This window comes from Micromonospora sp. NPDC048887 (assembly GCF_040649715.1).
Lineage (GTDB): Bacteria > Actinomycetota > Actinomycetes > Mycobacteriales > Micromonosporaceae > Micromonospora.
The window spans coordinates 1-57,671 of sequence record NZ_JBEZGA010000012.1 but is presented as its reverse complement, the minus strand read 5'-3'; the positions used below and the strand labels follow the sequence as shown (position 1 = coordinate 57,671).

The 57,671-nt window shown below is 71.9% G+C and carries 49 protein-coding genes and 1 pseudogene (1 of these 50 running past the window's edge); 25 read left to right on the top strand and 25 right to left on the bottom strand.

What is annotated here, in order from left to right:
- On the top strand, positions 1-933 hold the 3' portion of the coding sequence (locus AB0C17_RS19345; protein WP_357382081.1) for a glycosyltransferase 87 family protein. It extends 492 nt beyond the left edge of the window; only the last 933 of its 1,425 coding nucleotides appear in the window; the start codon falls outside the window, past its left edge; the stop codon is at positions 931-933.
- 4 nt (positions 934-937) lie between these two features.
- Here the strand turns inward: AB0C17_RS19345 and AB0C17_RS19340 are convergent, their stop codons facing one another.
- The 5 genes from AB0C17_RS19340 to AB0C17_RS19320 form a co-directional block, all read right to left on the bottom strand.
- A complete protein-coding gene (locus AB0C17_RS19340) occupies positions 938-1,363 on the bottom strand; it encodes a molybdenum cofactor biosynthesis protein MoaE (RefSeq protein WP_357470911.1) in 426 nt (141 codons plus the stop codon).
- Positions 1,364-1,398: 35 nt separating this feature from the next.
- A complete protein-coding gene (locus AB0C17_RS19335; RefSeq protein WP_357470700.1) occupies positions 1,399-2,658 on the bottom strand; it encodes a molybdopterin molybdotransferase MoeA in 1,260 nt (419 codons plus the stop codon).
- Positions 2,659-2,695: 37 nt separating this feature from the next.
- A complete protein-coding gene (locus AB0C17_RS19330) occupies positions 2,696-3,166 on the bottom strand; it encodes a MogA/MoaB family molybdenum cofactor biosynthesis protein (RefSeq protein ID WP_357382085.1) in 471 nt (156 codons plus the stop codon).
- Positions 3,163-3,654 carry a cyclic pyranopterin monophosphate synthase MoaC gene (gene moaC, locus AB0C17_RS19325; protein WP_357382087.1) on the bottom strand — a complete coding sequence of 164 codons (492 nt, stop codon included), beginning with the start codon at positions 3,652-3,654 and terminating at the stop codon, positions 3,163-3,165. Before moaC ends, AB0C17_RS19330 begins: the two co-directional genes overlap by 4 nt.
- A gap of 236 nt (positions 3,655-3,890) precedes the next feature.
- Positions 3,891-6,959 (bottom strand): BTAD domain-containing putative transcriptional regulator, encoded by a 3,069-nt coding sequence (locus tag AB0C17_RS19320; protein ID WP_357470697.1) that lies wholly within the window; start codon positions 6,957-6,959, stop codon positions 3,891-3,893.
- A gap of 468 nt (positions 6,960-7,427) precedes the next feature.
- On the opposite strand from AB0C17_RS19320, the gene AB0C17_RS19315 reads away from it, so the two are divergent.
- The 5 genes from AB0C17_RS19315 to AB0C17_RS19295 all read left to right on the top strand — a co-directional run bounded on the left by AB0C17_RS19315 (position 7,428) and on the right by AB0C17_RS19295 (position 13,172).
- Positions 7,428-9,965, top strand: coding sequence for a bifunctional diguanylate cyclase/phosphodiesterase (locus AB0C17_RS19315; RefSeq protein WP_357382091.1), 2,538 nt, complete (start codon positions 7,428-7,430; stop codon positions 9,963-9,965).
- 40 nt (positions 9,966-10,005) lie between these two features.
- On the top strand, positions 10,006-11,349 hold the full coding sequence (locus tag AB0C17_RS19310; RefSeq protein ID WP_357479660.1) for a glycosyltransferase family 87 protein: 1,344 nt from the start codon (positions 10,006-10,008) through the stop codon (positions 11,347-11,349).
- Positions 11,346-11,978 carry a phosphoribosyltransferase gene (locus AB0C17_RS19305; RefSeq protein ID WP_357382095.1) on the top strand — a complete coding sequence of 211 codons (633 nt, stop codon included), beginning with the start codon at positions 11,346-11,348 and terminating at the stop codon, positions 11,976-11,978. Before AB0C17_RS19310 ends, AB0C17_RS19305 begins: the two co-directional genes overlap by 4 nt.
- 23 nt (positions 11,979-12,001) lie before the next feature.
- On the top strand, positions 12,002-12,397 hold the full coding sequence (locus tag AB0C17_RS19300; RefSeq protein WP_357479657.1) for a zf-TFIIB domain-containing protein: 396 nt from the start codon (positions 12,002-12,004) through the stop codon (positions 12,395-12,397).
- Positions 12,398-12,491: 94 nt separating this feature from the next.
- Positions 12,492-13,172 (top strand): maleylpyruvate isomerase N-terminal domain-containing protein, encoded by a 681-nt coding sequence (locus AB0C17_RS19295; protein ID WP_357479654.1) that lies wholly within the window; start codon positions 12,492-12,494, stop codon positions 13,170-13,172.
- Positions 13,173-13,178: 6 nt separating this feature from the next.
- Here the strand turns inward: AB0C17_RS19295 and dnaB are convergent, their stop codons facing one another.
- The gene (gene dnaB / locus AB0C17_RS19290; RefSeq protein WP_357479652.1) at positions 13,179-15,830 is read right to left on the bottom strand and encodes a replicative DNA helicase; all 2,652 of its coding nucleotides are present in this window, start codon (positions 15,828-15,830) and stop codon (positions 13,179-13,181) included.
- A gap of 397 nt (positions 15,831-16,227) precedes the next feature.
- Here dnaB and AB0C17_RS19285 point away from each other — a divergent pair, with 397 nt between their 5' ends.
- Positions 16,228-17,934 carry a hypothetical protein gene (locus AB0C17_RS19285; protein WP_357479649.1) on the top strand — a complete coding sequence of 569 codons (1,707 nt, stop codon included), beginning with the start codon at positions 16,228-16,230 and terminating at the stop codon, positions 17,932-17,934.
- A gap of 94 nt (positions 17,935-18,028) precedes the next feature.
- Here AB0C17_RS19285 and rplI read toward each other — a convergent pair whose 3' ends face one another.
- The 4 genes from rplI to rpsF form a co-directional block, all read right to left on the bottom strand.
- Complete coding sequence (gene rplI / locus AB0C17_RS19280) at positions 18,029-18,475, bottom strand: 50S ribosomal protein L9 (protein WP_357382105.1); 447 nt, start codon at positions 18,473-18,475, stop codon at positions 18,029-18,031.
- A 14-nt stretch (positions 18,476-18,489) separates the two neighbouring features.
- Positions 18,490-18,729, bottom strand: a complete 240-nt coding sequence (gene rpsR / locus AB0C17_RS19275) for a 30S ribosomal protein S18 (RefSeq protein ID WP_007073789.1) — start codon at positions 18,727-18,729, stop codon at positions 18,490-18,492.
- Between the two features lie 41 nt (positions 18,730-18,770).
- Positions 18,771-19,301 carry a single-stranded DNA-binding protein gene (locus tag AB0C17_RS19270; protein WP_172967885.1) on the bottom strand — a complete coding sequence of 177 codons (531 nt, stop codon included), beginning with the start codon at positions 19,299-19,301 and terminating at the stop codon, positions 18,771-18,773.
- Positions 19,302-19,381: 80 nt separating this feature from the next.
- Positions 19,382-19,672, bottom strand: coding sequence for a 30S ribosomal protein S6 (gene rpsF, locus AB0C17_RS19265; protein ID WP_013289357.1), 291 nt, complete (start codon positions 19,670-19,672; stop codon positions 19,382-19,384).
- A 627-nt stretch (positions 19,673-20,299) separates the two neighbouring features.
- Between rpsF and AB0C17_RS19260 the strand changes: the two genes are divergently transcribed.
- Together AB0C17_RS19260 and AB0C17_RS19255 are read left to right on the top strand one after the other, a co-directional pair.
- Positions 20,300-21,082 (top strand): deoxyribonuclease IV, encoded by a 783-nt coding sequence (locus tag AB0C17_RS19260; RefSeq protein WP_357479646.1) that lies wholly within the window; start codon positions 20,300-20,302, stop codon positions 21,080-21,082.
- Positions 21,079-23,133, top strand: a complete 2,055-nt coding sequence (locus AB0C17_RS19255; RefSeq protein WP_357382110.1) for a hypothetical protein — start codon at positions 21,079-21,081, stop codon at positions 23,131-23,133. Before AB0C17_RS19260 ends, AB0C17_RS19255 begins: the two co-directional genes overlap by 4 nt.
- 21 nt (positions 23,134-23,154) lie before the next feature.
- Here AB0C17_RS19255 and AB0C17_RS19250 read toward each other — a convergent pair whose 3' ends face one another.
- The 3 genes from AB0C17_RS19250 to AB0C17_RS19240 form a co-directional block, all read right to left on the bottom strand.
- Positions 23,155-24,711, bottom strand: a complete 1,557-nt coding sequence (locus AB0C17_RS19250; RefSeq protein ID WP_357470690.1) for a glycosyltransferase 87 family protein — start codon at positions 24,709-24,711, stop codon at positions 23,155-23,157.
- Positions 24,712-24,830: 119 nt separating this feature from the next.
- A complete protein-coding gene (locus AB0C17_RS19245; RefSeq protein ID WP_357479643.1) occupies positions 24,831-27,638 on the bottom strand; it encodes a transglycosylase domain-containing protein in 2,808 nt (935 codons plus the stop codon).
- A 194-nt stretch (positions 27,639-27,832) separates the two neighbouring features.
- Positions 27,833-28,279 carry a DUF5318 domain-containing protein gene (locus AB0C17_RS19240; protein WP_357382116.1) on the bottom strand — a complete coding sequence of 149 codons (447 nt, stop codon included), beginning with the start codon at positions 28,277-28,279 and terminating at the stop codon, positions 27,833-27,835.
- 176 nt (positions 28,280-28,455) lie between these two features.
- On the opposite strand from AB0C17_RS19240, the gene AB0C17_RS19235 reads away from it, so the two are divergent.
- Together AB0C17_RS19235 and AB0C17_RS19230 are read left to right on the top strand one after the other, a co-directional pair.
- Positions 28,456-29,094, top strand: a complete 639-nt coding sequence (locus AB0C17_RS19235; RefSeq protein WP_357382118.1) for a PadR family transcriptional regulator — start codon at positions 28,456-28,458, stop codon at positions 29,092-29,094.
- 23 nt (positions 29,095-29,117) lie between these two features.
- Complete coding sequence (locus AB0C17_RS19230) at positions 29,118-30,197, top strand: inositol-3-phosphate synthase (RefSeq protein ID WP_030499482.1); 1,080 nt, start codon at positions 29,118-29,120, stop codon at positions 30,195-30,197.
- Between the two features lie 65 nt (positions 30,198-30,262).
- Here the strand turns inward: AB0C17_RS19230 and AB0C17_RS19225 are convergent, their stop codons facing one another.
- Complete coding sequence (locus AB0C17_RS19225) at positions 30,263-30,742, bottom strand: methylated-DNA--[protein]-cysteine S-methyltransferase (RefSeq protein WP_357479640.1); 480 nt, start codon at positions 30,740-30,742, stop codon at positions 30,263-30,265.
- A gap of 81 nt (positions 30,743-30,823) precedes the next feature.
- Here AB0C17_RS19225 and AB0C17_RS19220 point away from each other — a divergent pair, with 81 nt between their 5' ends.
- Both AB0C17_RS19220 and AB0C17_RS19215 read left to right on the top strand, forming a co-directional pair.
- Positions 30,824-31,366, top strand: coding sequence for a hypothetical protein (locus AB0C17_RS19220; RefSeq protein ID WP_357382123.1), 543 nt, complete (start codon positions 30,824-30,826; stop codon positions 31,364-31,366).
- 25 nt (positions 31,367-31,391) lie between these two features.
- Positions 31,392-32,900 carry an SPFH domain-containing protein gene (locus AB0C17_RS19215; protein WP_357479637.1) on the top strand — a complete coding sequence of 503 codons (1,509 nt, stop codon included), beginning with the start codon at positions 31,392-31,394 and terminating at the stop codon, positions 32,898-32,900.
- A 54-nt stretch (positions 32,901-32,954) separates the two neighbouring features.
- Here AB0C17_RS19215 and AB0C17_RS19210 read toward each other — a convergent pair whose 3' ends face one another.
- Positions 32,955-34,415, bottom strand: a complete 1,461-nt coding sequence (locus AB0C17_RS19210; RefSeq protein ID WP_357382127.1) for a CCA tRNA nucleotidyltransferase — start codon at positions 34,413-34,415, stop codon at positions 32,955-32,957.
- Between the two features lie 132 nt (positions 34,416-34,547).
- On the opposite strand from AB0C17_RS19210, the gene murJ reads away from it, so the two are divergent.
- The 7 genes from murJ to AB0C17_RS19175 all read left to right on the top strand — a co-directional run bounded on the left by murJ (position 34,548) and on the right by AB0C17_RS19175 (position 42,801).
- Complete coding sequence (gene murJ, locus AB0C17_RS19205; protein ID WP_357382129.1) at positions 34,548-36,290, top strand: murein biosynthesis integral membrane protein MurJ; 1,743 nt, start codon at positions 34,548-34,550, stop codon at positions 36,288-36,290.
- A gap of 409 nt (positions 36,291-36,699) precedes the next feature.
- A complete protein-coding gene (locus tag AB0C17_RS19200) occupies positions 36,700-38,307 on the top strand; it encodes a protein kinase family protein (RefSeq protein WP_355509490.1) in 1,608 nt (535 codons plus the stop codon).
- Positions 38,308-38,350: 43 nt separating this feature from the next.
- Entirely contained in the window at positions 38,351-39,055 is a 705-nt protein-coding gene (sigM, locus tag AB0C17_RS19195; protein WP_357470680.1) for an RNA polymerase sigma factor SigM, read from the top strand.
- Positions 39,052-39,993, top strand: coding sequence for a hypothetical protein (locus AB0C17_RS19190; RefSeq protein WP_357470677.1), 942 nt, complete (start codon positions 39,052-39,054; stop codon positions 39,991-39,993). Before sigM ends, AB0C17_RS19190 begins: the two co-directional genes overlap by 4 nt.
- 176 nt (positions 39,994-40,169) lie before the next feature.
- Positions 40,170-41,123: a thioredoxin-disulfide reductase gene (gene trxB / locus AB0C17_RS19185; protein ID WP_357382135.1), complete on the top strand. Its 954-nt coding sequence runs from the start codon at positions 40,170-40,172 to the stop codon at positions 41,121-41,123.
- 31 nt (positions 41,124-41,154) lie between these two features.
- A complete protein-coding gene (gene trxA, locus AB0C17_RS19180; protein ID WP_357382137.1) occupies positions 41,155-41,478 on the top strand; it encodes a thioredoxin in 324 nt (107 codons plus the stop codon).
- A gap of 162 nt (positions 41,479-41,640) precedes the next feature.
- On the top strand, positions 41,641-42,801 hold the full coding sequence (locus AB0C17_RS19175) for an N-acetylmuramoyl-L-alanine amidase (protein ID WP_357382139.1): 1,161 nt from the start codon (positions 41,641-41,643) through the stop codon (positions 42,799-42,801).
- Positions 42,802-42,809: 8 nt separating this feature from the next.
- Here the strand turns inward: AB0C17_RS19175 and AB0C17_RS19170 are convergent, their stop codons facing one another.
- The gene (locus AB0C17_RS19170) at positions 42,810-43,475 is read right to left on the bottom strand and encodes a GNAT family N-acetyltransferase (RefSeq protein ID WP_357382141.1); all 666 of its coding nucleotides are present in this window, start codon (positions 43,473-43,475) and stop codon (positions 42,810-42,812) included.
- A 281-nt stretch (positions 43,476-43,756) separates the two neighbouring features.
- On the opposite strand from AB0C17_RS19170, the gene AB0C17_RS19165 reads away from it, so the two are divergent.
- Complete coding sequence (locus AB0C17_RS19165) at positions 43,757-45,070, top strand: PLP-dependent aminotransferase family protein (RefSeq protein ID WP_357382143.1); 1,314 nt, start codon at positions 43,757-43,759, stop codon at positions 45,068-45,070.
- 7 nt (positions 45,071-45,077) lie between these two features.
- A complete protein-coding gene (locus tag AB0C17_RS19160) occupies positions 45,078-46,073 on the top strand; it encodes a D-alanine--D-alanine ligase (protein WP_357382145.1) in 996 nt (331 codons plus the stop codon).
- Between the two features lie 2 nt (positions 46,074-46,075).
- Here AB0C17_RS19160 and AB0C17_RS19155 read toward each other — a convergent pair whose 3' ends face one another.
- From AB0C17_RS19155 to AB0C17_RS19145, 3 genes are all read right to left on the bottom strand, one after another.
- Complete coding sequence (locus tag AB0C17_RS19155) at positions 46,076-46,945, bottom strand: hypothetical protein (protein ID WP_357382147.1); 870 nt, start codon at positions 46,943-46,945, stop codon at positions 46,076-46,078.
- A gap of 1,583 nt (positions 46,946-48,528) precedes the next feature.
- The gene (locus AB0C17_RS19150; RefSeq protein ID WP_357479633.1) at positions 48,529-49,575 is read right to left on the bottom strand and encodes a ParB/RepB/Spo0J family partition protein; all 1,047 of its coding nucleotides are present in this window, start codon (positions 49,573-49,575) and stop codon (positions 48,529-48,531) included.
- 27 nt (positions 49,576-49,602) lie between these two features.
- A complete protein-coding gene (locus AB0C17_RS19145; RefSeq protein ID WP_357470907.1) occupies positions 49,603-50,658 on the bottom strand; it encodes a ParA family protein in 1,056 nt (351 codons plus the stop codon).
- Here AB0C17_RS19145 and AB0C17_RS19140 point away from each other — a divergent pair.
- On the top strand, positions 50,633-50,851 hold the full coding sequence (locus AB0C17_RS19140; protein WP_357382319.1) for a hypothetical protein: 219 nt from the start codon (positions 50,633-50,635) through the stop codon (positions 50,849-50,851). The genes AB0C17_RS19145 and AB0C17_RS19140 overlap by 26 nt on opposite strands.
- Positions 50,852-51,182: 331 nt before the next feature.
- Here the strand turns inward: AB0C17_RS19140 and rsmG are convergent, their stop codons facing one another.
- The 6 genes from rsmG to rpmH form a co-directional block, all read right to left on the bottom strand.
- A complete protein-coding gene (gene rsmG / locus AB0C17_RS19135) occupies positions 51,183-51,962 on the bottom strand; it encodes a 16S rRNA (guanine(527)-N(7))-methyltransferase RsmG (protein ID WP_357382307.1) in 780 nt (259 codons plus the stop codon).
- Positions 51,963-52,303: 341 nt separating this feature from the next.
- The gene (locus tag AB0C17_RS19130; RefSeq protein ID WP_357382151.1) at positions 52,304-52,894 is read right to left on the bottom strand and encodes a R3H domain-containing nucleic acid-binding protein; all 591 of its coding nucleotides are present in this window, start codon (positions 52,892-52,894) and stop codon (positions 52,304-52,306) included.
- Positions 52,895-53,104: 210 nt separating this feature from the next.
- Complete coding sequence (yidC, locus tag AB0C17_RS19125) at positions 53,105-54,109, bottom strand: membrane protein insertase YidC (RefSeq protein ID WP_357382153.1); 1,005 nt, start codon at positions 54,107-54,109, stop codon at positions 53,105-53,107.
- On the bottom strand, positions 54,110-54,349 hold the full coding sequence (yidD, locus tag AB0C17_RS19120; RefSeq protein ID WP_013477538.1) for a membrane protein insertion efficiency factor YidD: 240 nt from the start codon (positions 54,347-54,349) through the stop codon (positions 54,110-54,112).
- A 44-nt stretch (positions 54,350-54,393) separates the two neighbouring features.
- A complete protein-coding gene (gene rnpA / locus AB0C17_RS19115) occupies positions 54,394-54,807 on the bottom strand; it encodes a ribonuclease P protein component (RefSeq protein ID WP_357382155.1) in 414 nt (137 codons plus the stop codon).
- A 34-nt stretch (positions 54,808-54,841) separates the two neighbouring features.
- On the bottom strand, positions 54,842-54,979 hold the full coding sequence (gene rpmH / locus AB0C17_RS19110) for a 50S ribosomal protein L34 (RefSeq protein ID WP_091100492.1): 138 nt from the start codon (positions 54,977-54,979) through the stop codon (positions 54,842-54,844).
- Between the two features lie 575 nt (positions 54,980-55,554).
- Between rpmH and dnaA the strand changes: the two genes are divergently transcribed.
- The gene (dnaA, locus tag AB0C17_RS19105) at positions 55,555-57,402 is read left to right on the top strand and encodes a chromosomal replication initiator protein DnaA (protein ID WP_357382158.1); all 1,848 of its coding nucleotides are present in this window, start codon (positions 55,555-55,557) and stop codon (positions 57,400-57,402) included.
- 130 nt (positions 57,403-57,532) lie between these two features.
- Positions 57,533-57,671: pseudogene (locus tag AB0C17_RS19100) on the top strand (IS5/IS1182 family transposase); the annotation flags it as partial.

The following is a 57,671-nucleotide window of genomic DNA, read 5'->3' as shown; positions in this document are numbered from 1 at the left end:
CTGATCATGGCGGACATGGTGGGCCTGCGCTGGCGGGCCAAGCGGGGCACCCACCACGAGACGGCCGACTCGCCGCTGGCCCGGTTCGTCTACAGCGGCGCCTGGGCCGGTGTGGGCATCGGGCTCGCCACCGCCGTCAAGCTCACCCCGGCGCTGTTCGTGGCGTACCTGATGCTCACCCGGCAGTGGCGGGCCGCGCTCACCGCTGTGGCCACCACGATCGGCGTGACGATCGCGACGTTCGGCGTGCTCGGTGAGGAGTCCCGCGCGTACTTCACCGGCGTGCTCTGGCAGACCGAGCGGGTCGGCGCGGCGGACATGACCGCCAACCAGTCCCTCGCCGGCCTGCTGGCGCGGCTCTACGACTCGATCGAGACGCCCGGGCTGCTCTGGTTGGCGTTCTCGGTGCTGGTCCTGGCGCTGGGCCTGTCCCGGGCGATGAGCGCCCGCGCCGACGGCGACGAGCTGACCGCGTTCACGCTCGTCGGGCTCACCGCCAACGTGATCAGCCCGATCTCCTGGTCGCACCACCTGATCTGGGTCATCCCGGCGATCATCGTGCTGGCCGACGCCGCGGTACGCCGCCGCGAAGCCAGTCGCGGCCTGCCGCCGCGCGGCACCGGCAGCCCCTCGGCCACCGGCGTGCCGGCACTACGCCCGCCGATCTGGTATCCCACGCTGACCGGGCTCCGCCACGGTGCCGGCGCGCTGGTGCTCTACCTGCTGTTCCTGATCTCACCGATCTGGCCGTACGAGCACCAGCTCCCCGAGGTGTCCCACTACCAGGACGGCCTGTTCGGCGCGCTCATGGAGAACTCCCTGGCCATCGCCCTGATCGTGCTCGTCGCGGCGCTGCCGTGGCGCCCTGGCGCCGAGCCGGCGTTCTACCACGACCGGTTGGGCCGCACCGCCGCGCTCGCCGCCCGGCGCTGAGCCTTCAGGGGCAGTTCACCCACTCTTCGGTGCCGTCGTCGAAGACCTGGCGCTTCCAGATCGGCAGCCGCGCCTTCACCTCGTCGACCAGCCGGGCGCAGGCGGCGAACGCGGCCGCCCGGTGCGCCGTGCTGACCGCCGCTACCAGCGCCACGTCCCCGATCTCCAGCGGGCCGATCCGGTGCGACACCGCCACCGCGTAGACCAGCGGGTCGGCCGCGATCTCGGCCGCCACCTCGCGCAGCACCGCCTCGGCGGAGGGGTGGCCCTCGTATTCCAGCCGGGTGACCGCCCGCCCGTGGTCGTGGTCGCGGACGACGCCCTGGAAGGACACCACCGCCCCGGCCCGGCGGTCGGTGACCGCCGCCTCGTGCGCGGCCAGGTCGAGCGGCCGGTCGGAGACCGTCCCGATCGTCACGCCTGCTTTCACGGTCACGGCGTCTCCCGTCGGCTCGTTCGTCGCGCTCACCCGAATCGCTCCCCCGGGGTCAGCGGCAGCGGCACGAACGGCACCCGGTCGCCGGCCGCGCCGCTGGTGCCGGGCCGGATCACCGCGAAGCCGTCCGCGCCGGCCAGCCCGCGCAGCATCGCCGAGCCCACGTGCCGCACCGGGTACGCCGTCCCGGCGACCCGGTCCCAGCGGGCCAGCGCCAGATGGGTGTAGCGACCGCGCCCGGCAACCGGCTCGGCGAGCGTCACGTGTGGCAGCACCGGCATCGGCCGGCCGGTGAGACCGGCGAGCAGCGGCGCGACGAGCGACACGAGCGCCACCACGGCTGACTGCGGGTTGCCGGGCAGGCCGGCCACGAACCGGACCCGCCCGTCGCCGTCCACCAGCCGGGCGAGCAGCATCGGGAAGCCCGGGCGCACCGCCACCGTGTTCACCACGTAGTCGGCGCCGAGCGCCTCCAGCGTCGGGTGCAGGTGGTCGACCGGGCCGTGCATGGTGCCGCCGGTGGTGCAGACCAGGTCGGCGTTGGCGAGCGCGCCCCGCACCGCGGCGACGTGCGCGGGCAGCGTGTCGGCGACCGGGCCGACCACGTCGGCCGCGCGCACCTGGCAGCCGTAGCGGCGCAGCCAGCCCGGCACCGACGGGCCGAGCGCGTCCCGGACCCGCCCGGCGCCGGGCGGACCCGAGGTGAGCAGTTCGTCGCCGAAGACCAGCAGCGCGGCCCGGGGTGGGCGGCGGACCCGCAGCGTGTCGTGCCCGCAGGAGGCGGCCAGGCCGATCACCGCCGGGTCCACCGGCGTGCCGGCGGGCAACAGCTCCTCCCCGAGGTACGCCTCCTCGCCCGGCTCCCGCCACTCCGGCGCCGGGCGGGGTGTGCCGGACACCAGGCCGTCCGCCGTACGTGTCGACTCCTCGATCCGCAGGATCGCCGTCGCGCCCTCGGGCACCATCGCACCGGTGGCGATCTCCACGGTGCTACCGTCCGCCTCCAGCGGCGGCGCGGTGTGCCCGGCGAGCACCCGCCCGACCACCCGCCACGGCCCGGGACCCCGCACCGCCCAACCGTCCACGCTGGAGGTCGGGAACGCCGGCAGGTCGGTGCGCGTGCCCAACGGCTCGGCCAGCGTGTGCCCGTCGGCCTCGGCCAGCGGGCGGGCGACAGCGGGCAGCGCGGCGGACAGGCCCACCGCGTACACCCGGGAGCGGGCCTCCTCCCACCCGGCCGGGGGTGGCGTGCCCGCCTCGGCTGCGGCGGCTTCGGTTTCCGTGCTCATCCGGCGAGCCTAGCGCCGGGGCACGTGCCTCGCGGGTTCAGTGGTCACCGCCGCGAAGCTGGTCCACGGCATGGCGCAGGATCGGCCCGAGCACGGCCAGGCCGTCGCGGGCGCCGCCGCGCGAACCGGGCAGGTTGACCACGAGCGTCCGGCCGGCGACCCCGGCCAGCCCTCGGGACAGCGCGGCGGTCGGCACGCTGTCGCGGCTGTGCGCGCGAATCGCCTCGGCGATGCCGGGGATCTCGTAGTCGAGCAGCTCGCGGGTCACCTCGGGCGTGCGGTCGGTCGGGGTGATGCCGGTGCCGCCGCTGGTCAGCACCACGTCGACGCCGTCGGCGCGGGCCGCCCGCAGGGCGTCGCCGACCGGTTCGCCGTCCGGCACCACCACCGGAGCGTCGACCTCGCACCCCAGCTCGCGCAGGCCGGTCACGAGCAGCGGGCCGCTGGTGTCCTCGTAGACCCCGGCGGCGGCCCGGTTGGACGCCACGATCACCCGGGCCCGGATCACGGCCGGTCCTCCGGCCGGACCCACTCGCCGGTCTTGCCGCCCTCCTTGCGGAGCACCCGGACGGCGTCCACCGAGGCGGCCGGGTCGACCGCCTTGACCATGTCGACCAGGGCGAGACCGGCGACCGCCACCGCGGTCAGCGCCTCCATCTCGACGCCAGTGCGGTCGGCGGTCCTCGCGGTCGCGGTGATCTCCACCGTGTCGGCGGTGAGGTCGAGGTCGACGGTGACGCCGTGCAGCGCGATCGGGTGGCAGAGCGGGATCAGGTCGGGTGTGCGCTTGGCCCCCATGATGCCGGCGAGGCGGCCGACGGCGAGCGCGTCGCCCTTGGGCAGGCCGTCGCGGCGCAGCAGCTCCACCACCTCGGCCGTGGTGCGGAGGCGGCCGGCGGCGACGGCGAGCCGGCCGGAGACCGGCTTTGCGGAGACGTCGACCATCCGGGCCGCGCCGGCCGGATCGACGTGGGTGAGCTGCGCGGGTTCGGTCACGGCCCGACCCTATCCGCCGGGTACGACACGACGCGGCACCCGACCGGTGGCGGGGAAGGGCGCCGCAGCGGCTGCTGGTGCACGACGCCCCTCCCTCGCCTGCCCACCGCCGATTCGTCTGGGAATCGGCGGTGAGGGTCCCGTCCGGCCGGGTCCGCTCCCCCGGGATGAACCCTCCCCGTGGCCGTTGCGGGGGACGCTAGCGAACGCCGCGATAAGAAATCGATAAGCCGCGGTCAGGCCGAGACGGAGAGCTGTCGGCGCAGGTCGTGGCGCTCGGGAGCGCCCGTCCGTTCGAAGATCGCCATCGCTCGCTGCCGGTAGCGGTCCGCCTCGGCGGGGTCGGTGACGGACAGATGGTCGGCCAGCGCGTTCAGGGCCCGGGCCTGCTCGTACGGATGCGCGATGCGGTTGGCGAGGGCGAGGGCCTCCAGGTGCATGGACCTGGCCTGGTCGGCGTGCCCGGCGGCGCTCAGCGTCAGGCCGAGGTCGTTCAACGCGGCCGCCCGCAGATGTCTGTCACTGGAGTCCCGCGCCAGGTCGAGCGAGAGTTCGTGCTGGACGCGGGCTTCGTCGAGCCGGCCCAGACGGCGGTACGCGATGCCGAGGTCGTTGCGGGCCTCCGCCTCACCGAACCGGTGCCCGGTCTCCTCGCGCAGCCGCAGCGACGCCTTGATCAGGCGCACCGCCTTGCGGTGGTTCCCGAGTCGGTTCTCCACCGAGGCGATGTGCCCGAGCGCGTTCGACATGTGGAACAGGCTGCCCTGGCACCGGGCCAGGAACAGGTGCTGCCGGTGAGCCCGGAGCGCTTCGGGATAGCGCCCGACCGCGGTCAGCGCGTACCCCAGGTTGGGCAGGGCCGAGATCGGGTCGACGGCGCCTCGCGTGTCCTCCCGCAGCAACTGCCGCCCGAGGCTCACCGCCCGCTCGGAGTTGCCGGTGAGCCAGTTGACGACCACGAGGTTCGCCCGGTAGCGGTACTCGCCGCGCCGGTCGTGCAGGTCGCGGGAGATGGACACCGCCACCTCGAGGTGGCGCAGCGAGTCCAGGTAGCTGCCGGTCCGGGTGTACGCGGACGCGAGGTAGTTGTGCATCACCGCCTCTGCCGCGCGGTCGCCGGTGCGCTCGGCGGCGGTCAGGCCGGCCTGGTGGGTGGCGACGATGTCCTCGAAGTACCCCCGCATGTAGCAGAACCGCCACATGGCCCGGGCCAGGCGCCACGCGTATCCGGGGTGCTCCTCGTCGAGGGCGAATCTGATCAGGGCGATGAGGTTGGGCCGCTCCCGTTCCAGCCATTCGACGTCGGCCCGGTCGGTCTCGTCGACCAGGTCGGGACGCAGCGGCGCCCCGAGGCGCAGGTGGGTGGCCAGCACCTGCTGGTCCAGTGAGCCGGCCCGGACGGCCACCTGGTGCAGGACGTGGTCCAGCAGGCGCCCGGCCGCCTCGCGGCGTCGCTCGGCGTCCGTCGACTCGCGCAGGAGTTCGGCCGAGTACTGACGCATCAGGTCGTGCATCCCGTAGTGCCCGGGAGTGACCTCCTCGATCAGGTGCCGGTCGAGGAGGTCGTCGAGCATCCGTTCGGTGCCCTCGAGCGGGGAACCGGCGAGCGCGGCGGCCGTACGCGCGTCGAAGGAGTCGCCGGGATGCATGCTGACCAGCCGGAACAGCCACTTCACGGGTTCGCTCAGGTGCTCGTACGAGGCGGAGAAGGCGCCACCGACGGTCTGCTGCTCCACCGCCAGCTGCCGCAGCACCGTACCGCCGGCCTCGAGCCGCCGGGCCAGGTCGGCGACTCGCCAGGCCGGCCGGTGGGCGAGCCACCCGCCGGCCAGCCGGACGGCCAGCGGCAGATGCCCGCAGCGGCGGACCACCTCGGTCGCGGCCTCCGGTTCCCCGCTGATCCGCTCCGCACCGGCGGTCCGCGCCAGAAGCTCCACCGCCTCGTCGGAGGTCATCACGGGCAGCGAGACGGGCGGCCCGATGTCGCTGACCGACAGCCTCCGGCGGCTGGTGACCAGGACGGCCGGTCCCGGGCCGGCGGGCAGGAGCGGGCGCACCTGGCGGCTGTCGGCCGCGTTGTCCAGCACCACGACCACGCGACGTCCCCGCAACTCGCGCTGCCACAGTTCGGCGCGTTCCTCGTGATCTCCGGGGATCCGCGCGGCCGGCACCTCCAGCTGGCGCAGTAGCACCGTGAGCGCGTCACCCGGTTCGACCGGCGCCCCTTCGGTGTGGCCCCGCAGGTCGATGAAGAGTCGCCCGTCCGGGTAACGGTCGCCGAGCAGGTGCGCCAGGTGCAGCGCGAAGAGGGTCTTGCCGCTGCCCGCCATACCGTCGACCACCCGTACGGCCGGTCTCCCGCCGGCCGCCGAGCCCATCTCCGCCAGCGTCCGCTCGACGAGTTCCCGCCGTCCGACGAAGGGGGCGCCGCCGCGCGGCAGGTGGCGGGGGCGCACCCGCCGCGTGTCCGGGGCGTCCACGCCCGCCCGGCCCGACCCGGCCGGGGAGACCGCGCGTGCCGCGGCCGTGCCCAGCAGGGACCGTCGCAGGCTGAGCAGTTCGGGTCCCGGCTCGACGCCGAGTTGCCGGGTGAGGATCGACTCGGCCCGGTGGATGGCGGCGAGGGCGCCGCCGGCGTCCCCGTCCGCCTTCAGCGCGCCGGCCAGCAACGCGTGCGCCTGCTCCCGGTAGGGATGGCTGGTCACGTGGTCGGTGAGGAGGGCGATGGCCGCTCTGGTGCGGCCGAGTGCGACGTCGAGCCGCGCGCGGAGTTCGATCGCCGCCAGCCGCTGCTCCTCCAGCGCCGCCCGGCGTGCCGACAGGACCGGCCCCACCCGCAGGCCTGCCACCAGAGGGCCGCGCCACAGGCATTCGCCCTGGCGGAGCAGTTCGTCGGCCCGCTCGTGCCGCCCGTCCGACCAGGCCGAGGCCGCGTCGCCGGTCAGGTGCTCGAACCGACGTACGTCCACCCGCTCGTCGGCCACGTCCAGGCGGTAGCCGCCGGCGAGCCGCACCAGGATCGGCCCGTGGTGCCGGTCGAACGTCCGCCGGAGGTTGCCCACGTAGGTCCGCACGTTCGCCAGGGCGGAACGGGGTGGGTCGTCGGGCCACAGTTCATCGACGAGGGTGTCGACGGTGACCAGGTGACCGGCGTGCAGCACCAGCACCGCCAGCGCCGTCTGCTGCTTGGGCGTGCCGAGCGGCAGGGGATCGGAGCCCTGCCACACCTCCGGCACACCCAGCAGCCGGATATCCACCAACTGTTCCCCCCGCGCGACGAACGCGGCGAATCCCTTTACCCGCACCCGTGTGGACCATGCGAAATGCAGACTTACGGAAGATAGCACCCAATACTCTGCCGACGTTCCGGTGCCGGAGAGCGACGAGGCTTTTTCTGTGAGTTGTCGTGGCGGATGTTACGCAAGGGGAAACCGAACGGCTACAGACACCCGGTGAGGAAGAGCTTGATAATCCCACTTGAAAGCACGCACTGAATATGCGTTCAGTCTCCACTCAAAGACCGAGCGTAACAAGAACCAGGTGCATTGGCGCAATATGCGCATATGGACATCTAATGGATGTATCCGGGCCTAAAAGCCATAACATGTTCGACGTCGGATGGGCCGGCTGGCGCCGGTTCCGGGGGTCGAACGAAGGGGCGAGGCCATGCGCGGCAACGACTGGCTGTGAAGCGAACTTCCGAGGGCGCCTGAGCGGGCCGTACAGTACGGACACACGCTCAGCTACGAACGAGCGCGGTGGAGGCAGACCACGTGACTCGCGCCCACGCACGCGACAATGGGACCGATCGGCGGCTCTTGCTGCTTGTCGGTCTCGTCGTGTTTCTGGCCGGGCTGGCCACGCTGGTGAGCATCCACCTGATCGGCGCCGGCGACCTGGCCACCCGGAAGGACGTCACCCGCGCGGCGACGATCACCTTTCTGGTCGCCGCGGCCGCGACGGTGAATGTGCGAATCCGCATTCGTGCCACCACCCACGGCGTTTCCTGGACGGACGCGGCCACCGTGATCGGGCTCGCCGTCGCACCCGTGCCATGGGTCGTCATCGCCACCGGCGTCGGTGTCGCCATCACCCGCCTCATCGGCCGCCTCCCCCCGATCAAGCTGGTCTTCGGCATCGCCAAGGAGATGACGCTGGCGGCGGCCGGAGGCCTGGTCCTCGTCGCCGCCGGCTGGTCCTGGCCCTGGTCCGGCCCGATCAGCCGCTCGCTGCCCGCCCTGGTGCTGGCCTACGTGACAGTCGTCGCCCTCGACGAGCTGCTCACCTTCCCGGTCCTCGCCTTCGCGACCGGAACACCGATCCGCAAGCGCTTCCGGGAGCAGTGGGACCTCCGGCTGGCGAGCGTGCTCGCCCGCTTCTCGGTGATCCTGTGCACGCTGCTCATCCTCCGGATCGACCCGACCTTCCTGATCGTCGTACCGCCTCTCGTGCTGAGCCTGCATCTCGCCTACTCCAGCCGGCTTCGCAATCGCGCCGAACGGGAAGCCTGGCAACGGCTGGCCCGGACGACTGACGCATTGAATGTAGTCGATCTCAATCGGGTGCTCACGACAGCCGTCACACAGGCGACCGAGCTGTTCTCCGCCGACGAGGTGGAAATCGAACTACGTGAGGAAGCGCTGGTGGTACGCGGCGTCGGCGGAGCGATCACCTACCGTGGCCCGGCCGGCGAACCCAGCACAATCGAAGGTTCGGTACTGACCAACCGCCTCGAAGGCCACGACCGGACCGTCGATGTCGGCGTGCTGCGGCTACGGTTCGCCGGGCCGGTCGAACTCTCCGAACGAGAGCAGTACACGCTGCGCACCTTCGCCTCCGCCCTCTGCACCGCCGTCCGCAACGCCCAGGCGTACGCCGAACTCGCCCGCATCGCCGAGGACCACGCCTACGCCGCCACCCACGACGCCCTCACCGGCCTGTCCAACCGCCGCCACCTGCTCGACGAGGGCGGCGCCCAGCTCACCACCCGGCACGCCGACGGCGTCACCGCCCTGGTGCTGATCGACCTCAACCACTTCAAGGAAGTGAACGACACCCTCGGCCACGGCGCCGGCGACCGGGTGCTCATCCAGGTCGCCGAACGGCTGCGCGGCGCGGCCCGCCCCGACGACCTCGTCGCCCGGCTCGGCGGCGACGAGTTCGCCGTACTGCTGCGCGGCCTGCCCGCCCCGGCCGTCGCCGCGCACCGCGCCGAAGCCCTGCTCGCGGCGCTGCACGACCCGCTCGACCTCGACGGCATGCGGATCAGCGTCGAGGCCAGCGGCGGCATCGCCGTCGCCCCCGCCACCGGCGGCATGGCGGAACTGCTACGCCGCGCCGACGTGGCCATGTACCAGGCCAAACGCGCCGGCCAACGGGTCGCCACCTACGCCCCCGCCCGCGACACCGCCGACCTGAGCCGGCTCACCCTCGGCGGCGAACTGCCCCGCGCCGTCGCCGACCACGAATTCACTGTCAACTTCCAGCCCATCGTCGACCTCGGCAGCGGCCAGGTGATCGGCGCCGAAGCCCTGGCCCGCTGGCACCACCCCACCCACGGACTCATCGACCCGCTGCGGTTCCTCGAAGCGGTGGAACGCTCCGGGCTGCTCCCCGCGTTCGCCGAGGCCATCCTCGACCAGGCGCTCATCGCCGCCGGCTCCTGGCGCGACGCCGGCTTCGACCTGCCCGTCTCGGTGAACGTGTCCCCGCGCAGCCTCCTCGACGCCCGCTTCCCCGGCGCGGTGCTGGCCCGGCTACGCGCCCACGACCTCCCGCCGGACCGGCTCGTGCTGGAACTCACCGAGACACTCACACTCAGCCAACTCGACGTCGTCGACCGCGTCCTCAGCCGGCTACGTGACTCCGGCGTCCGGCTGGCACTCGACGACTTCGGCACCGGATACTCGTCGCTCTCCCTGCTCTCCCGCATCCCCGTACACGAATTGAAGATCGACCGCAGCTTTGTCGGCGCGATGGAGACCGCCCCCGAAGCCGCCGCCGTCATCCGCTCCACCCTCGACCTCGGCCGCAGCCTCGACCTCACAGTCGTCGCCGAGGGCGTGGAGAGCGAACCGCAACGCCGCGCGCTCTGGGAACTCGGCTGCGCCGCCGGGCAGGGCCACCTGTTCGCCCGGCCACTGCCCGCCGCCGCGCTGCTCGCCACCCTCCAACGCGGCCACGGCGGCCGGACCGGCGCGCTCGCACCGGCACTGCACGACGCCGGCGCCGTGATCCGCCTCCCCGGCCGCCGCACCGGCCGCACCCGCCCGTCACCCCCCGCCGCCACCGGCGACGCCCGGCAACCCTGACCCGGCCGGGACACACCACAGGTCTGCCAGACTGGCCCGCGTGACCGCCCTCGCCGACCCACCGACCGCCCTCTCCCGCCGCTGGTCGGCGCTCGACACCGCAGCCGGCGGCCTCGCCCTCGACCTGGGCCTCTACGCCGCCGCCACCGCCTTCGCCGCGATCACCGCCGCCACCTCCACGCTCCCGCCGCACCGCGCCTGGGGAGCCGTCGCCACCATCGGGTACGCGCTCGCCGCGCTCGCCGCCACCACCCAACTGCTCGCCCGCCGCCGCGACCCCGGCACCACCCTGGCCCGCCTGCCCGCACGGTGGGCCATCACCGCCCTCACCTGGGCCACCACCGCGCTGCTGCCCGTCGTCACGCAGAGCGTCGAACGCGCCGCCGGACGCACCGACCGCGCCCAGGAGGAGGTGATCGTCGTCGAACACGCCGGCACCCGCCTCGCCGAGCACGGCACCCCCTACCTCGGACCCGACGCCATCGCCGCCCTGCCCCCCGGCGAGCAACTCCTCGGCTACACCCCCTACCAGCCCGGCATGGCACTGTTCGGACTGCCCAGAGCCGCCGTGGACGCCTGGTGGACCGACTCCCGCGTCTGGTTCGCAGTGGTCACCGCACTCACCCTCGTCGCCCTCGTCGCCACGCTGCGCGCACACGGCGGCCCCGCCGCACCCCGCCGCGACGCCGCCGTCCTGCGCGCCGTCCAGGCCGCCACCGTCCTGCCCGTCTGCGCGCTCACCCTCGCCACCGGCGGCGACGACCTCCCCGTACTCGCGCTCTGCCTGCTCGCCCTCGCGCTCGCCGCCACCGGACGACCCGGCCGCGCCGGCCTCGCCGTCGGCGTCGCCGGCGCGCTGAAACTCCTCGCCTGGCCGGTCGCCGTCGTCCTGATCTGCTGGGCCGCCACCCGCCGGGCCGCGCCCCGCACCGCCCTCGGCGCCCTCGGCCTCCCCGTCCTCGCCCTGCTCCCGGTACTGCTCGTCGACCGCGACGCCCTCGTCGAGAACGTGCTTCGCTTCCCCCTCGGCCACGGCCTCGTCACCAGCCCCGCCCAGTCGCCGTTCCCCGGGCACCTCATCGCCGAGACCCTCCCCGCCGGACGCGCCGTCGCCGCCGCGCTGCTCGTCGCCGCCGGAGGAGCCATCGCCGTCCGGCTGCTGCGCCGCCCGCCCCGCACCGCCGCCGCCACGGCGCTCATCTGCGGGTACGGGCTGCTCGCCGCGATCCTGCTGATGCCCTCCACCCGCTTCGGCTACCTGCTCTACCCGGCCGCCCTGCTCGTCCTCGCCCCCGCACTGGCGCTCACCCGACCGGGCGACCCGGCGGCATTCCCGGCAACCGCCCCGCGCGAGGGGGCCCGAAGGCGTACACCTGAGGAATGACCACCTACCGCGACCGGGCCGAGGCGGGACGGGAACTCGCCGAGCGACTCACCGACCTCGCCGGCCGACCCGACGTCATCGTGCTCGGCCTGGTACGCGGCGGCATACCCGTCGCCCGGGTGGTCGCCGACCGGCTCGGCGCACCACTCGACGTGCTCGTCGTCCGCAAGCTCGGCGTGCCCTGGGCGCCCGAGGTCGCGTACGGCGCACTCGGCCCCGGCGGCGTGCAGGTCCTCAACGAGATGGTCGCCGGCCGGATCAGCGAGAACGACAGGGCCCAGGTCCGCCGCCGCGAACAGGCCGAACTGGAACGCCGCGAACAGCGCTACCGAGGCGGCCGGCCACCACTGGACCTCACCGGACGCACCGCCGTCATCGTCGACGACGGGCTCGCCACCGGCGCCACCGCCCGCGCCGCCGTCCAGGTCGCCCGCCACCTCGGCGCCGCCCGCGTCCTCGTCGCCGTCCCGGTCGGCTCCGAGCAGGCGTACGACATGCTCGCCGCCGACGCCGACACGGTCGTGAGCTGCCAACTCCCGCACGACTTCGCCGCCGTCGGCGCGTACTACGAGGACTTCCACGAGGTCTCCGACGACGAGGTCACGCAGGCGCTGACCGCCCCCGCGTGAGAACACCCGGTACCTTCGTTGTCATGCAGATGACCTGTCCCAAGTGCCGGGGAGAAATGCGCCAGTACGAGCGCAGCGGAGTAGTCATCGACCAGTGCGGCGAATGCCGCGGCATCTTCCTCGACCGCGGCGAGCTGGAGAAGCTGTTCGACGCCGAGGCCAACTGGAACCGGCAGCACGGCGGCGCTCCGCAGCAGACCGCGCCGACCGGTGCCGGCTACCCACCGCCCCCGCCCCCGCCCGCCGCCGCGCCGCACCAGCCCGGCTACGGCGCCGTCCCCCCGCCCCCTCCTCCGCCGCCGCCCGGCCACGGCTACGCGCAGCCCGCGTACGGCCACGGTCAGCAGCAGCACTACGGCTACCACGGCCACTACCGGCGCAAGAAGAAGCACGGCTTCCTCGGCGAACTGTTCGACTGACCGCCGACCACACGCACGCCGGGCCGGTGCACCACACCGACCCGGCGCGCTCGTCGGCGTGCCGCACCCGCCACAGCGTGGCAGGCTGCACGGAATGAGCCCGATCCGGCAGCACGAGGCGCTGGCCCAGGCGTACGACGGCATCACCGCCGTGGTCACCCCGCTCGACGACGCCGGCCTGCAACTGCCCACCCGGTGCCGCGGCTGGCTCGTCGCCGACCTGCTCTTCCACGTGCTCTGCGACGCCCAGCGAGCACTCGTCGCCCTGGCCAGCCCCGCACCCGGACCGGCCGACGTGGACGACGTCAGCTACTGGCGCGCGTTCACACCCGCCGACGACGACACGAACGCCCGGCACGCCTGGTGGGCACGCCGCTCCGCCGTCGCCTTCGACCGGCCTACCGGCGTGGTCCGCCTCTGGACCGACACCGCGCCCGCCGCCGTCCGCGCGGCGACCGCAGCCGACCCCGACGGGTACGTGACCACGCAGGGCCACGTGCTGCGCGTACCCCATCTGCTCGCCACCCTGACCACCGAGGCGGTCATCCATCACCTGGACCTGGTGGTGGACCTGCCGGACGCGCCGCGACCGGCGGCGGACCCGACGCGGGTCGCGGCGACCACCATGGACGGCCTGCTCAGTGACGACGCGGTGCGTCCGGCCGGCTGGGACGACCACGAATACCTGCTGAAGGCGGCGGGACGGGTGCCGCTCACCGACCGGGACCGGCTGGAGCTGGGCGAGGCCGCCGGCTGGTTCCCGCTGCTCGGCTGACGCCGCTCAGACGATCGCCATGTCCACGAAGCGCGACAGGTGCAGCTGCGCCGCGACCGTCACGGTGTCGGTGGGCCCGTTTCTGTGCTTGGCGATGATGAAGTCCGCCTCGCCCGCTCGCGGCGACTCCTTGTCATAGTAGTCATCTCGGTGCAAAAGAATGACAACGTCCGCATCTTGCTCAATAGACCCGGATTCCCGCAAGTCGGACAATTGCGGCCGCTTGTCAGTGCGCTGCTCGGGACCACGGTTCAGCTGACTCACGGCGATCACCGGGCACTCGACCTCCTTGGCCAGCAGCTTCAGGCCACGGGACAGGTCCGCGACCTCCTGCTGCCGGCTCTCGGTGCGCTTCGGCGAGGTCATCAGCTGGAGATAGTCGACGACGATCAGCTTCAGGTCGTGCTTCTGCTTGAGCCGCCGCGCCTTCGCCCGGATCTCCATGAGGTTCATGCTCGGCGTGTCGTCGACGAAGAGCGGCGCCTCGCTGATCTCGCCCATGCAGCGGGCCAGCTTGGTCCAGTCGTCGTCGGAGAGCTGCCCGCTGCGCAGCACGTGCAGCGGTACGCGCGCCTCGGCCGAGAGGAGTCGCATGACGATCTCGACCTTGCTCATCTCCAGCGAAAAGATCGCCGACGCCTGGTTGGCGCGGATAGCCGCGTTTCGGGCGAAGTCCATACTCGCCGTGCTGTTGTGCGTCGGGATCATCGAGCGGCCCGCCAGATACAGATGGTCGGGATTGTCGACAGTCACGCAGCGCACCGGAACGCTCGGCACCGGACGGACGTCCACGATGAAACGCGAGTGGGAGCGGACGTCCGAGAGCGTCCGGCGCCGGGCCGCATGGGCGGTCCGCTTCCGGTCCAGCCGGAAGACCGGGTCCGGCGTGGAGAAGTTCAGCGTGTACGCGATCGACGATTCCTCGGTACGGCCGCGCACCTTGCGCTCGGTCATGGTGCACCGATAGCCAAGGCTGACGACGAGTTCCCGTACGCCGTCGATCAAACGCCGCGAGGTGGACGTGTACCGCAGGTTCCCGGTCGGCGCCACGGTGCCGTCGGTGTCCATGAGACCGGCGAGCAACGCCCGGCGCTGGGTTTCGGAGGCGCGTAGATAGGCGTCCGGAATGTGCTTGTCGTAGGCCACCCCGACTTCGCGGAGCAGGAAGCCGTCCTGGGCCACGAGGTCGAGCATCTCCGCGTCCGCGGTGGTGAAGCGGCTGGCCCCGGTGTGCCCGTCGCCGAGCCACACCCCGAGGGTGTACGGCGGGACGGCCAGGTCGCGTTCCGGAAGTCGGAGCGGTGCGCAGTTCCGCACGGCGTGGTTGAGACGGCGGTCGGCCGTCTCGGTACGTAGCGTGGCCGCGATCTGCGCCGTCGTGACGATCCCGTCATGCTCGGCGCGGCTGCCGGCGTTCACCGGTCGTTCCGCGCGTGCACCGAGGCCGGAGATCAACGCGCCCACCGGGTAGCCCGGAGCCGTCCAGTTGCGTGTCTTGCCGGCCCGGGTCACCGGGCGGGCGACCTTGCCGTTGGAACCCACCGTCTGCGCCACCGTGTGAAGCACGTTGCGGAATTCCGGGCCGACCTGTTCCAGGGTTTCGGCGAGAGTGACCAGGCGGTGCGGTTCGGCGGATGCGGTCGCCTCGGCCGCCCGTACCTTCGCCAACGCCGGCTCGGCCCAGTGGTGCCGTCGGCGTGCCTCCGGCTGGCTTCGGCTGGCGCGGGTGTTGGTCTTCCACAGGTGCTCGGCGTCCGCCACGATGACGCTTCCGTCGGAGAACTCGACCTCGTAGCAGGGGCGGTCGTACATCACGTCGAAGACGTTGGTGATCGTCGTCGGGGTGCCGTCCGCGGCGAGGAGCTGCTCGCCGACGCGCACCTCACCCATTGTGGTCCAGCCCTGCGGGGTGGGCAGCGGGGTGTCGAGTGCGAGCGCCTTACCGAGACCAGGCCGGCCGGCCACGATGATGAGCTGGCCGGCGTGCAGGCCGTTGAGCAGGCGGTCGAGGTCGGTGAACCCGGTCGGCACGCCCGTCATCACCCCGCCCTGGGCGCCGACCGCCTCGATCTCGTCGAGCGTCGGCTGGAGCATGTCGGCCAGGACGGCGAAGTCCTCGCTGACGCGCTTCTCGGTGATCTCGTAGACGGCCTGCTGAGCGAGGTCGACGATGTCGTCGACGTCGCGGCTGCCGCTCGGGCCGGTGCCGTAGCCGAGCTGCACGATCCGGGTGCCGGCCTCGACCAGCCGGCGGAGCACTGCCCGTTCGCCGACGATGCGGGCGTAGTAGGCGGCGTTCGCGGCGGTGGGCACGCTCGCGATGAGCGTGTGCAGGTAGGGGGCACCGCCGATCCGGGCGAGGTCGCCGGAGTCGGCGAGCGCGGCCGCCACGGTGATCGGGTCGGCCGGTTCGCCGCGTCCGTAGATGTCGAGGATCGCGTCGAAGATGGTGGCGTGGACCGGGCGGTAGAAGTCGTTTGTCTTCAGGATCTCCACGACGTCGGCGATGGCGTCCTTGGAGAGCAGCATGCCGCCGAGTACGCACTGCTCGGCGGCGACGTCCTGCGGTGGTGTCTTCTCGAACGGCGCATCGCGCGGCGGCGGCTCGGGCGATTGCCCCCCGGTCCGTTCCGCACGCGTCTCGTCGGTGACCGACACGGGTTCCCCCCTCGCTGCGTCGGATCGAGTCCAGCTCTATCGCCCGGGTGTGACAACTCTGCGCCGACCCTCCGGTCGATCGGGGGTCATCGCCCGGCGGTCGGGGGACAACGATACGGAACCCGAGGTCAGCCGCTCAACAAGGCCGGTGGATGAGCCTCGGGACAACCTGTGGACGCCGGTGCACACCCCTGTGCGCAGGGTGTGCACAGGGGTGTGGATAAGTGATGAGGAATTCCGGGCTTATCGCCCCTGACCTGGGCTTTTCATATCCCCACCCTGTGGACGAAAGATTTCCGGCTGAGCTTTGTCGTCGTTCGTCCCGTACTATCGCTGCGAACGGCGACACCTGGGACAGCGGGTTTACTTTCGGGTTGAGAGAGGTCACGCTCCGGCCGTGAGACACCGGGACTGGGGAAGCGGGGAGGACAGCCCGCGCGAGCGACGGCCGAGCGGTTCCTGGGACGAGCCCGCCGGCCGGCGCCGGGTCGACTCGTACGCGCCGGAGGGCCGCCGCACGGCGAGCCGGCGGCGGGCGATCGAGCGTGGCCAGGACGAGCCGGTGGAGACGTACCTTCCTCGCTGGGCGCTGGAATCCGGGGTGAGTCGCGCGGACGGCGGCGGGCGGCATGCCGCGCCGGACGACGACGAGGTGGAGCCGCCCACCTCGGGAAGTGCCCGGCGGGATCTGCGCGCGATCGGTGCGGGTCCGCTGTCGGATCACACCGCCGAGTGGACGATGGACGCCCCGCAGGAGCGGGGGTACGTGGGTAACCGGCGGGCGGACCAGGACGACGAGCCGGTGTCGGGGGCGGTGCCCCGGAGTCGTCCGCGTCGCGCGGCGACGCGCCGGCCGCAGGTGACCTGGTCGGGGCTGCCGGAGCCGACGGGTTCGGGCGAACGGCCGGCCGGGCCGGAGGGTGGGCTGCCGACGGGTCGGCGGCGCCGGCCGGCGTCGGGTTCCTCCTGGCCGCCGCCGGCGGGGTCGGACTCCGCCTGGTCGCGGTCGGCGGCTTCGGACGGCGCGTGGTCCCCGTCGGCGTCGGATGCCGAGTGGCCGGCGGCGGCGCCGGATGCGGGCTGGTCGCCGTCGAGGGCCGCGGAGCGGGAGGCCACCTGGGGACGGGCGACGGAGACCGCGAAGGCGGCGGAGCCGGAGTCGGCCTGGGGACGGACGGCGGCGTCCGCGAAGGCGGCGGAGCCGGAGTCGGCCCGGTCGCGGCCGACGGCGGATCCGTGGCAGCGTCGCCGGGCGGCCGGGCGTGAGCCGGTGGACCCGCCCGCTGTGGATCCGTGGGACGCGTCCGGGCTGCATGCCTGGGACCGGCCGGTGCCCGCGAGCGGCCGGGGCCGGGTGGAGAGCCGGTGGGACCGTACCGAGCACACCGGTGAGTGGGACCGGTTCACCGACACGGGTTTCATGGAGCCGGTGCGGGACACCGACGACCGGTACGCGGATGCCGATCCGTGGGACCGTTCGGTGCCGCCGGTGCGGGAGGGCTGGGCGTCGCCGGAGCGGGCCGAGGCGTTCTGGTCGGGTACCCGCCTCTCGGGTGACGATCCGCGCTGGATGGAGACGCCGTCGACGGCCCCGCGTTCACCTGCGGTGGCGTACTCGGCGCCGCGTCCGCGTACCGCGCCCGCGCCTCGTCGTCGCCCGGTGGAGCCGGCGCCGTCGACGTTGCGGCGGCGGGTGGAGACGATCGGCGGCGGTTCGTGGGGCCGGCGGCTGGAAGACGACCTGCTGGATCCGGATCCGGGTGGCCCGTTGCGTCCGCTCGTCTACACGGCGGCGTGTTATCTGGTGCCGGCGGTGCTGCTGGTGGTCGGTCTGCTGCTCCTGAGTGGTCAGCCTCCGGCGGGGTGCGTCACGGACATCACCGGTGGCGGCTGTGATTCCCCGCGCGCGCACGCGCTGGAGTCGTTGCTGTCGGCGGCACCGCGGTTCGGGTTGGCGATGGTGAGCAGTCTGGTGGTGGCGGTGTTGTTGCGGCAGGTCGGGACGACGTGGCGGTCGGCCACGGTGGCGCTGGCGGCCGCGGTGGTGGGTGGTGGGCTGTCCACGGTGGTGATCAGCGCGGTGACGGGCAAGCCGCTCGGTTGAGCGGCTTGCGTCGAGCGACTCCGGCCGAGCGCCGGGGATGCTGAAAGGCCCGCACCGGCAAGCGGTGCGGGCCTTTCACGTCGTGCTTCGGGTGTCAGCCCTTGACCACGTTCAGGTCGAACTTGGCGGTCACCTCGGGGTGCAGCCGGATGCTGACCGGGTAGGAGCCGAGCGCCTTGATGTGGCCGGGCATCTCCAGCCGGCGGCGGTCCAGGGTCGGGCCGCCGGCGGCCTTGACGGCGTCGACGATCTCGGCCGGGGTGACCGAGCCGAAGAGCCGGCCGCCGTCGCCGGCGCGGGCCTTCAGGTTGACCTTCAGGCCCTCGACCTGGGTCTTCACCTCGGTGGCGTGGCCGAGGTCGCGGATCTCGCGGGCCGACCGGGCCCGCTTGATGACCGTGACCTGCTTCTCCGCGCCCTTGGTCCAGGCGATCGCGAAGCCCTGCGGCAGCAGGTAGTTACGGCCGAAGCCGTCCTTCACCTCGACGATGTCGCCCGGAGAGCCGAGGCCGGACACCTCCTGAGTCAGGATGATCTTCATGTCCGTGCCTCCTCTCAGCGGGCCGTGGCCGTGTAGGGCAGGAGCGCCATCTCACGGGCGTTCTTGACCGCACGGGCGATCTGCCGCTGCTGCTGCGAGGTCACGCCGGTCACCCGCCGAGCGCGGATCTTGCCGCGGTCGGAGATGAACTTGCGCAGCAGCGCGGTGTCCTTGTAATCGATATAGGTGATCCCGTCCTTGTCGAGCGGGTTCACCTTCTTCTTCGGCTTGCGCAGTGCCGCAGCCTTCGCCATTGCTCTTGCTCCTGGTTTGCGATCGCGGGCGCTCGGCGCCATCAGAACGGGGGCTCCTCGTCGAAGTTTCCGCCGCCCGAACCACCGCGGGAGGGGGCAGGGGCAGCAGAGGCCCAGGGGTCGTCGAAGTTGCCTCCGCCGCCACCCTGGCCGCCACCACCACCGAAGCCGCCGCCACCGCCACCGGAGCGGGACATCTTCTGCACCTTCGCCGTGGCGTAGCGCAGCGACGGGCCGATCTCGTCGACCTCCAGCTCGATGACGGTGCGCTTCTCACCCTCACGGGTCTCGTACGACCGCTGACGCAGCCGGCCGGACACGATCACGCGAGCGCCGCGCTGCAGCGACTCGGCGACGTTCTCGGCGGCCTGGCGCCAGACCGTGCACGAGAGGAACAGCGGCTCGCCGTCCTTCCACTCGCCGGAGGCCTTGTCCATGAAGCGGGGCGTCGAAGCGACCCGGAACTTGGCGACCGCCGCGCCGGAGGGGGTGAATCGCAACTCGGGGTCATCGGTCAGGTTGCCGATGACCGTGATGGTGGTGTCTCCTGCCATGACCATCTCCTCGCGCACTCATCGTTGTGCCGTACAGGCTCTCAGAGCCGTACGACAGCGTGGATGAGGCTTGATCCGGACGTGCCGGGTCTAGATGCTCAGCGCATCTCCGGACGGATGACCTTGGTGCGCAGCACCGACTCGTTGAGTCGGAGCTGACGGTCCAGCTCGCCAACGGCCTCCGGCGTCGCCTGGAGGTCGATGACGGCGTAGATGCCCTCGGCCTTCTTGTTGATCTCGTACGCGAGGCGCCGGCGGCCCCACACGTCGGTCTTCTCCACCGAGCCACCCGCGGTCCGGATCACGTTCAGGTACGTGTCGAGCGACGGGGCGACGGTGCGCTCCTCGAGGCTGGGGTCGAGGATCACCATTACTTCGTAATGACGCAAGACGTGCTCACCTCCTGTGGGCTAAGCGGCCACGGTCCTTCCGTGGCAGGAGGTCGTGCGTCGCTGCCGCGGCCGGTGCCGGGGGAACCCGGCCGGACACGGACAACCGCACCAGGATAGCCGGTCCGGACGATCATGGCCGGGCCGGTGGCCCCGGTGCGCCGGATGCGTGACAGGGGTCCACCTCCGGATGAGAGGTGGACCCCTGTCCACGAGACCGCGGGGCGTCCCGTCCGCATTCCTTGGGTGGGACCTGGGGAGGAACGACCACACCGATGAGGTTGGATCGAAGACGCCCCGCGGAGCTTTATCGTGTTGTCACCTGGTCTGACCATACAATGGCTCTCGTCACCACTTGGGGTAAATGGAAGAATTGGTCCGACTGCTGGTCTCCCGTACCGGAATGACGAGCGGATCCCGCCCCGTCGCGCCGGGCCGCACGGCGGGGCGTCCCGTTGCCGGGGGTCCACCCTCGCCCGTCCGTGCTGTGGACCACGTTCGGGCGGAGCGTCGACCATCGATCCCATCTCGGACAACGACCGCCGGGCCCGGTGGTGACGCGTCCGACCCGCCGGGCACCCCGCGCGAGCGCGCCGACCGTCGCAGGCGCGACGTAGGCTGCCCAGCATGCGAATCGGAGCCCACGTCGATCCGACCGACCCGCTGGCCGAGGCGACCGCACGGCAGGCCGAGGCGGTCCAGTTCTTCCTGGCCGACCCGCAGGGCTGGAAGGCCCCGAAGCCACGCGAGGACGCCGAGCGCCTGCGCTCCGCCGACATCGACCTCTACGTGCACGCGCCGTACGTGATCAACGTGGCCACGCTCAACAACCGCATCCGCATCCCCAGCCGCAAGCTGCTGCTCGCCCACGCCGCCGCGGCGGCCGACGTCGGGGCCAGCGGGCTGATCGTGCACGGCGGCCACGTCAACGCCGGCCACGACGTCGCCGTCGGCTTCGACAACTGGCGCAAGACCTTCGCGTACGCGGCGGACTCCGGCGGCTTCCCGCTGCCGGTGCTGATCGAGAACACCGCCGGCGGTGACAACGCCTGTGCCCGGCACCTCGACTCCCTGGCCCGGCTCTGGGACGCGCTCGGCGACTACGAGGTCGGCTTCTGCCTGGACACCTGCCACGCGTACGCGGGCGGCGAGGAACTGCTGGGCCTGGTCGACCGGGTGAAGGCGATCACCGGCCGGATCGACCTGATCCACGCGAACAACTCCAAGGGCGCGTTCAACTCCGGCCAGGACCGGCACGACAACCTCACCGGCGGCACCATCGACCCGGAACTGCTGGTGGCGGTGATCCGCGCGGCCGGCGCACCGGTGATCGTGGAGACCCCCGGCGGCGTCGAGGGCCAGGCCGCCGACATCGCGTTCCTGCGGGGGCAGTTGGGCGCGACGGCGTGACGACCGAGCAGTCCGGCACGACCGGCCGCCGGTCCCGCGCCGAGAACCGGCCGGACGACGGCACGAACGCGCCGGACCGGCCGGATGACACGGCCGGGGCAGCCCTGCCCGGCGAGGCCGACACGGAAACCGCCGGGGCCGACAAGACCGCCGGGGTCCGGGACGGGGCCGCCGCCGACAGGGACGACGCCCGGCCGGACGACGGCGACGCCGGCACCGCCGATGACGGCGAGAGTGCCGACGCCGGGGACGAGAACACAGCGGGTACGGACGGCGACAAGCCCACCGACCCCTGGTCCGCGTTCGGGCCGGCGCCGGAGCCGGTGCTCGGCCGGCCACGCCGGGCGATCCGCGCGGTCGGCCGCTTCCTGGCGCACGAGTGGACGCTCGCCGCCGTCGCCGCGCTCGCGCTGGCCGCGGCGATGACGTGGCCCACGCTGCGCTATCCGCGGCACACGCTGCCGCAGGACTACTGGGACCCGAGCCTGCAGGCGTGGCAGATGGCGTGGTCCGGGCACATCCTGCGTACCGACCCGGCGATGCTGTGGCACGCCAACGCGTTCTATCCGGAGAACTGGAGCTTCGCGTTCTCCGACACGCTCCTCGGGTACGCCCCGGCCGGCCTGATCGGGGTCGGCCCGGAGCACGCCGTGCTGCGCTACAACATCATGTTCGTGCTGGCCCACGCGCTCGCCGCGTTCGGCGCGTACGCGCTGGCCCGGCAGCTCGGCGCGGGCCGCATCGGCGGTGCGGTGGCCGGGGCGAGCTTCGCCTACGCGCCGTGGCTGCTGGCCCAGGCGGGACACCTGCACATCATCTCCAACGGGGGCATCCCGCTGGCACTGGCCATGCTGGCCCGGGGTCACGGCTGGTCGCTGCGGTACGGCTACCGGCCGCGTCGCCGGCACGCGGGCTGGGCGCTCGCCGGGTGGCTGGTGGCCGCGTGGCAGCTCAGCCTCGGCTTCGGCATCGGGCTGCCGTTCGCGTACATGCTGGCCGGGGCCGTGCTGGTCTCGGTGGTGCTGTGGTTCGTACGGCGGCGCCGGGTGAGGCGTCCGTTCGGCCGGCGGCTGTTCCTGGCGGACGTGTTCGGCGGGCTCGCCTTCGCCGCGGTGGGCGCGGCGCTGGCGGTGCCCTACTTCAAGGTCGCCGAGCTGCACCCGAACGCGGAGCGGACACTCGGCGACATCGGGCTCTACTCACCACCCGCGAGCGGGTTCTTCACCGCGCCGGCCGAGTCGCGCGTCTGGGGCGGGCTGCACGAGGGCGCCCGCGCCGTGCTGCCCTGGCATCCGGAGATGACGCTGCTGCCGGGCTTCGCGCTCTACGCGCTCGCCGCCGGTGGCCTGTTCTTCTCGGTCTGGCGGGTCCGGCACCGGATCTTCCTGCTCGCCGGGGTGCTCGTGACGATGGCGCTGGCCATGGGAACGCGGTTCTTCGGCGGCCGGTTCACCTACGTGCCGTTGTTCGACTACCTGCCGGGCTGGAGCGGGCTGCGGACGCCGGGCCGGATGATGCTCTGGGCCACGCTGCTGCTGGGCCTGCTCGCGGCGGGCGCGGTCACCGCGTTCTGCATGCGGGTACGCGAGCTGGCCGCCGAGCGGGTGCCGCCGTGGCCGGGCCCGTGGCTGCGCCTGGCCACGCTGCTGCCGTTGGCGCTGGTGCTCGTCGAAGGGCTGAACGCCACGCCGCAGCCGGTGGTGCCGCGGCAGCCGGCGGCGCTGCGCACTGTGGACGGCCCGATGCTGGTGCTGCCGAGCAGCCAGAACCTGGACCAGCCGGTGATGCTCTGGTCGACCGACCGGTTCCAGCCGATGGTCAACGGCGGCAGTGGCTTCACGCCGCGCTCCCAGGCGCAGATCCGGGAGGCGACTGTGAGCTTCCCGGACTACGCGAGCGTCGACTACCTGCGGCAGATCGGCGTGAAGAACGTGGTCGTGTTGCGCGACGAACTGGCGGGCACCCCGTGGGAGGGGATGCTCGACCGGCCGGTCGACACGCCGGGAGTGACCCGCGAGCAGCACGGCGAGGCGGTCGTGTTCCGGCTGTAGACCGGAACACGACCGTCTCGGTCACACCGGGACGGGTTCGTCGGATCGTTCGGCGGCACGCGCCCGCCACCGCTGATGCCAGGGCGCGTCGGGGGCGCCGTCGAGCACCCCGCCGTCCGGGTCGTCGGCGTAGGTGTGCCGGACGACGTCCAGTTCGGGCCGCAGGACGTCCCGGATCACGAACCCGCAGAGCACCACGACGGTGATCAGCCGCAGGCTCGACGCCAGCACGAAGACGCCCTCGGGGAAGACCGGCCGGGACATGGCGGTGCCGAGCAGTTCGCCGTAGAACGCGGCGAAGTAGCAGACCTCGGCGATCTGCCAGGCCAGGAACGCGCCCCAGCGCGGCCGGGCGAGCACCGCGAGGGGCAGCAGCCAGAGCACGAACTGCTGGGACCACACCTTGCTGAAGATGAGGAACGCGGCGACCACCAGGAAGGCGAGCTGGGCCAGGCGAGGGCGGCGCGGCGCGAGCAGCGCCAGCCCGGCCACGCCGAGGCAGGCCAGTCCGAAGAGCAGGTACGACAGCCAGTTGAGGGTGGGGATGTTGGCGTTCAGCCACTCGAACGGCCCGAGTTCGCCCGGCGAGGACGGGCTGATCCGGCCGTCCAGGTAGCGGCCGATGTACCAGAGCGTGCCCCAGTCGATCGGGCGCGTGGTGTTCAGGTCGAAGAAGCGTTCCCAGTTCTCCCGGTAGGGGATCGCCACCGGCAGGTTCACGGCCACGAGCGTCACCAGGGCGGTCGTCGTGGCGACAAGCCCGGCCAGCAGCTTGTCGGCGCGCAACGCGAGCACCAGGATCGGCCCGAGGAGGAACAGCGGCCACATCTTCGCCGCACCGCCCAGTCCGATGAGGACTCCGGCCACTGCGGGCAGCAGCATCCCGTACCGGTCGGGTCGGGCGCGTGCCCAGGCCAGCAGACCGAACGCGGCCAGGCCGATGGCGAGCAGGTCCCAGTTGACGGTGGCGGTGAGCACGAGCGCCGGGGAGAGCGCGAACAGGGCGGCGTCCCAGGGTCGTCGTCGGCGCAGGCTGAGGATCACGGCGACGGTGGCGACGGCGAGCGCGCCGAGCACCAGCGCGTTCAGGTTGTAGAACCACTGCCCCTGGTTGATGGTGGGGTTGTCGCTGCCGAGGGCGTGCACCGGCAGGCCGAGGGCGCCCATGAAGTAGCCGGTCAGCACCGGGTACTCCACCGGGTGGTCGGCGTAGGGCACCTTGCCCTCGTTGAGCCCTTCGGCGTAGTAGAGCGCCAGCACGTCGGTGTAGCACATCCGGGTGTACTGGACGTTGTTCTGCCAGGCGCCGTCCTGGCAGGGCGACTTCTGCACCCAGTGCAGAGCCAGCGTGAGGCAGACGAGCGCCAGCACGATCCGGCCGGCGGTCCAGAACCGGCTCTCGCGGTCGGCGGGCCGGTCCAGGGCGGCGGCGTGGTCGCCGAGTGGCCCGCCGATCAGACCGGAGGCACCGCGAACGAACCAGTCCGAGCGGGACGGGTGGTCCACCGTCTCTGCGGATCGTGGCGCCGCCTCGGACGCGCCGGGCTCATCGATGCCTGCGGGCGACTGGGTGCTCATGAAGACGCATCCTGCCGTACACCGGGGGTCGCCGTCCCGTCGCGCGCGGAGAAATTCCGGTACGCGAAACGCGGCGGCGGCCGGACCGAGGTCCGGCCGCCGCCGTCGGGTGGTACGCGTCAGTTCTGTCGTGCCGGTGGAGTGCTCGGTAGCAGCCCGCCGCCGCCACCGCCGCCACCGCCAGGACGTCCGCCGCCGCCGGGGAGCCCGCCCCCGCCCGGGGTGCCACCGCCCGGGGTGCCACCGCCGGGCGTGCCCCCGGGGCAGAACAGGCCCAGCGGGTCGCAGTTCTGGCCAGGCTGGCCGGGCTCGTTCGGGGGCGGCGCCGGGGCCTCGCCGTTGCCGGTGTCGTCCTCGCCGACGTTGGCCGCGGGCGGGAACTCTTCCTTGTCCTTGCCCTTGAGCGCGTCGTTCATGAAGCGCTGGAAGATGTCACCCGGCATCCGGGCACCGCTGATGTCCCGGCCGTCCTTGTATTTGATCGCCTTGCGGTCGGCCTTGTTGCCGACCCAGACGGCGGTGGCGAGCTGCGGTGTGTAGCCGATCATCCAGGCGTCGCCGTTGCTTGACGTCTTGTCGTTGAGTTCCCAGGTACCGGTCTTCTCGGCGACCTGCCGGCCCTCTTCGAGGCGCTTGTTGATCTGGCCCGGGTACTGCTTCAGCACGGACGTCACGTCGGCGACGACGTCCTTGTCGATCCGCTGTTGCCCCTTGAGCTTCTCCCCGCCGACCGTGTCCCACTTGCCGGTGTCCGGGTTCTGCTTCTCCACCTTGCGAATGAAGTGCGCCTTGTGGTAAACGCCCTGGTTGGCGAAGGTGGCCACGCCGTTGGCGTGGTCGAGCACGGTGATCGGGTACTGGCCGTAGCCGATGACGTGGAAGAACGGCGACGGCGCCAGGTCCTTCGGGTCCGCCTTGGTCAGGTCGTGCGCCTTGGCCGGGTTGGTGTCGGTCTGCCACATGGTGGTGACGCCGGCCTGCTTGGCCATGTCGAGCACCTTGTCCGGGCCGATCTTCTCGGTGATGTAGTAGAACGGCACGTTCAGCGACTTGAGCGTCGACAGTTCGAGCGTGCAGGAGTCACCACAGGAGACCTTGTCCGCGCCGGCGTTGCTGACCTTGAACTTGGTGTCCTTCGGGGTGAATGCCGAGCCCTTCCAGCGGGACTTGATCGAGATGCCTTCCTTCAGCGCCGCGGCGAGCGTGTAGATCTTGAAGCTCGACCCCGGTGAGTGGCCACCGCTGACGACGCCGTTGTCCACGTTCTTCCCGGCGTAGTCGGTGCCGGTGCCGTTGTCGCCGCCGTAGTAGGCGAGCACACGCCCGGTCTTCGGGTCGATCGCCACCACGGCGGCCATCAGGTTCGACGGCTGGCCGGCGAGTTCGGAGCCCTTCTTGGCCCGCTGTGCCGCGGCGAGCGCCGCCTCCTGCATCTTCTTGTTGATCGTGGTGGTGATCTTGTAACCACCCCGGCTCAGCGCCTTGGCGCAGAGCGGCTTCTTCTCGGTCACCTCGGCCTCGTTGTCGGTGCAGAGCTTCATCTCGCGCAGTTCCTGCGAGACGTAGTTGACGACGTTGCCGTACGGGGTGTCGATGCCGAATCCGCCGCCGCTGTTCTTCGACGGCTTCGCGATGTTCTTCGGGTACTCGGTGGGGTGCGGCGGCATGTTCGGCGCATCGAGCCACTTCTCCGTGATCATGCCGTTGATCACGTAGTTCCACCGGTCCAGCGCGGCCGTCTGGTTGATCGCCGGGTCGTAGCCCTGGTGGGTGGCGCTCGGCTCCGGCTGCTTGATCAGGGCGGCCAGCACCGCGGCCTCGGCCACGTTCAGGTCCTTGGCGTTCTTCTTGAAGTACGTCTGCGACGCCGCCTGGATGCCGTACGCGCCGCGGCCGAAGTAGATGACGTTCAGGTAGTGCTGCATGATCACGCGCTTGTCGTACTTGTCGTTCAGCTTGGAGGCGAGGATCGCCTCCTTCACCTTGCGGCCGTACGTGTCCTGGTTCAGGTTCTCGAACGCGTTGCGCGCGTACTGCTGGGTGATGGTCGAGGCGCCCTGCTTGTCGCCGCCGGTGAGGTTGTTCCACGCGGCCCGGGCGATGCCCTTGTAGTCCACACCGGAGTGCCGGTAGAAGTTCCGGTCCTCCGCCGCGGCGACGGCGTGCTGGACGTGCTCCGGGATCTGGTCGATGGTGACGAGCTGCCGGTTCTGGTCGCCGATCCGGGCGATGGCCTCTTTGCCGCTCGAGTCGTAGATGGTGGTGGACAGCGGCGGGATGGTGTCCTCCGGGAGCACCACCTTGGTGGAGTACCAGGTGAAGCTCACCACGCCGATGCCGGCGAGCATGATGAACACGGCGAAGCCGGCGATCAGGATGTTGATCCGGCGGCGCTTCTTGGCGCGCGCCGGGTCCTCACCGCGGCCACCCCGGCCGGGGCCGGTCGGACCACCGGGACCACCGGGACCGCCACCGGAGGGGCCGGGCACCCGGGCACGGCCTCCGACCGCCGCGGCGCCGACGCTCGCGCGCCCGCCCACGCCTGCCCGCCCGCCGACGGCGGCCGCGCCCACGCTCGCCGCGCCCACCGAGGCACGCCCGGCCGGAGCGGCCGGTGAGACCGGCACAGACGCACGACCGGCGCCCGCGCGCCCGCCCGGTGCCGGCGACACCGGTACCGAGGCGCGGCCCGCGCCGGCCCGGCCGACCGAGGCCGATCCGGACGCTCCGCGTGGCGCCGGAGCGACGCCGCCGACCGGGGCCCGGCCGCCCGCGCCGTACGGTGTCACGGAGGCTCGCGCCGAGGCGCCGCCGTCCGCAGCGCCGGACCAACCGTTCCCGCCCCGGCTCCTGTCGGAACCGGGGTCGCCGTTCGGGCCCGGGATCTGGGCTCGCGCACGCGAAGAACTGGGATCGCCGTAGTTCATTCCTCACACCCTGCCGGTCGCGGTGGGACGCGGGGGCGCCGCCACCGGGTTGCCGTGAGCTGGAACACGGGACGCTACCCGCCGGTGATACCGGCGCGCGCCCGCCAAATCCGACCTATTCGGACCAATTACGCTTAAGGGCTGTCGCTCCTGCCGCCCGGGGAATGGGCCGGCAGCGATCGGGACAGCCGCGTTCACCGTTGCGCCTCTCGCCTTCGCCGAGGGGTGGAGCCGTTGGCCGCGACCGAGTCGTCCGCGTCCTCCGCCTCGCCCGTGAGACCGTCCCGGCCGAGCAGGAACTGCTCGACGAGATGGTTCCAGTCACAGCCGGGGCAGACCTCCACCACGAACACCTGGAACTCACGCAGCGTCATGGCCAGGACGGGCAACTCGGCCCGGGTACGCGCCTGGCCGGCCGACTGCTTGAGTTCGTCACCGTAAATGTAGTGGACGTGGATCAGGTTCTCGCTGCGGCAGATCGGGCAGCGGTGGTCGGTCGGCTCGCCGTGGAAACGAGCAGCGTTCTTCAGGTACGGCGAGGCGTCGCAGACGTCGTACGTGCCGACCCGCCCGGCGAGCAGTTCACGCAGCACAGCCCGCTTCTGAAGCGAGTAGTCGACGACCTGGCGCTGCGTACGCATGCGGCAAAGGGTACGCGCTCCGGCGAACCCAGGCGACCATGGTCACGAGGTGTGACGGCCGCGTCGCGTAAGCAGGGGGTTTGCCCCACCCTCACCTCTCCGCTAACGTGCGATGTATCGGTCCGATACATCGCGGTGGTTAGTGGTCCGCGCAGGGGGGAAAGAGGGGACGGCCCGTGCTCGAGCTCGCCATCCTCGGCCTCCTGCAGGAGGCGCCGATGCACGGCTACGAGCTGCGCAAGGAGCTGACCGCCAAACTCGGGGCCATCCGGGCGGCGATCAGCTACGGCTCGCTCTATCCGACCCTGCGCCGGCTACAGGCGGCCGGATGGATCACCGAGGCCGCTGAGGCACCCGCGACCGCCGAGGAGGTTCCCGCGCTGACCAGCCGACGCGGTCGGGTGGTCTACACCATTACCGCGGAGGGCAAGGAACGCTTCGCCCAGCTCATAGCGCAGGCTGGACCCGAGACGTACGACGACACGGGCTTCGGCGTGCACTTCGCGTTCTTCGCCCGGACCGACCAGGCCACCCGGCTCCGGATCCTGGAAGGTCGTCGCCGCAAGATCGAGGAGCGTCGCGAAGGCCTTCGTGACGTGCTCGGCCGGGCAGCCGAGCGGCTCGACGCGTACACCCTGGAACTGCAACGCCACGGGCTCGACGCCTGTGAGCGCGAGGTCCGCTGGCTGGAGGAGCTCATCGCCAACGAGCGCTCCGGCCGGGCCCCCGCCGACCCGCGACCCGGGACGGCCGGTGGCCGAGGAGACAACGACAGCCCGCCCACGCCTGGAACGTCCAGGAAAGAGCGGCCGTGATGAAGAAGAAGGAGGCAGACGCTATGGGCTCCGTCCGCGTCGCCATCGTCGGTGTGGGTAACTGCGCCTCGTCCCTCGTACAGGGCGTGGAGTACTACCGGAACGCCGACCCGAACGACCGCGTCCCGGGTCTCATGCACGTCACCTTCGGCGACTACCACGTCTCGGACGTGAAGTTCGTCGCGGCGTTCGACGTGGACGCCAAGAAGGTGGGCATGGACCTCGCGGAGGCGATCGTCGCCAGCGAGAACAACACGATCAAGCTCTGCGACGTGCCGCCGACTGGCGTCACCGTGCAGCGCGGCCCGACCTTCGACGGTCTCGGCCAGTACTACCGCGAAATCGTCGAGGAGTCGGACGCCAAGCCGGTCGACGTGGCGCAGGCGCTGCGCGACGCCCAGGTCGACGTGGTCGTCTCCTACCTCCCGGTGGGTTCCGAGGAGGCCGACAAGTTCTACGCCCAGGCCGCGATCGACGCCGGCTGCGCGTTCGTGAACGCCCTGCCGGTCTTCATCGCCTCCGACCCGGAGTGGGCGAAGAAGTTCACCGACGCCGGCCTGCCGATCGTCGGCGACGACATCAAGAGCCAGGTCGGTGCCACCATCGTGCACCGCGCCCTGGCGAAGCTCTTCGAGGACCGCGGGGTCGAGCTGCTGCGCACGTACCAGCTCAACTTCGGCGGCAACATGGACTTCATGAACATGCTGGAGCGCAACCGCCTGGTCTCGAAGAAGATCTCGAAGACCCAGTCGGTGACCTCGCAGATCCCGCACGAGATGCAGAAGAGCGACGTGCACATCGGCCCGTCCGACCACGTGCCGTGGCTGGACGACCGCAAGTGGGCGTACATCCGCCTGGAGGGGCGCTCCTTCGGTGACACCCCGCTCAACGCGGAGCTGAAGCTCGAGGTGTGGGACTCGCCGAACTCGGCCGGTGTCATCATCGACGCCGTCCGCGCCGCGAAGATCGCGCTGGACCGCAAGATCGGCGGCCCGATCCTCTCCGCCTCCTCGTACTTCATGAAGTCCCCGCCGGAGCAGTACGCCGACCACGACGCGCACGCCGCCGTCGAGGCGTTCATCGCCGGCGAGATCGAGCGCTGACGCGCCGAGAAGCAGAAGAAGGAAGGCCGGGTCCGCGCGGACCCGGCCTTCCTTCTTCTCGTACGTCAGGACCAGGCGCGCCGCAGCGCCACGGCCGCCTCCAGCTCCAGCAGCGTCACCTTGCGCGGCAGTCCCCCGCCGAAGCCGACGAGCTTGCCGCCCGCGCCGACGATCCGGTGACAGGGCACGATCACCGGCACCGGATTGCGGTTGCAGGCCACCCCGACCGCCCGGGCGCCGCCGGGATCGCCGACCGCCTTCGCCACCTCGCCGTAGGTCTTCGTCTCGCCGTAGGGGATGCGGGTCATCTCCCGCCAGACCGCGCGCTCGAACTCCGAGCCGCGCGGGGCCGACACCGGCACTGTGAACCCGGTCAGCTCACCGGCGAAGTACGCCCGCAGCTCCGCCACCGCCAGCCGGGCCACCGCGTCGCCGGGGTCGTCGGCCGCCCCGTCCACCCGGCCGAAGTGCGCGCCGCGCACCGCGTCGCCGTCGGTGCCGACGGAGAACTCCCCGATCGGCGAGTCGAGCACGGTCCAGCGCATGCCACCCATTGTCCCGCCCACGCCGACATCCCCCGCGACCGGCTCTCCGGAGGCGGACCGGACGACCGCTGAGCGAAGTCGATGTTGCACGGCGTCGATACTGTGCAGGTCATGGCCACCGGGACGCTCATCTTCCTGATCATCGGCGGGATCGGGGTCGGCGTGCTGACCCTCGCCCTGCTCGGCTCGGGAGTGCTCCACCTCGGCCAGCCGGACGTCGACGGGCCGGTGTCGCTGGAGGCGGCCGCCGGGTTCACCGGGGCGTTCGGTTTCGGCGGCGCGATCGTCAACGAGCTGCTCGGCGGACGTACCCCCGGAATGATCGCGGCGGCGGTGGCCGGCGGCGCGCTGGCCGCCGTGCCCACCGCGTGGCTGGCGGCGCGGCTGAGCCGCGCGGCCCGCAACATGCGCACCGACGCCACCCCCACCCGCGACCACCTCGCCGGCGCGATCGGGCTGGTGGTGACGCCGATCCCCAGCGGCGGCTACGGGGAGGTGCGGGTACGCCTCGCCGGCCAGCCGGTGAAACTCAACGCCCGTGCCGACCAGGCGATCCCGGTCGGCGCCCAGATCTTCGTGGTCGAAGCACTGAGCGAGACCAGCGTGCACGTCGAGACCTACTGACACCACCACACAGACGGGATCATCCATGCCCCTGCTCGTCGCCATCGGCGGCGCGGTCCTCCTCGCCGTCGTCCTCGTCCTCTTCGTGTTGTCCCGGATCAAGGTGGCCGGGCCGAACCAGGCGTTCATCGTCACCGGCCGCAAGGGCCGCACCACCCAGACCGCCGACGGCGGCCGGGCCACCGACATGTCCGGGCAGAAGGTCGTGCTCGGCGCCTCGGTGTTCGTCCTGCCGGTGGTGCAGAAGCTCCAGTCGCTCGACCTGTCCAGCCGCCGGATCGACGTCAGCATCCGCGGCGCGGTGAGCAAGCAGGGCATCCGCACCGAGCTGCACGGCGTCGCGATCGTCAAGGTGGGTGGCACCGAGGACGCGATCCGTGCCGCCGCCCAGCGCTTCCTGAACCAGCAGGAGGAGATCGACAACTTCACCCGCGAGGTGCTCGCCGGCGCGCTCCGCTCGATCGTCGGGCGGCTCACCGTCGAGGAGATCATCCGGGACCGGGCGGCATTCGCCAGCGCGGTGGCCGAGGAGGCCGAGCACTCGATGACCAACCAGGGTCTGGTGCTCGACACGTTCCAGCTCCAGGACATCCTGGCCGAGGGCTCCTACCTCCAGGACCTGGGCCGGCCGGAGGCCGCCCGGGTGCTCAAGGACGCGGCCATCGCCGAGGCGCGGGCCCGCCAGCAGGCCGAGCAGGAGCGGCTGCTCGCCGAGGAGGCGATCGCCGAGGCGAACCGGAACCTGTCGCTCAAGCAGGCCGGCATCCAGGCCGAGATCGACGCGGCGAAGGCGAAGTCGGCCGCGGCCGGGCCGCTCGCGCAGGCCGAGCGGGACCAGGCGATCCTCTCCGAACAGCAGAAGGTTGCCGAGCGCAACGCCGAGCTGAAGCAGCGCCAGCTCGACACCGAGGTCCGCAAGCCGGCCGACGCCGCCCGGTACAAGGTCGAGCAGGAGGCCGAGGCGAACCGCAACGCGGCGGTGCTCAACGCCGACGCGCAGCGCCAGGCCACCATCGCCGCCGCGCAGGCCTCCGCCGAGCAGGCCCGCCTCACCGGTGAGGGCGAGCGGGCCCGCCGGGCCGCGCTGGCCGAGGCGAACGCGATCGAGGGCGCCAAGGAGGGCGAGGCGGAGCAGCGCCGTCGTTCCGCGATCGCCGAGGCGGTCGAGCGGGAGGGCCAGGCCGAGGCGGCGGCCATCCTGGCGAAGGGTCAGGCCGAGGCCGACGCGATGGCCCGCAAGGCCGAGGCGTTCGCCGCGTACGGCGAGGCAGCCGTGCTGGACCTGCTGGTCAAGGTGCTGCCCGAGGTGGTCGGCGCGGCCAGCGCCCCGATCGGCGCGATCGACAAGATGACGGTGATCTCCACCGACGGCGCGTCGTCGCTGACCAAGTCCGTGGCCGGCAACGTCGCCCAGGGTCTCCAGCTCGGCAGCGACCTGACCGGCATCGACCTGGCCGGTCTGCTGGCGCGGCTGGGCAGCAGCGCGCAGCCCAACGGCAAGGCCACCGTGGACGGCAGCACCGTCACCCAGTGACACGACGACGCCCGCCGGTTCCCCTCGGGGAGCCGGCGGGCGTCGTGCTGTGGTTCAGCCGGTGATACCCTCGTCGCGCGCCCAGCGCAGCAGCTCCGCCTCGGCCTCGTCGCGGTCGAGCGGGCCGCGCTCCAGACGCAGCTCCTTGAGGTGCTGCCAGGCGCGGCCGACCACCGGCCCCGGCGGTACGCCGAGCAGCTCCATGATCGCGTTGCCGTCCAGGTCGGGCCGGACCCGGGCCAGGTCCTCCTCGGCGGCGATCCGGGCGATCCGCTCCTCCAGCGCGTCGTAGTCGGCCGCGAGCTGGGCGGCCTTGCGCCGGTTGCGGGTGGTGCAGTCGGACCGGGTCAGCTTGTGCAGCCGGGACAGCAGGTCGCCGGCGTCCGTGACGTACCGGCGCACCGCCGAGTCGGTCCACTCGCCCCGGCCGTACCCGTAGAAGCGCAGGTGCAGACCGACCAGCTTGACCACCTGGGAGGTGATCTCCTTGGAGTAGCGCAGCGCCTTCATCCGGTTCTTGGTCAGCCGGGCGCCGACCACCTCGTGGTGGTGGAAGCTGACCCGGCCGTCCGCGCCGACCGCCTTGGTGGCCGGCTTGCCGATGTCGTGCATCAGAGCGGCCATCCGCAGCACGAAGTCGCAGCCGTCGGTCTCCAGCGACATGGCGTTGCTGACCACCGTGAGCGTGTGCTCGTAGACGTCCTTGTGCTGGGCGTGCTCGTCGATGGTGAGCTTCAGGCCGGTCAGCTCCGGCAGGAAGCGCTCGGCCAGGCCGGTGTCGACGAGCAGGCGCAGCCCGGTGATCGGGTCGGCACCGCAGAGCAGCTTGGTGAACTCGTCCCGGATCCGCTCGGCGGTGATCCGGTCCAGGTCGCCGGCCATCTCGGCCATCGCCGCGCGGACGTCCGGGTGGACGGCGAAGCGGAGCTGGGCGGCGAACCGGGCCGCGCGCAGCATCCGCAGGGGGTCGTCGCGGAACGACTCCTGCGGCGTCCCGGGGGTACGAATGATCTTCGCGGCCAGGTCGGCGAGCCCGCCGTACGGGTCGGTGAACCGGTGATCGGGAAGGCTGACCGCCATCGCGTTGACAGTGAAGTCGCGACGCTTGAGGTCTTCGGTGAGGCTGGTGCCGTACTGCACCACCGGGTTGCGGCTGACCTGGTCGTAGACCTCCGCCCGGAACGTGGTGATCTCCAGGTTGAGGCCGTCGCGCTGGCAGGCGATGGTGCCGAACTCGCGTCCGGTCTCCCAGATCGACTCCGCCCAGCCGCGGATCACCTTGATCGTCTCGTCGGGGTGGGCGTCGGTGCAGAAGTCGAGGTCGTTGCCGAGGCGGCCGAGCAGCGCGTCGCGGACGGATCCGCCCACCAGGTGCAGTTCGTGACCGGCCCGGGCGAAGCGCCGGCCCAGCTCGTCGGCGACCGGTGAGACTCGGAGCAGTTCGGCGACGGCGTTGCGCTGCGCGGCGGTCAGCTCGCGGCGATCGGCGGCGTGGGAGGCGGAGGCTTCGGACATGGGATCGCCAGCCTATCGGGCCGGGGGTGGATCGACCGCGCCGGGCGCGGGTAACGGGCCCGGGTTGACTAAGGTTCCGGTTGGGCGGGGCCGGCCGGGCCCGGTCGCCACGTACCCCTTGGAGGCTGGCAGATGAGCGGCGGGCTCTACCGCAGCGCGAACGCGCACGGCGGCGGCCTGCCGCCGGACGACGGCGCCACCTTCATCTCGGCCGAGCCGCTGAACCAGCCCGGCGCCGAGGCCGTCGCGCCGCCACAGGAGGTGGTCGCCGAGACCAGTGCCGCGGCGAACAGCGCGGTGATGGCGATCGGCAGCCTGGTCAGCCGCGGCACCGGCTTCATCCGCAACCTGATGATCGGCGCGGCGCTCGGTGGCGCGCTGGTCGGTGACGCCTTCACCACCGCCATCTTCCTGCCGAACCAGGTCTACGAGTTCCTGCTCGGCGGCGTGCTCACCAGCGTGCTGATCCCGGTGCTGGTCCGGCGGCGCAAGTCGGACCCCGACCGGGGTGAGGCGTACTCCCAGCGGCTGCTCACGCTGGCCGTGCTGGCCCTCGCCGCCGTCGCGCTGATCGCGATGATCGGCGCACCGGTGCTGACCGCCATCTACGCGGGCGGCAAGGACGACAACTATCAGAACCTCGTCACCGGCCTGTCGTACCTGATGTTGCCGATGCTGTTCTTCACCGGCGTGAGCGCGCTGATCGCCGCGGTGCTGAACACGCGCGGGCACTTCGCCGCCCCGATGTGGGCACCGATCCTGAACAACCTCGTGGTGATCGGCGTCTGCGGGCTCTACATCGCGGTCTTCGGCGCCAAGATCATCGAGCCCGGCGAGATGGGCTGGGACCGGATCCTGCTCATCGGCGGTGGCACGCTGCTCGGCGTCGCGGTCCAGACCGCCGGCCTGCTGCCCGCGCTGCGCAAGGTCGGCTTCCGGTGGAAGTGGCGGTTCGACTTCCGCGCCCTCGGCCTGAGCGAGCTGGCCCGGCTCGGCGGCTGGATGTTCTGCTACGTCGGGGTCAACCAACTCGGCCTCTTCGTGGTGGTCAACCTGCTCACCCGGGCGGCCGGCGGCGACAACGCCGGCCTGCTGATCTACAACAACGTCTTCCTGCTGCTGATGATGGCGCACGGCATCATCGCGGTCTCGATCATCACCGCGCTGATGCCCCGGATGAGCGCCGCCGCCGCCGAGAACCGGTTCGGCGACGTCACCGCCGACCTGTCCCGCGGCACCCGGATGGTCAGCGCGGTGCTCGCACCCATCGCGGTCTGCTACGCGGTGCTGGCCGCCCCGATCTCGGTGGTGGTCTTCCGGTACGGCGCGTTCACCGGCGACAACGCGGTGGCCACCTCGACTGTGCTGCTGGTGGCGGCGCTCGGCCTGGTGCCGTTCGCGGTCAGTCAGCTCTTCACCTTCGCGTTCTACGCGCTGCCGGACACCCGCACCCCGGCTCTGGTCAACATCCCGGTGGTGATCCTGCGAGTTCTGCTCCAGGTTGGCCTGTTCCTGCTCTTCTCGAACACGTTCGCGGCGGCCGGGATGATGCTGGGCAACGCCGTGTCGTACCTGGCGGCGGCGATCATCTCGGCGATGCTGCTGCGGCCCCGGGTCGGCCGGATCGGGCTGGGCGGGATCATGCGGACGCTCGGCCGGGTGGTCGTGGCTGCCCTCGGCGCGGCGGTCGTCGGCCTGCTCGTGGTCGCGGTGCTCCCCGGCGACCCGGCGAACCTGAGCTGGCTCGCCGCCGCGGTGCAGTTGGTAATCGGCGGCGCGGCGATCGGCGCGACCTATCTCGGACTCGCCATGGTGCTGCGGATCGGCGAGATCACCGAGGTGGTCGGGATGGTCCGGCGCCGCCTCGGTCGTTGACGTCTCCGGTGACCGACGGTGAACGAGGATCACCAGCCTGGGGATACGGCTGTGGATAACTCGGAATTCCCCCGTCCACTGGGCCTCTCGGCCTGTGGACAACCAACCGTACGGACGAGGGAGCGCAGGCCGGGGCGGGGAAAACCAGTCCGCCGCCGCACCGGTACGCCCCTGTGCCGCCTCGTTGCCGTCAACCTCTAGATTGGCGGTGCGTGTCCGGCTCGCCCGCCGGGTGGGCGGGTGACCCGGCCGGGGCCCGTGGCGACTGGCCTTCCGGCCGGTCACAGCGGGAAGATGACATGTCGGAGAACCGGGCATCCCGGGTAAGGTCGCTCTCGACGGGTACGACCGGGATCGACGCGGCGTCGAGACCGCCGGCCGTTCCACCAAAGGCAGAGCGGGAAGCCACATGCCCAGCAGCACGGGTCCATCGATCGACGCGATCACCGAGGGAGGACGGGTGACCCAGGTCGGCGAGGGTCAGGAAGCGGAGGAGACCACTCCTGCGGACGTGACCCTCGGTGCTCCCACGGTCGGTGAGCTGCTCGCCGAGCGGTACGAGCTGGTCGAGCACATCAACAACGACAGCGCGGGCCGGCTGGTCTGGCGCGGTGTCGACGTGGTGTTGCGCCGTCCCGTCGCCGTGGTTCTCCGCTACCCGGGTGGCGACTCCGCCACCGAGATGCTCCAGGCCGCCGTCGCCGCGAGCCGCGTCATCCACCCCAACCTGGTCGGCGTCTACGACGCGATCGACGAGGACGACCGGGCCTACGTGGTCCGCGAGTGGGTCGACGGGCAGTCGCTGCGCGAGCTGGTCGCCGCCGACGGGCCGCTCGATCCGGCGCGGGCCACCGCGATCGGCAACGCCGTCGCCAGCGCCCTCGCCGCCGTGCACGCCACCGGGATGGTGCACGGCAACCTGCACCCCGGCACCGTGATGATCAGCGACGACGGCCGGGTGGTGCTCGCCGACGCGCGTACCGACGGGGCGGACAGCCAGGAGAACGACCTGCGCGCGGTCGGCGGGGTGCTCTACTTCGCCCTGACCGGGCACTGGCCGCACGGCGAGGCCCCGCTGCACGGCGCCACCGCCGGGCACGGCCGCGCCGCCCTGCCGGACGCCGTCCGGGACGCCGGCGGCTCCATCGCCGCGCCCCGGCAGATGCGCGCCGGGGTGCCGGCCTACCTCGACGACCTCACCATGGACCTGCTCGACCCGGAGATCCCCCCGCCGTCGTCGGACGTGCTGGCCGCCGAGCTGAGCCGGCTCGACATCCCTGCCGACGAGCAGTTCCTGGAGCAGGCCGGCCCGCTGCGCTTCACCGCCGAACCCGGCGAGGAGCCCTCCCCGCTGGCCGCCGCCGGCGGGCGCAAGGTCGCCATCGGCATCGCCGGTCTGCTGGCGGTGGCCCTGGTCGGGCTGCTCATCGGCATCAACGCGCTCGGTGGCGACGACGGCGACAAGGAGCCGGTCGCCCAGCCGTCGAACAGCGCGCCCGCCACCGGCGGCGGGGCCGAACCCGCCGCGCAGGTCCGCAAGCTCACCATCCAGGACGTACGGATCATCGACCCGGACGGCGACCGCGCCGAGGTGCGCAACGCCGAAAAGGTCATCGACGGGGACGACGACGAGGGCTGGGAGACCAACAGCTACCGCGACAGCGGCAAGTTCAGCGGGGTCAAGAAGGGCATGGGTGTCTGGATCGACCTGGGCGCCCCGCACTCGGTCAAGCAGCTGGAGGCCACGCTCTCGGCCACCGGAGCCACGGTCGAGCTGCGCACCGGCGCCCGCGGCGACTTCCCGTCCAGCTCCGCCGGCGACAAGCAGCTCATCAACGCCTACTCGACGCTGATCGGGCCGCCGAACGAGGACGGCGGCACGAAAATGATCTTCAACGCCTTCGAGCCGGACCAGAAGTACCAGTACCTGCTGTTCTGGATCACCAAGCTGCCGAAGAAGGAAGACGGCAACGGCTGGAAGCTCGGCGTCCAGGAGATCGTGGTCCAGGGCTCGTGACCCGGCCGCCGTCCCCGCCGCGCCACCACCGCCGGACGTGGTGATGGCGGAACGCGACGGCGCGCAGCCCGGCCGCTCCGACCTGGAGCTGCTGCGGGCGCACGCGGCCGGGGACCGGACCGCCTTCACCGAGCTGTTCCAGCGGCACCGGGACCGGCTCTGGGCGGTCGCGCTGCGGACCATCGGCGACCGCGAGGAGGCCGCCGACGCCCTCCAGGACGCCATGCTGTCGGCGCACCGCGCGGCGGCCCGGTTCCGGGGCGACTCGGCGGTCACCACCTGGCTGCACCGCATCGTGGTGAACGCCTGCCTGGACCGGATCCGGCGGCGTCAGACCCACGCCACCGTCCCGCTGCCCGACGGTGTGCACACCGACGGCGAGCCGGGCCGGCACACCGGCGGTCCGGAACCCGCCGCGCCGGCCCGCGACCACGACACCGCGCTCGTGGTCCGGCAGGCGCTCGCCGCACTGCCCGCGGAACAGCGGGCCGCGTTGGTCCTGGTCGACGTGCAGGGCTACCCGGTTGCCGAGGCCGCCGCCGTGCTCGGGGTCGCGGAGGGCACCGTCAAGAGCCGGTGCGCCAGGGGCCGGGCACGTCTCGCCGTGCTGCTCGGGCACCTGCGGACCGGCACCGACGCTCCGGCCGGTGACGTGCCGCGGCTCACTCCCGGGAACCGCCGGCGTCCCGAGGGCGTCGGATCCTCGTCGGGAGCTTCCCGTCAGGCCGTCAGCCAGGAGGAGCCGTGACTTCCCGGGAGTTCAGCGAGGTCGATCACGACCTGCTCGCCGACTACCTCGGCGGGGCGCTGGACGGCACCCCCGAGCAGGCCACCGTGGCGCGGCTGGTCGAGCAGGACCCGGCCTGGCGGGCCGCGTACGAGAATCTCGCCGACGCGGTCGACCTGGTCCGCGCCGACCTGGCCGGCTGGGCCGCGGCCCCCGCGCCGGAGATGCCACAGGCGGTGACCGACCGGATCACGGCGGCGCTCTCCGGGGCCGGACCGGCGCTGCGTGAGGGTACGCCGGTCGTGCCGGCGCAGTCCGGCGGCACGAGCCGGCCACCCGGCACGGCCCCCCGTACCGGCCGGCCCGGCGGTCCCGGCCGTCGTCCCCGGCGCTGGGCCCGCATCGCCGGGCCGGTGGCCCTGGCGGCGGCCTCGGTCGCGGCGGTGGGACTCGGTGTCGGCCGGCTGGCGGGCCCGGGCGACGGCGGTGCGGCCGACCGGGCCGGCGGGGAGGCAGCGCCGATGGCTGCCGCGCCGTACCGGACCACCGGGCCGGCAGTGCGCAGCGACACCGACTGGACCCCGGAACGCCTCGCCGCCGGCCGTGTGCCCGCCATGGCGAAGTCGATGCCGGGGGACATGGCCGGGCCGTCCGGCGCGGCGAAGGACGGCGCGGAGACGCCCCTGTCCCGCGACGATCAGCGCCTCAGCGTCCTCGGCGGGCTGGACCGGCTGGTCCGGCCCGAGACACTGGCCGCGTGCCTCACCGCGATCGGGACCGAGCACGGCGCCACGCCGCTGAGCGTGGACATGGTCGACTACGCCCGGTTCGGTGGCGCTCCGGCGCTCGTGGTGACGTTCGCGGACGCGAGTGGTGCCCGCTGGGGCTGGGTGAGCGGGCCGGAGTGCGGGGTACCCGGGTCCGGCGCGGACACCCGGTTCCGGACGCGGGTAGGGTGAGGACGCGGTCACGACGCTTGTCCCGCCACGTGACCTGACCCACCGGATGACCGGCTCGGGAATCCCCGCTTCGTACGATGACGTTCTGCAAGTCAGGCGCCGGCGCCCCTGAGCGGTCGGCATCCGGGATCGACATCGGTGCGGCCGGTGACGAACACACACATCGGGAGACGGCAGTGGACGAGGTCCGCAACCTGATCATCATCGGCTCCGGTCCGGCCGGCTACACCGCGGCGGTCTACGCCGCGCGTGCGAACCTGAAGCCGCTGGTGATCGAAGGCGTGCAGTCGGGTGGCGCGCTGATGACCACCACCGAGGTGGAGAACTTCCCCGGTTTTGCCGACGGCATCCTCGGCCCCGAGCTGATGGACAACATGCGCAAGCAGGCCGAGCGTTTCGGCGCCGAGTTCCTCACCGACGACGTGACCCGGGTCGAGCTGAAGGACACCGGCGAGATCGGCTCCGACGCGGTGAGCACCGTCTGGGTGGGCGAGACCGCCTACCGGGCCCGCGCCGTGATCCTCTCCACCGGCTCGGCCTGGCGTCCGCTGGGCGTGCCGGGCGAGCAGGAATACCTGGGCCACGGCGTGTCGTCCTGCGCCACCTGTGACGGCTTCTTCTTCCGCAACCAGCACATCGTGGTGGTCGGCGGCGGCGACTCGGCGATGGAGGAGGCGAGCTTCCTCACCCGGTTCGCCGAGTCGGTGACGATCATCCACCGCCGTGACTCGTTCCGCGCCAGCAAGATCATGGCCGACCGGGCGCTGGGCAACGAGAAGATCAAGGTCGAGTGGAACTCCGTGGTCGAGGAGATCCTCGGCGACGACGGCAAGGTCAACGGCGTACGGGTGCGCAACGTGCACACCGGCGAGAGCAAGGTGCTCGACGTCACGGGTGTGTTCGTGGCGATCGGGCACGACCCGCGCAGCGAGCTGTTCCGCGACCAGGTGGAGCTGGACGACGAGGGATACGTGAAGGTGCAGGCCCCCAGCACCCGTACCAGCGTGCCCGGCGTGTTCGCGGCGGGCGACGTGGTCGACCACACCTACCGGCAGGCCATCACGGCGGCCGGCACCGGCTGCGCCGCCGCGCTGGACGCCGAGCGGTTCATCGCCACCATCCAGGGCTGAGGGTTCAAGGTTCGGAGGAGGAGAGTTCATAGTGGGAGCAACCAAGGCGGTCACGGACGCCAGCTTCGTCAGCGACGTGCTGCAGTCCGAGAAGCCGGTCCTGGTCGACTTCTGGGCGGAGTGGTGCGGCCCCTGCCGCAAGGTCTCGCCGCTGCTGGAGGAGATCGCGGGTGAGATGAAGGACCAGGTCACCATCGTCAAGCTGAACATCGACGAGAACCCGGAGACGGCCCGCGCCTACCGGGTGATGTCGGTGCCGACGCTGACCATCTTCAAGAACGGCCAGCCGGTGCAGTCGATCGCCGGTGCCAAGCCGAAGGGCGAGCTGGTCAAGCTCATCGAGTCGGCGCTCTGAGCCGTACCGACCCCTCCGGAACCCCCGTCACCCCACCCGGTGACGGGGGTTCCGGCGCTTCTGACCTGCATGAACACGAACCCGTCGGGTATCGGCCACGGTACGCTCCGTAAGCATCCGTCGGAGTTCCGGTCCGCCAACGTCCGTGCAGAGGGGGTCGTCGTGCGTCCGATCCGACCCGGTGACCAGGGACCGGCGGTGGCCGAGATCCGTACCGTCCTCGCCGGCCTGGAGCTGCTTCCCGCCGAGGCGGCGGGCGACGACTACGACGCCCAGACCGAACGCGCGGTACGGGCCTTCCAGCAGTCCCGGGGCCTCAGCGTCGACGGGCGGGTCGGCGCCGAGACCTGGCGGGCGCTCGACGCGGCCCGCTGGCGGTTCGGTGCCCGTGCCCTGTACCACGCCGTGCCCGAGCCGCTGACCGGTGAGGACGTCCGCTCGCTCCAGGAACGCCTGCTGGAGATGGGGTACGACGTGGGCCGCGCCGACGCCATCTACGGCATCCGCACCTCCCGCGCGGTGGCGCAGTTCCAGCGGGAGATGGGCCTGAAACCGGACGGCTCGTGCGGGCCGCACACCGTCAACGCGTTGCGCCGCCTCGGCCGCAAGGTGGTCGGCGGACGCCCGCAGTGGCTGCGCGAGTCCGACGCCATCCGGCAGGCCGGGCCGGCGCTCGTCGGGCGGACCGTGGTGATCGACCCGGGGCACGGGGGCACCGACCCGGGTGTGGTGGTGCCCGACGGCACGCTGCGCTGGACCGAGGCGGACCTCGTCCACGACCTGGCCAGCCGGCTGGAGGGGCGGCTCGCCGCCGCCGGCGTACGCGTGCAGCTCACCCGGGGCCCGTCGCCCGGCGACTGCCTGCCGGACGCGGACCGGGCCCAGCTCGCCAACTCCCTCGGTGCCGACGTGTTCATCTCCCTGCACACCGACGGGCACGCCAACCCGGAGGCCGAGGGGGTGGCCACCTACCACTACGGCACCGACAACGGCGTCACCTCGGCGACCGGTGAACGCCTGGCCGGGCTCGTGCAGCGGGAGATCGTGGCCCGCACCGGGCTGCGTGACTGCCGTACCCACGCCAAGGCATGGGAGCTGCTCCGGCTCACCCGGATGCCAGCGGTACGCGTCGAGGTCGGCTACCTCACCTCACCTGACGACCGGGCACGGCTCGTCGAACCGCGCTTCCGGGACCGGGTGGTCGAAGCCATCGTGGCCGGCGTGCAGCGGATGTACCTGCCAATCGAGCGGGACGTGCCGACCGGCTCGATCGACGTGAGCGAACTGCGGGCGATCGTCGCCGCCGGCAACATCGTCGACTGACCCGCGGCTCAGCCGGTGGAGCGGGTGGCGGGTGCCGGGCGCACCGGCCGCAGCAGCGTCTCCGGGCTCATCGAGCCGAGCAGCTTCTCCAGCGCGTACTCGACGTCCGACTTCCAGCTCAGCGCCGTACGCAACTCCAGCCGCAGGCGGGGGTAGCGCGGGTGCGGCCGGACCGTCTTGAAGCCCACCGAGAGGAAGAAGTCGGCGGGTGCCACACAGGCGCGGGCCGGGTCGTCCGCGTCGTCGCCGAACTTGGCGTCGCCGAACGCCTCGATCGCCTTGATGCCGCGCTTGGTCAGGTCGCGGGCCACGCCCTGCACCAGCATCCGGCCCAGGCCGCCGTCGGCGAAGGCGGGCACCACGTGCGCCGTCATCAGCAGCGCCGCGTCCGCCGAGACCGGCGAGGTGGGAAACGCCATCGAGCGCGGAACGTACGCGGGCGGGGCGTACATGACGAAACCGGCCGGCATGCCGTCGACGTAGACGAGCTTGCCGCAGGAGCCCCACTCCAGCAGCGTCTGGGAGACCCACGCCTCCTTCTCCAGGCCCGGGTCGCCCGCGGCGCAGGCCCGCTCGGCGGAGACCGGATCCAGCTCCCAGTAGACGCACTGCCGGCAGGATCGAGGCAGGTCCTCCAGCGTGTCCAGGGTCAGGCTGACCAGACGTCGCGACATGAGCGCACCCCACCACTAGGCTCGGAGCGCCGGTGAGTCCCGCGCCCTCCTACTCCCGACGAGCGATCGTACGCGTCTGTCCGGCGGGACGGGAGGGAACGCGCGAACGCCCACCCGGACGGCCGATCGACGGTCCGGGATGTGGACGTGTCCACACGGCCGGTGCCGCTGCCGTCACCGGGGACTACGATCGACAAACGGCCCCCGCCGCCAATGGATGTCGGCATCGCGGGTACCACACCGGGCGGCAGCCCCGCCGACACCCGATCGAGGTGATGTCCATGACCGGCACGACGCTCGACGACTACACCGACCGGTACGCCCGGCGTGTCCGTGGGATGACCGCCTCGGAGATCCGGGCACTCTTCGCGGTGGCCAGCCGGCCGGAGGTCGTCTCGCTCGCCGGTGGGGCCCCCTACATCGCGGCGCTGCCGCTGGACGCGGTCGGCGAGATGCTCGGCCGGCTCGGCTCCGAGCACGGCTCCACCACCCTCCAGTACGGCATCGGCCAGGGCACCCTCGAACTGCGCGAGCGGATCTGCGAGGTGATGTCGCTGTCCGGGATCGACGCCTCCTGCGGCGCCTCACCGGAGGACGTGGTGGTCACTGTCGGCGGCCAGCAGGCCCTCGACCTGGTGGCCCGCCTCTTCCTGGACCCGGGTGACGTGGTGCTCGCCGAGGGCCCGACGTACGTCGGCGCGCTCGGGGTGTTCCAGGCCGCCCAGGCCCAGGTGGCCCACGTGCCGATGGACGACGAGGGGCTCATCCCGGAGGCGCTGGAGACGGCCATCGCCGACCTGGCCCGCGCCGGGCGGCGGGTGAAGTTCCTCTACACGATCCCCACCTACCAGAACCCCGCCGGTGTAACGCTGAGCGAGGAACGGCGCGAACGGGTGCTCGACATCTGCGAACGCGCCGGACTGCTCGTGGTGGAGGACGACCCGTACGGTCAGCTCGGTTTCGAGGGTGAGGCGCCCGCCCCGCTGCGGGCCCGCCGCCGCGACGGCGTCTTCTACCTGAGCACGTTCTCCAAGACGTTCGCGCCGGGCCTGCGGGTGGGCTGGATCCTGGCGCCGCACGCGGTCCGCGACAAGCTGGTCATCGCCAGCGAGGCGCAGATCCTCTGCCCGAGTGCCTACGCGCAGGCGGCCGTCTCGACGTACCTCGGCACCATGCCCTGGCGGCAGCAGCTCAAGGTCTACCGCGAGGTCTACCGCGAGCGCCGGGACGCGCTGCTCGACGCGATGGCCGACCTCATGCCGGAGGGCACCACCTGGACCAGGCCGCAGGGCGGCCTGTTCGTCTGGGCGACGCTGCCCGACGGCCTCGACGCCAAGGCGATGATGCCGCGCGCCGTGGCCGCCCGCGTCGCCTACGTGCCGGGGACCGGCTTCTACGCTGACGGCACCGGCACCGGCAACATGCGGCTCAACTTCTCCTTCCCGACGCCGGAGCGGATCCGCGAGGGCGTCCGACGGCTCGCCGGGGTGATGGAGCAGGAGATCGCCATGCGCAAGGTCTTCGGCGCGGTCGGCACCGCCGGCCCCCGCCGTCGCCAGGGCGGCTCGGACGCGCCCGGCCCCGACTTGGCATGATGCCCGCATGTCCGACAGCACCGCCGCACCCTCTCCCGTGACCGGATCCGCCGTCGACGAGCTGCACGTGCTCGTGCTCGCGGGTGGCCTCTCCTACGAGCGGGACGTCTCGCTGCGCTCCGGCCGCCGGGTCCTCGACGCGCTGCGCGCGGTGGGCGTGCAGGCGGAACTGCGCGACGCCGACGTGGCGCTGCTGCCCGCCCTGACCGCCGACCCGCCGGACGCGGTGGTGATCGCCCTGCACGGCGCCACCGGCGAGGACGGCTCCCTGCGCGGCGTACTCGACCTCTTTGACGCGCCCTACGTCGGCTGCGACGCCCGCTCGTCCCGGCTCGCCTGGGACAAGCCGTCGGCGAAGGCGGTGCTGCGCGAGGCGGGCATCCCCACCCCCGACTGGGTGGCGCTGCCGCACGACCGCTTCTCCGAGCTGGGCGCGGTGGCCGTCCTGGACCGGATCGTCGAGCGACTCGGGCTGCCGCTGATGGTCAAGCCCGCGCAGGGCGGTTCCGGACTGGGCGCCGCCGTGGTCCGGGAGGCGGCGTCGCTGCCGGCCGCGATGGTGGGTTGTTTCGCGTACGACCAGACGGCGCTCGTGGAGCGCTACGTCCCCGGAATGGACGTGGCCGTCTCCGTGCTCGACCTCGGCGAGGGCCCGCAGGCCCTGCCCCCGGTCGAGATCGTGCCGCGCAACGGCGTCTACGACTACGCGGCCCGCTACACCGCCGGGCGCACGACCTGGCACGCGCCCGCCCGGCTCGACGCCGCGACCACCGCCCGGGTGACCGAGGTGGCGCTCGCCGCACACACCGCGCTCGGCCTGCGCGACCTGTCCCGGGTCGACCTGATCGTCGATGCCGAGGGCGAGCCGCACGTGCTGGAGGTGAACGTCTCGCCGGGCATGACCGAGACGTCGCTCCTGCCGCTGGCGATCCAGGCGGCCGGGCTGGACTTCGGCCGGGTCCTGGGCACGCTCGTGACCCGGGCCGCCGCCCGCCGGCGCTGAGCTCAGCTCTCCGGGGTACGCGCCCGGCCCGGCCGGTCGTCCGGCGTGTTCTCCCGGTCGTCCGCGTCTTCGCCGTCCGGGGCGGTGTTCGGCTTGGCATCCTGGGCGGCGTCCGGCTCCGGACCGTCCTGCGACTCCGGGTCGGGCTCCGACGGGCCCGCCGAGGGGTCTGAGAGGTCCGCTGCCGCGTCGGACTCCGGAATCTCGTCCGCTGCCTCGATCACCGACACGGTCTCCTCCTCGGGCTCCTCAGGAGTGTTGGCTGGGGAGGTCGGGGAGAGAGTCGACGGTGCCTGCCAATGGATGCGCGGCGGCTCGGCCAACGGACGGCCACCGAACTCGGCGAGCCACGCGGCCACCATCGCCAGGTTCTCCCGCCACTGCTCCTCGGAGATCGGCGGCAGGATCGAGTCCCACAGCGACAGGAACGTGCCCCGCAGTTGCAGTCGCCCGTACGGCCGGGCCAGGAACCACAGGTGCAGGTGCGCCGACCCGTCGCCCCACCGGTTCACGTGAACCCGGGCCACCCCGTCGAGCGAGCGCACGGCCCGCTCCAGGCGCACGGTCATCACGCCCAGCTCGGCGGCGAGCAAATTCGGCAGGTCGCCCAGATCCAGGTGGGAGCGGGACTCCAGGATCAGGACCATCGGCAGGCCGGTGGGCCGGTCCATGGCGCGTACGCGCCACCGCTCACCGACCCAGATGTACGCCTCGTCGGGCGCGTTGCAGGCGGTGCACTCCCGGTCCGCCTCGCCACGGCGGGGAGGTTCGAACGGTACGGGCTCGTCGAGCTGCTTGACGCGGAGATCGCCCTCGAAGGGGAACGACGGCCACTGGGTGAAGTCGGGAACTGAGGGAGGGGTGTCCGGCACGACGCTGACCCTAACCGAGTTGGCGACGCCTGTCCCTACCCGTTCCGCTGGCCGCACACAGGTTGTCCACCGCGTTGTCCACAGGCTGCCGAGATCACCAGCACAGCGCGTCATGCACTGCTCAGCAAGGGTTTCATCGCTTCGTTTCACGTGAAACGAAGCGGGCCTGTGGACAACGGCTGTGGATAACCGGGGATGACTCCGGGCCCGTTCTTCAAACGATCCGGCGACGGATCCGCACCGGGTCGCGGTGGCTCCTCGTGTTCGTTTCACGTGAAACGCGCGGTGGCCGTGATTCGCCTCTTGCTCGGCGGCTGTCGGCTGTCGGCTGTCCCAGACTCGGCCGTGCCCGGGCTGCTTCCTTCTCGTCGAGGGCCGGGCTACCGAGCTATCGCGAGGCGGCTCCTGAAGCGGCCGAGACGGTCACTCGTCGACCGGGGCCACATCGGCGTCGGCGGGATGGAGGCTTGGGCTGATACGGCTTGCAGCCATGCCGCCAGCCCGCGTGTCATCGTTGGCCGGCCTCACCGAAGCCGACGCGGCTGCTGTTTCACGTGAAACGGCTCGCCCTCGTCAGCCACTGCCCTGAGCGGATGAGCCACTCGGGCCGGATGTCGTTTCGGCAGCGCGACGACCCGGTGCCGAATCTTCAGCCGTCTCATCCACGCCGGCTCGATCGCTCGGACCGTCGGACACTGCTCTGATGTACGTCCGCGCATGGCGAAGGCGGCGACGCGCCGCCGGATCCGCACCGGCGCGGACCGGCCTTGCGGCCTCGGCTCTCCTGGGCCGAACCCCGAAGTGTCCGCCCTCCGTCCACCGGGTGGCACCGGCGCATGGGGCGGCCAGGCCGGCGGTGTCGGTTCACCAGGATGCCGGTGGGCTCGTTTTCGCCGCCACGCTCCCGGTGGTCCGGCTCGCCACGGCCTGTCGAGCGTCGCTCGTACGAGGGCGGCATGTGTGAGATCGGGCTGCCCCACGCGAGCGCACTGATCCGGACTACAGCCGTCGGACCTTCTCACGCCAGGGCCGGGCACTCCGGTTGAGGAGTCCACGGCCACGGTTCGCGCCTCAAGGCTCGCCCTTCAAGCCTCGTACTCCATGATCTGGCGCTCTCGTGGCTCATGCTTCAGGGCTCCGCTCGCCGCGCCCCATCGTTCGACGCGCCACGGACGCTCCGCCCCTCAGGCTCTGGCCCGCCGATCTCCGCCGCTGGACTGGCCGCTCCTCGCTCGGTACTTCGCCTTTGCCTAGAGGCCAAATCGTCCGCCCGCCTGACATCTGACACCTGACGCTTGCCAGCTGCCAGCTGCCGCCTGACGCCCCCGCCGCCGCCATCGCCTGACGCCAGTCGCCAGTCGCCAGTCGCCAGAACTCAGGGCTGGCGACCGAAGCATCGCTCGACCACGGCTCCCCGTTTCACGTGAAACGGCGGCAGGGGCGGGAGACTCGGCGACCGCTCACGGGCTGGCGAGAGCCCAAACTTCGACGCCTCGGCCAGCAGAGCAAGCAGGCCCCGTAACAGATCCGGCCGCACCGCCTCGTCGGGCGGTGCGGCCGGATCAACAGCCGGGGAAGTCGGGCTACGCCTCGGGCTGCCCCTCCTCGCCCATGCCGATGATCCCGACGATCCGCTCCAGGTCGTCAACGGTGGCGAACTCAATCGTGATCTTGCCCTTGCTGCGGCCGATGTCGACCTTCACCCGGGTGTCGAACCGGTCGGAGAGCCGGTCCGCCAGATCGGTGAGGGCTGGGGCGTGCGGCTTCGGCCGGCGCTTGGCCGCGGCCGACTTCGCCGGTTCCTCGGCGAGCGCCAGGTGCACGAGTTCCTCGGCGCCGCGTACGGTGATGCCCTCGCGGACGATCCGCTCCGCCAGCGCCTCCTGTGCCTCCGCGTTGTCCAGGCTGAGCAAGGCCCGGGCGTGGCCGGCGGAGAGAACGCCGGCGGCGACCCGGCGCTGCACGGCGGGCGGCAGGTTCATCAGCCGGATGGTGTTGGAGATCTGCGGGCGGCTACGGCCGATCCGCCGGGCCAGTTCCTCGTGCGTGGCGCCGAACTCCTCCAGCAGTTGCTGGTACGCCGCCGCCTCTTCGAGCGGGTTGAGGTTCGCGCGGTGGATGTTCTCCAGCAGCGCGTCGCGGAGCATCGCGTCGTCCTTGGTGTCCCGGACGATGGCGGGGATGGTCTCCCGGCCTACCGCCTGGGCGGCACGCCAGCGCCGCTCACCCATCACGAGTTCGAACTTCTCGGGGTCGAGCTGGCGAACCACGATCGGCTGGAGGAAGCCGACCTCCTGGATCGAGGTCTTCAGCTCCTCCAGTGCCTCCTCGTCGAAGACGTGCCGGGGCTGCTTCGGGTTCGGCACGATCGAGTCGACCGGGATCTCCGCGAAGCGGGCGCCGGGTACCGGGCTCAGATGAGACTCGGGCTCGGCCGGCGGAGGCGGGGCGCTTCCGACGCCACCGGTGATGGCAGCGGTCGCGCCGGCAACCGGGGCCGGGGCCGACGGAGACGCGGCGCCGGCCGGCGGCTCCGGCTCGACGGCAGCCGGTTCGGTGCCCGGTACCGGGCCGGTGGGGATGAGGGCGCCGAGCCCTCGGCCCAGCCCGCCGCGGGGACGGTTCTTCATACGATGCCTCCCAGCGACATCTCCGCACTACGCATTCCGGCTCACCGGCTCCTTGACGCCTCGCTCCGCGATCTCCTGGGCGGCCTCGAAGTAACTCGTGGCCCCCCGCGAACCGGGATCGTAGGTCATCACCGACTGGCCGTAGCTCGGTGCCTCGGAGACACGCACGTTGCGGGGGATGACGGCCTGGAGCACCTTGTCCCCGAAGTGGTTCCGGACGTCCTGCTCCACCGCGTCGGCCAGCCGCGTACGCCTGTCGTACATGGTGAGCAGGATCGTGGAGACCTCGAGCTGCGGGTTGAGGTGCTGGCGTACCAGGTTGATGTTGTTGATCAGCTGGTTGAGGCCCTCCAGCGCGTAGTACTCGCACTGGATCGGAATCAGCACCTCCTGCGCGGCCACGAGGGCGTTGACAGTGAGCAGGCCGAGCGACGGCGGACAGTCTATGAAGACGTAGTCGAAGTGCCCCGGGTATGCGGCGATGGCCCGCGCCAGACGCGACTCCCGGGCCACCACCGAGACCAGCTCGATCTCGGCACCGGCCAGGTCGATGGTGGCCGGCACGCACCACAGGTTGGGGATGCCCTCGACAGCCTGCGCCACCTCTTCGAGCGGCACGCTGTCGATCAGGCAGTCGTACACGTCGGGCACGCCTGTGTGGTGCGGCACGTTCAGACCGGTGGAGGCGTTGCCCTGCGGGTCAAGGTCGACCACGAGCACCCGGTTGCCGTGCAGCGCGAGCGCCACTGCGAGGTTCACTGTGGTGGTCGTCTTACCGACGCCGCCCTTCTGGTTGGCGACGCACATCACCCGGGTCCGGTCGGGGCGCGGCATGGTGACCTCGCCACTGGGATTCAGGATCTGCACGGCGCGCATCGCCTCCATAGCCAACGGTGGATCATCCTCTTCGCGCGTCGGGGTTTCACGTGAAACGTACGTGCTGGCGTCTACCTGGTCCCCGTACCCGTCCGCCTGTGGCGTGTCGGACGGTGCCACGGTGGCCTCGGGGGCGGCCTGGTGCGGCACGGCCGAGACAGGCGGCTGGGGTTCGTAGCGGGTGGGTACCGCGACGTTCGCCCGCACTGCGGGCGGACGCGGGGCCGGCGCGTTCACCGGGCCGTCGGCCGGGTCGAGCGGGTCGCGGGCCGGCGGCACGTTGGCAGGCGCGGACGAGACCGGGCGCACGCCGCCGACCGGTGACTCCCGTCGCTTCGACGGCTGGACCGGATGCGGGGAGGGCGGCTCGCCGGACTCGTTCACCGTCCACTCCTGGTAGTTGGTTTCACGTGAAACGGGGTCGGCGGAGGACTGGCCTCCTGGTCCGGTCAACCGTGGATCGTCGTACCTGCCGTCGTCATGCACCTGTCATCCCTACCCGCTCCGGATGGTCGGTCCGCACCCGTCGAATCGCGTCCGCGCCGCGCGCGGCGCCATCGGCTCGGCGGGAACCGTCGGGCTCGGGTGCCGCCCGGCACCGCCGTTTCCACACTATCGACGCGCGGTCAGCCTACGGCCGACGGGCGTGGTGGGTCCATGTCGGGTTGTGATCGATCACGTCACGCCCACCGGTCCAACGACCGGACCGGGCGTGCGGAATGGCGTACCGATCAGCGGTCGCCGCGACGGCGGCCGCCCCGGGACCGCTTCGGCTTCTTGGGACGGCGCGGGTTGACCACGCGCTCCCGGACCACCTCGACCACAGTCGCCGGGGGTTCGATCACGCCGGCACCGCACCTGTGCAGTTCCGGCGTTCCGCCGCCGAGACGGGTCACGGCCTCGGCGTGCTCGGTGATCTCGTCGGCCGCCGAGGCGCCCTTGAGCGCCACGAGCCGGCCTCCGGGCGCCAGGAGCGGCAGGCACCACGAGGCGAGCCGGTCCAGCGGCGCCACCGCGCGGGCCGTCACGATGTCGGCGCTCAACGGTTCCCGGTCACGCGAGCCGGCCGCCGCCTCCTCGGCCCGCCCACGGAACACACGCACGTCCCGAGTCAGGCCGAGGCGCTGTACCGCCTCGATCAGGAAGGCGGTGCGCCGGGCCAGCGGCTCCACAAGCGTCACCGTGAGGTCGGGACGCGCGATCGCCAGCACCAGGCCGGGCAGCCCGGCTCCGGAACCGACGTCGATCACTGTGGCTCCCTCCGGGATCCGTTCCGCCACCACCGCACAGTTGAGCAGGTGTCGTTCCCAGAGCCGGGGCGTCTCGCGGGGACCGATCAGGCCGCGGACCACGCCGTCGGTGGCGAGCAGTTCGGCATACGAGGCGGCCAGGTCGAGCCGGTCACCGAACAGCGCGCGGGCGGCCTCCGCCAGTTCCGGCGGGAGCGTCGCCGACGCCGGGTCGGGTGGCAGCGCGCTCGACTCCGGGTCGGGTGCGCCTGAACCGTCCATTAAGGACGGCGGCTCCTCCGGCGGTTCCGCGAAGACCGGGTCGGCCTCCGTGACCGGAGCGGCGGGCGTGGCCTCCACCGGCTGCTCGCCGGAGAAGGCGGGCGTCACGTCCACCGCCGGATCGGCGGGCTCGATCCCCGCCACCACCGCCGGCTCGCCGGAGAAGGCGGGCTCGCCGGGGTCGGTCGCGGCCTTACCGGGGTACGCCGGGTCGGCCGGCCCGTCGTCGTCGGAGAAGATCGGGTCGACAGTGGGGTCAGGGCGCACAGCCGACGGCCCGGGCGGCGTACCGCCCGGGCCGGTCGCGGCTCCTGCCGTCGTCTCGTCGGAGATCACTGACCTCAGTCCGCCACCGGCCGGACGATGATGCGGCGGTTGGGCTCGACGCCCTCGGACTCGCTCTCCACCCCGCTCATCGCGTTCACCACGTCGTGCACGCACTTGCGCTCGAACGCGGACATCGGCTCCAGGCGCACCGGCTCACCGTGCTCCTTGACCTTCTCCACCGCGTTCTTCGCCACGGCGGCCAGCTCCTTGCGCCGGGCGGCCCGGTAGCCGCCGACGTCGAGCAGCAGCCGGCTCGGCGTGCCGGTCTGGCGGAACACGGCCAGCCGGGCCAGTTCCTGAAGCGCCTCAAGGGTCGCGCCGCGCTGGCCGACCAGGTTCTGCAGCCGGCCGCCGACCACCTCGACGACCGGGCGGCCACCGGACACCAGCTCGTCGATGTCGCCGTCGTAGTCGAGGATGTCCAGCAGACCCTCGACGTAGTCGGCGGCGATCTCGCTCTGCCGGAACAGGTCGCTCTCGGCCGGGGCCTTCTTCTCCCGGGCCTCGCCCGCGGTGTCGTCGGCCTCGGTGACAGCGGTAACGGGGGTCTCCTCGTCCAGGGACTGGTCGGCGCTGGGGGTGCTGGTCTCGGTCACGGGTCTCATCTCCGTACTCGCTCGGCCGGACCGTCGGGGGTCCGCTGGTCTCCCGGGGCCGGCGGGAGGTTCGCCGGGTGCCCTCGGGCACGTCTGTACGGGCCAGTTTCGCCCGTGTCCGCGCTCCGCGCGGCGATTCCGGCCCGGCGCCGACTCCTCGGATGGCAGCACGCGGCCGGAACGGGCCACCGTCGGCGTCGCGACGGTGGCCCTGTGGGCTCAGCCCTGTCGCTTGGCGGGCCGGTTGCCGCCCTTCTTCGGGTTGGTCGGCTTGGCGCCCGGCTTCGGGCCGGCGACCTTCGGCGCCGCGGCCGGAGCCTTCGCCGGCGGCTGCGCCGCCTTGCGGCCGAACAGGCCACCGGTCTTGGCCGGCTGCCCCGGGCCCTTGCCGGCGCCGGTGCCCTTGGCGGCGCTGGTGCTCTTGGCGGTCACCGGCGGCGGGAACTTCCGCAGCACCCACTGCTGCTGGCCGAGCGTGAAGAGGTTGTTCGTGACCCAGTAGATGATCACACCGATCGGGAAGATCGCGCCCGAGATCAGCAGCGACAGCGGGATGCCGTAGAGCATCAGCCGCTGCACCATGCGCTGCTGCGGGTCCTCGGCCCACCCGGTCTTGAGGATCATCTGCCGGCTGGTCAGGTAGGTGGTGGCGATCATGATCAGCACCAGGATGCCGGCGACCACCTTGACCGTGCCGGTGCTCGCGCCCAGCCGGCTCAGCTCCTCGGCGGTGGAGCCGAACTTGCCGGAGATCGGCGCGGTGAACAGCGTCGCGTTGGAGGCGCTGTTGAACTGGTCGACGGTCCAGCCGTACAGCGTCTTGCCCTGGTTGTCGGGCGTGAGGCGGCGCAGCGTGTGGAACAGGCCCAGGAAGACCGGGATCTGGAGGAACATCGGAAGGCAGCCCATGAGCGGGTTGGCCTTTTCCTTCCGGTAGAGCTCCATCATCTCCTTCTGGAGCGTCTCCCGGTCCCCCTTGTGCTTCTCCTGGAGCTCCTTCACCTTCGGCTGGAGCGCCTGCATGGCACGCTGCGACTTGATCTGCTTGACGAAGACCGGGAACAGGATCACCCGGACCGTCACCACGAGGAACACGATGGCGAGGATCCAGGCCCAGTTCGTACCGATCACGGTTCCGACCGGCACTCCGATGGCGTCCCAAGCCGAGTGCCAGGCCAGCAGGATCCACGAGATCGCGTAGTAGATCCAGTCGAGACTAAACACTCAGGCTCCAGTCACGTCGGAACGGCGGCGGTCGCCCGGCTCGGGGACCGGGTCGTGTCCACCTGGGTGGAAGGGATGGCAGCGCGACAGCCGACGGACCGTCAGCCAGGCGCCCCGCAGCGCACCGTGCCGAGACACCGCCTCCACGGCGTAGGCACTGCACGACGGGTAGAACCGGCAGCGGGCCGGCAGAGCCGGACTTATCCACCGACGGTACGCGATGATGGGCGCCAACAGGATGCGGGCACCGGTTGTGGGGGACGGCGTCGCCGTCGTCGGGCCGTTCACCGCGACCGCCGTCCCCGGGGGGACCGCGCGGCGGCGAGGGCTGCGTCCAGGTCGGCCCCGAGCCGGGCGTACGTCGTGTCGGCGGAAGCGGGCAGCGCGCGTACCACCAGGGTGGTGCCGGCGGGCAGCTCGGCCAGCCGCTCGCGGACCAGGTGCCGCAGGCGACGGCGGACCTTGTTACGGACCACCGCGCCGCCGACGGCCTTGGACACGACGAAGCCGGCGCGGCTGGGTGCGGAGGTCTCCGCACCGTTGCTCCGCGCCGGCTCCGGCGAGAGTGTCGCTGTGGTGCCGATCGGCTCGGGGATGGTCAGGTGGACCACGACGGCGCCACGGCCGACTCGTCGGCCACCGCGAACCGCTGCGGCGAAGTCGCTACTGCGCCGCAGTCGTTGCGCGGCGGCCAGCACGACTGCCCACGTCCCCGGACCGGACCTGTCGGCGTCAGGCCGACAGGCGCGCGCGGCCCTTGGAGCGACGGGTCGAGATGATGGCGCGGCCGGCACGGGTGCGCATGCGCAGCCGGAAGCCGTGGGTCTTCGCGCGCCGACGGGTGTTCGGCTGGTAGGTGCGCTTGCTCACGTCAGGCTCTCCGTTGTCGTACGCCCCGCGCGGCGGATCGCCCGGGGTCGTGTGCTGGTCCAGATCACCTGTCGGTGACCTCCGATCGGCGCTGCCGTGACACGCGCCCCGGCGATGCGGGGTGACAGCCACGGACAGCAAGCATCAATCACCCTAGCAGAGGGCGAGAGAGCAGCCGCTCCAGCCTACGCAGGGGCGCAATGACCGTCAAACGTCACACTCGGGCGTCCGACCTGCGCGCAACCGCGGCCGAAGGGGCGGTTTTCACTGATGTTGCCAAGGTCGTCAGGGTGTCGCCGGTTGATGCTGTGGGGTCCGCGCTGTTAGCGTGCGCGATTGCGGTCGGCGTCGGGGTCCGGGGTTTGTCGCCGATCGGCAAGACCGGACACGCTGTTGAATCGTTCGGCACGGTGAACCCGCTTCAACGCCTCCCTGGATCGAGGGGGGCAGGTCCGACCCGCGTCCGGTGGGCGGCCACAATCGGTCGGTACACAGGCTGTGGATAACTTGTGGATGACGACCGGTCAGCCGTCCGGGCGGGCGTGAGAAGGAGCAGGCGAGGGGGTGGCACGACGGTGACCGGAGCGACCGACCTTGCCGCGGTGTGGACGGCGACCACCGACGAACTCGCCGACGAGATCATCTCCGCGCAACAACGGGCGTACCTCCGGCTCACCCGGCTACGGGCGATCGTCGAGGACACCGCGCTGCTCTCGGTGCCCGACGCCTTCACCCGGGACGTGATCGAGTCCCGGCTCCGCCCGGCCATCACCGAGGCGTTGAGCCGGCGGCTCGGCCGGCCGATCCAGGTGGCCGTCACCGTACGGGTCGCCGACGACGCCGGTGCCCGCCCGGCCGGCACGGTCTACCGCAGCAACCCGGAGCCGCTGCCCGAGCACGACGGCGCCGCCCCGCTGCCCGGTTTCGACCAGCCCGGCCCGCCGGCGTCCGGCCCGCCCTTCCCGTCTCGGCGCCCGGAATCCGGGTACGGCGAGCCGGGGTACTCCGATTCCGGGTACGGCGAGCCGCGGCCGGAGCAGCCGATGGACGAGCCGGCACCCCGCCAGCGGACCGCCGACGGTTCCCGCCCGCACCTGATCCCGGCCGGCCGCGACGCGCAGGACACGCTTTTCGGCGCCGCGTTCGGCGAACCGGTGCGTAACGCGCCCGACCGCCGCGCCTTCGACGAACGCACCCGGGTCGAGCCGCACGTGCCCGACGCCGGGGGATACGAGCCCCGGTACCGGGAGAGCCCGGCCGCCGACCCCGCGCCGATGCGCGGCCTGCCCCGCGACGGCGCCACCGACAACGGCCCCGGCCGGGGCGGCGCCGACCACCGCCGCCCGGGTGGCGGCCAGGCCGACCGCAGGCTCCCCGGCGGTACGGAGAGCGGCGGCAACCGGCTCAACCCGAAGTACATGTTCGAGACGTTCGTCATCGGCTCGTCCAACCGGTTCGCGCACGCCGCGAGCGTGGCGGTGGCCGAGTCACCGGCCAAGGCGTACAACCCGCTGTTCATCTACGGCAGCTCCGGGCTGGGCAAGACCCATCTGCTGCACGCCATCGGGCACTACGCCACGACGCTCGGCAACGCGCGCTCGGTCCGGTACGTCTCGACCGAGGAGTTCACGAACGACTTCATCAACTCGCTGCGCGACGACAAGACGAGCGCGTTCCAGCGCCGCTACCGGGACGTGGACATCCTCCTGATCGACGACATCCAGTTCCTGGAGAACCGGGAGCGGACGCAGGAGGAGTTCTTCCACACCTTCAACACGCTGCACAACGCCAACAAGCAGATCGTGATCACGTCCGACCGCTCGCCGAAGCAACTGGCGACGCTGGAGGACCGGCTGCGTACCCGGTTCGAGTGGGGCCTGCTCGCCGACATCCAGCCGCCGGACCTGGAGACGCGGATCGCGATCCTGCAGAAGAAGGCGGCGCAGGAGCGGCTGTACGCCCCGCCGGACGTACTGGAGTTCATCGCGTCCCGGGTGTCGAACTCGATCCGCGAACTGGAGGGGGCGCTGATCCGGGTCACCGCCTTCGCCAGCCTCACCCGATCCTCGGTCGAGCTGTCGCTGGCCGAGGAGGTGCTGCGGGACTTCATCCCGGACGGCGCCGGCCCGGAGATCACCGCCGACCAGATCATGGTGTCGACGGCCGACTACTTCGGGGTGAGCCTGGAGGACCTGCGCGGCCACTCCCGCTCCCGGGTGCTGGTCAACGCGCGTCAGGTGGCCATGTACCTGTGCCGCGAGTTGACCGACCTGTCGCTGCCCCGGATCGGGCAGGCGTTCGGCGGCCGCGACCACACCACTGTGATGCACGCGGACCGCAAGATCCGTCAGCAGATGGCGGAGCGGCGCTCGCTCTACAACCAGATCGCCGAGCTGACCAACCGCATCAAGCAGAACACCTAGGGCCTGTGTCGAAGTCCGTGCGAGGGCTTGAGCTGTTGGGTGAGGATCTTGGCGTGTCGGTGTTCGAGATGTAGCGAGGTCTCCGGTATCTGGTTCAGCGACCAAGCAGAACCCGAACACCGGAGACCTCGTGGACACCCTAGCGGTGACGAGGCGGCACGACCTGACCGACGTACAGTGGGCGGCGCTGGAGCCGTTGCTGCCCGCGGGGCGTAGGCCAGGCCGGCCGTCGACATGGACGAAACGGCAGCTCATCGATGGGATCCGGT

Coding starts and splice junctions, on each gene's coding strand:
- AB0C17_RS19335 (WP_357470700.1), bottom strand. CDS start 2,658: ATGAGCACGGAAACCGAAGCCGCCGCAGCCGAGGCGGGCACGCCACCC.
- AB0C17_RS19305 (WP_357382095.1), top strand. CDS start 11,346: ATGACCACCTACCGCGACCGGGCCGAGGCGGGACGGGAACTCGCCGAG.
- AB0C17_RS19300 (WP_357479657.1), top strand. CDS start 12,002: ATGCAGATGACCTGTCCCAAGTGCCGGGGAGAAATGCGCCAGTACGAG.
- AB0C17_RS19295 (WP_357479654.1), top strand. CDS start 12,492: ATGAGCCCGATCCGGCAGCACGAGGCGCTGGCCCAGGCGTACGACGGC.
- rplI (WP_357382105.1), bottom strand. CDS start 18,475: ATGAAGATCATCCTGACTCAGGAGGTGTCCGGCCTCGGCTCTCCGGGC.
- rpsR (WP_007073789.1), bottom strand. CDS start 18,729: ATGGCGAAGGCTGCGGCACTGCGCAAGCCGAAGAAGAAGGTGAACCCG.
- AB0C17_RS19260 (WP_357479646.1), top strand. CDS start 20,300: ATGCGAATCGGAGCCCACGTCGATCCGACCGACCCGCTGGCCGAGGCG.
- AB0C17_RS19250 (WP_357470690.1), bottom strand. CDS start 24,711: ATGAGCACCCAGTCGCCCGCAGGCATCGATGAGCCCGGCGCGTCCGAG.
- AB0C17_RS19245 (WP_357479643.1), bottom strand. CDS start 27,638: ATGAACTACGGCGATCCCAGTTCTTCGCGTGCGCGAGCCCAGATCCCG.
- AB0C17_RS19240 (WP_357382116.1), bottom strand. CDS start 28,279: ATGCGTACGCAGCGCCAGGTCGTCGACTACTCGCTTCAGAAGCGGGCT.
- AB0C17_RS19230 (WP_030499482.1), top strand. CDS start 29,118: ATGGGCTCCGTCCGCGTCGCCATCGTCGGTGTGGGTAACTGCGCCTCG.
- AB0C17_RS19225 (WP_357479640.1), bottom strand. CDS start 30,742: ATGCGCTGGACCGTGCTCGACTCGCCGATCGGGGAGTTCTCCGTCGGC.
- AB0C17_RS19220 (WP_357382123.1), top strand. CDS start 30,824: ATGTTGCACGGCGTCGATACTGTGCAGGTCATGGCCACCGGGACGCTC.
- AB0C17_RS19215 (WP_357479637.1), top strand. CDS start 31,392: ATGCCCCTGCTCGTCGCCATCGGCGGCGCGGTCCTCCTCGCCGTCGTC.
- AB0C17_RS19210 (WP_357382127.1), bottom strand. CDS start 34,415: ATGTCCGAAGCCTCCGCCTCCCACGCCGCCGATCGCCGCGAGCTGACC.
- murJ (WP_357382129.1), top strand. CDS start 34,548: ATGAGCGGCGGGCTCTACCGCAGCGCGAACGCGCACGGCGGCGGCCTG.
- AB0C17_RS19200 (WP_355509490.1), top strand. CDS start 36,700: ATGCCCAGCAGCACGGGTCCATCGATCGACGCGATCACCGAGGGAGGA.
- sigM (WP_357470680.1), top strand. CDS start 38,351: ATGGCGGAACGCGACGGCGCGCAGCCCGGCCGCTCCGACCTGGAGCTG.
- AB0C17_RS19170 (WP_357382141.1), bottom strand. CDS start 43,475: ATGTCGCGACGTCTGGTCAGCCTGACCCTGGACACGCTGGAGGACCTG.
- AB0C17_RS19165 (WP_357382143.1), top strand. CDS start 43,757: ATGACCGGCACGACGCTCGACGACTACACCGACCGGTACGCCCGGCGT.
- AB0C17_RS19160 (WP_357382145.1), top strand. CDS start 45,078: ATGTCCGACAGCACCGCCGCACCCTCTCCCGTGACCGGATCCGCCGTC.
- AB0C17_RS19150 (WP_357479633.1), bottom strand. CDS start 49,575: ATGAAGAACCGTCCCCGCGGCGGGCTGGGCCGAGGGCTCGGCGCCCTC.
- rsmG (WP_357382307.1), bottom strand. CDS start 51,962: ATGGACGGTTCAGGCGCACCCGACCCGGAGTCGAGCGCGCTGCCACCC.
- AB0C17_RS19130 (WP_357382151.1), bottom strand. CDS start 52,894: ATGAGACCCGTGACCGAGACCAGCACCCCCAGCGCCGACCAGTCCCTG.